Source organism: Nostoc sp. UCD121 (assembly GCF_014222285.1).
In the GTDB taxonomy this organism is placed as follows: domain Bacteria; phylum Cyanobacteriota; class Cyanobacteriia; order Cyanobacteriales; family Nostocaceae; genus Nostoc.
In genome coordinates this window covers 1-41,409 of record NZ_JACKZS010000046.1, presented here as the reverse complement: position 1 = coordinate 41,409, position 41,409 = coordinate 1, and the positions used below count along the sequence as shown (strand labels likewise).

Below are 41,409 nucleotides of genomic sequence, written 5' to 3'. Positions count from 1 at the left end.
CATATCCTGCCTTTTAATTATATCTATCTAAAAAACAAAACCCGCTTGTGCGGGTTGTAAAATTTGATATGTTTGGCGAAATGCGATCGCGTAGAGGATTGTAGACATAGCCTAATTACTATAATTTCTTAACCAAGAATAAAGTTTAGCTTCTAACTGTTTCCAAATCTTCTTCGGATCGTTGTTAGACACCATTTATAAAGTAAACCGGTTCTTTAGTTCCTTTTATGGAGTCGAATAATAAATAAAATTTAATCAGAGCCTATATTTCTTACTATGACTGGATTTGAAGCTTTTGAGCCTTTGTATAAAACGGCTATTTTAATGCCTTACCATAAAACCAACACAAGAGCCAGTAAACCTAAAATTGTAGGATGCGTTAAAGCACGCGTAACGTACCCTACAATTTTAGGTACGTTACGCCTAAATTAGACTTTCATCAAACCCTCAAATTCCTAAACAGCGTTAACACTCCTTACTTAATATTTAATTTATAAATAGGCTCTTATCTCCCTTTAGAAATTTTCAAGCAGCAAAGCCTGCAACAGTTAAATACTGTATTTCTCCTGCCTAGTGCATTATCAAACTAAGGTGACTGATTTAACACCCACTTCAACCACTGCCTAAAGGAATTTATACTATTCAAACGATGGACTCCAGTAGCACGGGTGGCTGCGAGTCCATCAACGGCGACTAATGCAGCATATTGTAAGCCCAAAAAACTATCAACTGCGGCATAAGGGCCACCTAAAGTAATAGCCCCAGCAGCATACATTTGACCTTTGCCACTACGCATTTCTACTAGTTCAAAATTGTTTGCTACAGTCAATCGTCCCAGATGATTCACTGGGAGATTGTAATGTTTCACTAAGTCTGCTATTAGAGGATTGGCATCAACTTTAGCATCCAGTCCAGTAGCATCAACAATAAAGTCAGCTAGCAACTTCATCTCCCCAAAGCTTTGTTCTCGGATATGGGTAATAGTCCGGTTTTGGGCATCTCGTTCTACATCCAAAACCTCACCGAAGGTAATTTGATACCAGCCTTCGCTGATGCCTTGGGCAGTAATTTGCTGCCAGTCTTGGCGGTCAGCGGTGGTTGTTCCACCCCAGTCTGCTAGTAAACGCTTGCGTTCGTCGGGGGTGGCTTTTTCTAACATTGCTCGGAGTTCGCCGCCCCAACAAGCTTTAGGCCAGTTAAAGGGTTGAAATTCGTAATGATTTTTGACTAGGCGCTGGGTATTTTGAAATTTGTTACCTTGAGGTTTAGGCGATCGCATTAAATGCAAAACTGCAATATTCGGATTTCGCTTTCTGGCTTCATAAATGCGCTGAATAATCCGCGAAGCCACAATTCCCCGCCCCCGAATCAATACCGTACCACCTTGTCGTTCTAGTTGCTCATAAACATGATCGTGGGCTTCATAAGCATTGACGACAGATTTAAAATCTTGATATTTTTCTCTATAAGCTTGCAAATCTGGAAGAAACTGAATTGCTGGATATCCAGTAGCTAAATGTAAATAACGAGTAACTAAAAAAGCATAATTTCCTGGGGCGCGAGAATAGGCTACGCAATATCTGCCATCATCAGTTTTGCGAATTGCCCTAACTCGCCCATAGCGATAAATTTGATTCCAACCAATACGCTTCGCCTCCCTGTCTATGGAATCAAAGACATTACCCGCACGGGGTGTATAAGTTTCAGCAAATGTTGGTTCAGCAAACACTTGCCACAAATACTTCAATGCTGAGTTTATCTGTCCCTTGCTGCAATCACGCCAAGCTTCGCGCAAGGCATAACTAGGCCAACCCCAAATATTATCAGGGCAAGAGTCAGAATTAGAACGCAGTCTTTCATATAAGGGAATTTGCGAATTCAAACAAAGGCGCTTGTAACGAGCATAAGGCTCTGCTTCCAATCCCAAAGCTACAATCTTGTCAGGACGCACACCACTAATTCGCAGCAAATCAGCCCAAACAAAGCTACCCAATCCTGCCCCGATCGCTAGATAATCAGATTCATCTACTGATAGACCTGTAGCATAAAGCGCTTGGACGGCGACATTTTCTGATTGAAACGCTAGTGGCGGGAAATTACTTGCCAAGGGCGTTAGCGGCTGGGCTACAGGCAATGTGGGGTCTGGAAGATTGGTATTTGCGTTGAAGTGAATCGTTGAAGGGGGGCTGGTATCTGGTTCAGAGATGCTAGCACCAAATTTCACTGTGATTAGGTATGGGCCAATTTGCAATGTATCGCCATTAGCTAAAACACTGCGCTTTTGTGGTTTACCGTTGACATATACACCGTTGACGCTGCCTTGGTCAATCACCACTAGATGGTCTTGTTCCCAGTCAATTAGGGCATGGTAGCGAGAAACTTCGTTACTGTTAAGCAGCATCCGAGAAACGCGCACTCCCCTGAGTTCGGCAGGTAAGCGGGGGAATTCTCGACCAAAAGCGATCGGCATATTCAACCTTGGTTCTCGCCGTTCACCCGTCGCTGGTTCTTCCCAACTCAATTGGATTTGTAAGTCATTTGTCATCAGTTATTCCCCTCTGCTCCCCTGCCCCTTTGCCCTTCTTTTCAACTACCCGGTGCTACCAACACACTCACAGCCGCAGCTAAAGATGTTCCACACCAATGACAGCCAATTTGTAGATTCTCTCCTGGGGAAACTTTATGACATTTGGGGCATTCTAGACCATAAATTCCTAGCGGTGGCGCGGGAGGTGTTGGTGAATGGTGATGATGTCCGGGATGCGGTGGCATTAAAATTGTTGCTGGAATGCTGCCTGTGGAAACTTTAGTAACGTTAAGTTTTACTTGTCCTAAAGAGATACTAGTACCCTCTGTTAAAGGCATTTCACCTTGGACTAATTGCCGTCCATCAATTAGGGGAGGATTTTGCGATCGCAAATTCCTAATATAAAAGCGCTGTTGCTGGTGATGAAAAAAGATTTCAACGTGCAGACCAGATACAGTAGGATGACTCAAAATAATATCGCACCGTAGGGGATCTCGACCAATGCGGACAGTACCAGGATTTTGACTTGGCTGTTGTTCGTAAATGTTCTGAGTTTTATCTTGACCTGCATCGTGCCACTGTAAAGTTAGTGCGTTCATTGTTCTAACTTCGTAATTCGTATTTAGCTACTTCAACTTCCTTCTGTGCGATTCCTAACATGATTAAGTAGGCGCAAGCAAGTATTTAGAAAAAACTTCAACAAGCTTTATCTATCCGACGCTAATTTATCAGCAATGCGTGTAGTTTCTGGCAGTCGATATTTGGGCGTACAGCGTAATACATAGTCAATCGCTGTCGGTAAACTAATTCGATGGCCACTGGAGATATACAAAGGTTTTACTCCGGTGCGCGATCGCAAAACAACCCCAACCATTTCATCCTTATATATTAGTGGTTGTGTGCTGCCTTTGGCTTCTGGCAATTCCTCATACTTGCCTACTAACCTAGACTTAGCTACACCAATTGTTGGCATATCTATCAGTAACCCTAAATGGCTAGCTATACCTAATCTGCGGGGATGAGCAATTCCTTGACCATCACACAGGATAATATTTGGTGTTGTTTGAATTTTCTCCAGGGCATCGAGAACAGCTGGAATTTCCCGAAATGAGAGAAACCCAGGAACATAAGGAAAGGTAGTAGGACGGTGTGCTAGGCTCGTCTCAATTACTTGTAAATCGGGAAAACTCAGTACTGCGACAGCTGCACGGCTAATCGTTCCATCCGCTTCAAAACCCATATCCACTCCAGCAACGTACTGGATCGGTTCTTCTAGTTGATCCTCAGTAATTACTTGATCTCGCAGCTTTTCTTGGATAACTATGGCTTCTTCCAGCGTTGAAGGCCAAGCATGATCTCGATAAAACTTCATATTGAAAATGGGAATTTAATTGATTAATATTAATCCTGTTAATTTGGCAAGGGCAAAAACCGATGTTGATCCAGGGAAATATATTTTTTACAAAAGTCTATGAAAGACTATCTTTATACTAAATATTTTAGCCTAAGTTAGTTGATATTTCGCATCATAATGTTACTTAAGGCTGTTAAGAGGGAATTCTAAGAATATAAGCTTACTTTCCTAGATTTTCTCTTTTAGTGGTTATGACACAGCCAAATATTCTGGAACTTGCAAAACAGGGAGATGTAGATGCGATCGCATCTCTAATGAACCGCCACCTACACCCCAAAGGGATCACTGCAAAGGTTGCCTTTCAAGATGCTTGTTTAGAGGTAACGCTAGAATCTGCCCAAGTACCAAATCAGCAAATTTTAGTTGCATTTATCCGCAAAGGTTTAACGGGTTTAGGGGCTGCATCTATTGAAAGCGTGAAAATTTACGGACAACAAACGGGTAAGAAGTTCCCAGATTGGAGTAAGAATTTTAATCTAGGTATAGTAGAAGATGAACTAGAAGCAGCAGATAATGAAGAGTCTTCTAGTGAATCTCAATTTTTAACTATTTTTATTAATTTAAGTGGCGATACAGCGCGGGGATTAACAAACCAAGATTTTGAATTTATTGCTAATCAAATAGGTGCTGATATTTTATCATCTTGTACTGATGTTTTTATTCAAAAAGTAAGTATTAGTAATGGTAGCTCTGTGATTACAAAGGAACGCTAGCATTGAATTTTCCTCAAATAGATGTACCAGACAAGAGTTTAAAACCAATTTATTTCCAACTTTTCATCAATTAAGCGAATTTGAAATATGTGACTATAAAAGTTTAAAAAATTTCATTTTTGCCTATAAGTGGGGAATATTAAGATAGACAATAGTTTATCAACTTGTAAACGTTCATTAATTATGAAACAGCCAAATATTCAGGAAGATACTAAACAAAAATTACAAAAACTTCACTGGCCTTTATGGTTTCCTTATCCTAGCTCTTGGTTAAAAGCATTAATTTTAACTCTCTTTTTGAGAGTTATTGTATTTGTAATCAATAATGCTGGAAAGGTAGGGTATCGTATCGCATATTTTGTACAAAGTCCAGAATTATTTGCTATATTTATAATCCTGTTAATCCTATCTCCAATTCCTATCATTTCTTTTACTCATCACTTCTTACACTTGCTCGTTAGCCGGTTTATATCAGAAATTCAAGCACCAGAAATAGGTAGAACACAAGGATTATTACCAGGAATAATGAGTTGGTGGGAAGGATTATACGCTTGGCTTGTAATTTTAATTTCTACACTGGCAACAGCTTTGTGTTTAATAATACTTCTGTTATTATTTAATCCTAGCTACGCCAGAGCAATTGAATACTACCCACAAATTCCCAACATTAATAATAATGTAATATTGATACTGGGACTTTTCTATATTTCTGCTGGGGCACTAACTTATCAAATTGAATATTTGGTAAAACACCGAATAATATCTTCTTATTCTGTCTCTAAAAAAATAGATACAAGTAAATCTAACACTGATTCGAGCAGAGACATAGAACTTAATAAATTGCGCGGTGAAATGGGTATACACACCATTAAATCAAATATTTTACCAAAGGATCAACAAAATACAGGAATCAATAATCCACATAAATATCGGAATTTAAATAAAAAGTGGCTACTGATTTGTTTGATATTTTTAATATCTGTAGGAATATACTTTTCTTCAAAATTCGTACAAATGCTTTCCTTTACCTCTAAAATTCCAACAGAAATACCATCAAAGTCTGTATTAGTTACACCCTCACCAGTTATTTCAGAATCTCCAACTGTATTACTTCAAACTGATACGTTCCCAGAAGCAGTAAGTAAAGCAATTAATGCAGCTAACCTTACTCAATCAGCAAAATCTCCAGATGAGTGGAAGACAGTTGTGAGTCAGTGGGAAGCTGCGATCGCACTTATGAGAACTGTGCCATCTTCCAGCCCAAATTATGCAATCGCTCAACAAAAAATCATAGAGTATCAGAAAAATATTAACTACGCTCTTAAAAATGCGGTCGGTAGTAAGTAATGCGATCGCACCTCAAAGCTAAACTAGAAAAAGGAGTCCGATATTCCGTCGCTAATGAGGATAAATTATCATAATTAATGGACTCAGGCAACACGCGATCGTCAAACCTGGTGGTGTAGTAGAAATCTCTTCTCCAGAACTTCCAGCAGGTGCAACTGTAGAGGTGATAGTACTTCTGGAGTCACCCCCAAAGCATTCTGAAAAGCCCCTAACTAGCTTTATCGGTTCTGCTAAAGGCAGTTTTGCGACACCGGAAGAAGTGGATAAGTTTATTCGCCAAGAACGAGATGCATAAAAATTTTGGCATTTCTGAATTTGAATATCAATTATTCCAAAAACTTAGTTTAAAAAAGCTAAATATTTTATTTCTCTCTGCGTGAGATTTTCATAATATTTGATCGGTAACGCTAAAATTATAAATGCTATTCAAGGCATAGACTTCTACCTCCATACCAACATCTGGATCTATCCTTTAGAAGGATATCCAGTTAATCCCCCCTAGCTAGAATTTATAATAAAACTAATTTCGCCCCCGAAGCCAATCATGACAGAAGGAAAGACGCGGCGCAATTTTCTAATTACCAGCATTGCTGTGACTGGAGGTATTGTGGCAACTAATGCTTTTGGGCAAAATACTACCAACACTGCAACACCGCCAGCAAATATGCCAGAACGTGTACTGGGACGCACGGAAGTAAATCTGCCTATCTTCGGGTTTGGAGCAGGACAAACGCCACTATCCGGCGGCGAAGGAGAAGAGGATGATGCTATGGCAATTATTCAAAAAGCGCTGGAACTTGGCATTCGCTACTTTGATACAGCAGCTAGTTATGGGCCGAGTGAAGATTATTTAGGCAAAGTGCTACCACCCCATCGCTCAAAGATATTTCTAGCAAGCAAGACTGATCAAAGAGATCGGGATGGTGCATGGCGGGAATTGGAGCGATCGCTAAAACGTCTCAATACAGATTATCTCGATTTGTGGCAGTTGCATCACGTTTCTTTTTCTGAAGAACTCGACACCATTTTTAGTCCATCTGGCGCAATTAAAGCTTTAGAAGAAGCCATACAACAAAAACTGGTGCGCTTCGCAGGTATTACCGGACATCACGATCCTCAAGTGATTGCCGAAGGCTTACGCCGCTATCCTTTCCACACTACACTCATACCTGTGAATGCTGCCGACCAACACCACCCACATCCATTTATCCCGGTGGTTCTACCAGTTGCTCAAGAAAAAAATGTCGGTGTGATTGCGATGAAAGTCCCGGCTTATGGTCGACTGTTTAAACCAGGTGCGTTGACAGGTATGGAGCAAGCTTTAGGTTACACAATGTCTCAGCCTGGAGTACATTGTTGTGTAGTTGCGGCAAAAACTATTTCACAATTAGAGAGCAATGTCAAGATAGCGCGAGCTTTTGTGCCTCTCAAAAAGGAAGAATTAACAGCGATCGCACTGGCAGCTGCTAATGTCTGGGAAGATAGTACATTTTTCCGTACTTGGACTTAGCCGAACCTTGCACATATTACAAAGTGTATTATGGCTCACACTGATAATATTGCTCCGCTTGCGACATCTTAAACTGTAGTAGCTTCTCGTCTCCCAACTTGTATCGCAAACTCGGTTTAAAAGGCGAAATATTCAAACTGCGAATAATTTCACTCGCCACAGCTTTGGCTAAGAGTGGTGGTACAGAGTTACCAACTTGCCGAAATCCGTGCCATTTGGTTACATGAAACCTAAACCAATCGGGGTAAGAATGTAATCTCGCCGCTTCTCTAACTGTAATACAACGAGGCGTAAATGGATGAATCGGTCTAGGAGATGTGAAAGAACCCCTATATTTGTCTGTTCCGGCTCTTAAAGTATTGCAGACACCACTAGGATGTAGCTTATGAAAACGACTAATTTTTTCTCTTTCACCTTGTTCAGTTTCATGAAAACGTTGAATAGTTTCTGCAGAATGTTTTGTTCTTAAACTTGAAGAAAGGATTCGTAAATCATATTCACGTTTATAAGAATAATCATTTTTTAGGCATTTAATACCCCGAAGTACACGAGCATAGTTACTAGGCTTTTCGTATTCTCCAACGACCCAATCTCTTGTTACTAACTCAGGATATTTTTCTATTTCGGGCAAATCTTTAATCGCATCCCATACTGTAGGACTCAAGGGTATATCAGATATTTTTTTAGAGGTTAAATTATTTGGTAGGGCTGGTTTAGTAATTGGCTGAGGATATTTCGGTAATTCTACATCCTCCCTTGCACCTATGAGAAATAATCTCTCACGTGACTGTGGTACTCCGTAATTTGCAGCATTGAGAATTTGGTAATTTTCTTCTACTTTATAGCCGTAAATTTTAAACTCGCTAATTAAAGATTGGAGGATTTGTTTATGTTGCCCGACTGTGATTCCCCGGACATTTTCCATTACAAAAAATTTCGGTTTTAGCTCAAAAACCAGGCGATGAAAGTGAAACACTAAAGAATTTCGCGGATCGTCAACAACCCGTTTACCAATTAGAGAAAATCCTTGACATGGTGAGCCACAAATTACCACATCAATTTCGCGATCGCCAATATTAGATCGGCTCCTAATTTCTTCACCGGTTGTATCCACAACACTTTGACATAACACTGAGCAATAAGGAAAGTTAAACTCATGTGTTGCACAGTGGATAGGGTCGATTTCTACAGACGCTAGCACGTCAAAACCAGCTTGTTCAAAGCCAAGAGTCATACCACCCGCGCCAGCGAACAAATCAACTGCGATCGCTCTTTGTTTTCTCATCTCATAAGCCATGACACCTTTATATATTTGGTCGCATTTGCAAAATTTCTTGAGCAGCGCGATCGCACACTCCAACTTCTCCTAAACTTTGCCGCATTTCTTCATAATCTAGCAAAGTTTGCTCTCTGCGACTGGGATTGAGTAGTAGTTCCATCGCGGCTTGGATAATATTCTCTGCTGTGGCTTGCTCTTGCAAAAATTCTGGCACAATCGGCTTCATCACAACTAAGTTTGGTGGCGATGCAAAGGCGATAGAACCTTTGAGGATTTTACGAGCGATCCAAGCAGTCAGGCGACTGAGGCGGTAAACTACAACCTGGGGCACATTTAACAGAGCAAGTTCTAAATTGACAGTACCAGATTTACTAATGGCTAAATCAGCCGCAGCAAAAACTTCCATTTGTTGACCTGATATAACTGTCGCCCGTAAACCGTAACGCTCAATAGCCTCCTCAATTGGTTCTCTATAGACTTCCAAAGAAAGGGGAATCCAGAAATGAACTTCAGGTAATTTAGCTTGAAGAGTTTGGGCAGCTTGAAAAATTACTGGTAAAAGATATTTTAGTTCTTGGCGACGAGAAGCGGGGAGGAGTGCGATCGCAATTTGTTCTGGTGCAATTCCCAGTGTTGCACGCGCTGCTTGGCGACTGGGAGCGTCTTGCATTCGGTCAATCAAAGGATGCCCTACCCAAGTAACTTTTGCCCCTTTCTCACGAAAGTAATGGGCTTCTTGTGGGAAGATTGCCAACAGCTTATCTGTAAAACCAACAATCCGGTTAGTTCTACGCAAACTTAATGACCAAGCCCACTCTTGGGGAGCAATGTAATACACCACAGGCACATCTGGTAACTGCTGTTTCATATAAGTCCCAATTTCCAGATTGGGAGTCATATAATCGATCAGCACTACTAAATCTGGTGGATTTTGTTTTAGGGAAGCGATCGCCTGACGTTGTACCTGAAGAGTCGGTAGGATATAAGGCAACCCTTCTAAAATACCCATTGAGCCAATACTACTAGTATTGCCCAGCAGAATTGCCCCAGCCTCCACCATTTTTTCGCCACCCAGCGCCACAATTTCTAATTTCAACCCAATCGCCATAGCTTGACGCTTCAGCGCTGTAATTAGCAGCGACCCTTGTAAATCGCCAGATACTTCGCCAGTGCTGATAAAAATCCGCATTTGATAATTGGTAATTAGTAAAAAACTTAAGAATGAATACTTAGGAATGCGGAGTTAAAAATTTAATTCATCAATTCATAACTCCTGTAGAGACGCGATTAATCGCGTCTCTCCTAACTCATAATTCACGATTCATCACTCGTGCTTTTTTTCCCTTTACCGGGAATCAAGCCACGTCTACCTGGCATCTGAGAAAGTAGCAGGAAGCGACGCAGATGTTGTAATTGTTCGCTATCCCCTAAAAGTTCCAGTTTTTCCAAGGCATCCTTAAAGGACAAATCAGAACGGTAAAGAATGCGGAAGGCTTTTTTGAGCGCAAGCAAATCTGCTGAGTCCATACCAGACCGTTTGAGTCCCACAAGGTTGAGGGTTCGCACTCGCGCCGGATTTCCCTCTACTAGCATATATGGCGCTACATCTCGGTCAATACGTGCCATACCTCCCACCATTGCGTGTCTACCAATACGCACAAATTGATGGACACCTAAAACCCCACTCAGCCTGGCGCGTGATTCAATATGCACATGACCCGCCAACGCTACAGAGTTTGCAATTACTACCTGGTCTTCAATTACGCAGTTATGGGCCACATGGACATAAGCCATCAGCAAGTTACCATCACCAATTACTGTTGCTTCACCAGCACCAGTAGCGCGGTTAATGGTAACGTACTCACGAATTAAGTTATTATCACCAATTTTGACCCAAGTTGGTTCTCCCACAAACTTGAGATCCTGGGGTTCCATGCCGATGGCTGCACCTGTAAAAATCTGATTTTGCGCCCCAATCTCACAAGGCCCCTCTAACACAGCATGAGCGCCGATAATTGTTTCAGGGCCCACTTTGACATGCGCTCCAATCACAGCATAGGCACCGACTTGCACTGTATGGTGGAGTTCCGATTTCGGATGAATTACAGCAGTTGGATGAATTAGCGTTTTCAAGGGTGAATCTCCAGAACTGTCTTGATAAGTCAGCGCCAGATAGGGTTTTTGAGGCAGCGTGATAATCTGGTTAAGAGATTTATACAAACTACCGCCCCATCAAGGCGACTGGTAGAGCGTAAAGTATTTCAGTGAACGAAAGTGTCGGGCAAAGCAAGTTAAGTGTGTTCGAGTAGCATCTCGTAGAGAGGGCATCGAAAATCAAGAAATTATCAGATGCTGTTGTGGATTTTTTTTACTGTTATCCTTTTGTAGGATTCAGTAAGGGCATTTCACGGCTATGCCCACACCACGAAAGCAAACTTTTAGTTGACTAGAGAAAACATTAATTCCCCTTCACAAGCAAGTTGACCGTCAACTTCGGCACGACCTTGCATCTTACCGAAACGACGTTGTTTTACCCATAACAGTTCCACTGTCATGACTAGTTGATCCCCCGGTACAACCTGGCGGCGAAAGCGAACTTTATCGATACCAGCGAAGACGAATAGCCCGCCTTCTACCGGAGACATTTGAGTGAGAACAATGCCCCCAACTTGTGCCATTGCTTCGACAATTAGCACCCCTGGCATCAGTGGACGGCCGGGGAAATGTCCTTGGAAATAGTTTTCGTTGATAGTAACATTTTTAACGCCAACAGCTTTTTTACCTGGAACGTAGTCAATTATTTTATCTACAAGTAAAAATGGGTAGCGGTGGGGTAATAATTTTTGAATTTCTTCAGATGTGAAAGTTGTTTTAATTTCAGAGGCGATCGCAGTCTCATTTATACCCTGTAGTTCGGTAGATGTAGATGTATTTGGATCGATAGTATTCACTTCAGTGAGGATTGACATTGGCCCTATAGTTAATTTTTCATCTGAAAGTTTAGCAGGCAGGCGTAGATCGAAACGTTTATAATCCTGGATTTTTTGCTTTCGAGCAGATTCAAAATCTAAAATCCAAAATCTAAAATTTTCTGAGCCAGTTGAATGTGTAAATTATGGCTGGCTTTATACGCTAAGAAATGAGCTTGAGGAAAAGCTCCTAGTAAACTCAAATCTCCGACTAAATCCAAGATTTTATGACGGACTGGTTCATTTGCAAATCTCAGTGGTGGGTTTAGCCACCCTTCTGGCCCGCAAACAAGTGCATTATCCAAACTACCACCTTTAATTAATCCAGTTTTTTGTAAGTGTTCAATTTGATGCAGTAACCCAAAAGTACGAGCAGGAGCAATTTCGCCAGCAAAGCTAGCAGAAGCTTTTTCTAGTTCAGTGGTTAGTGACCAACTATACCATTGATTACCAATGGCGGGCAGGTCAAAATCAATACCGTAACTAAAACGGGTTTCTGGTGCTGGGAGGGCACATACAAAGGCATCCCCTTGATAGACCCATATTGGTTCTGTAACAGTCAACGGAACTTGGTCGTTAACGGGTTGTGATACTAGGCCAACTTGGGCAATGTTGGCTGTCCACACACTTGCGGAACCATCCAAAAGCGGGACTTCTGGCCCATCAATTTCAATCCGGGCATTATCCACACCCATACCCGAAAGTGCTGCCAACAAATGTTCTACTGTGCGAACATATACCTCACCCTTCCCCAACTGAGTTGAGAGAACAGTGTGACTAACTGCTGCAACTTGGGCTGGAATAATCGGCAAATCCGGCAAATCTACCCGCACAAAGTAGCGTCCACTTCCTGTTTCAGCTGGTAGTATCCGCACCTGGGTATTCACACCGCTATGCAATCCCACCCCTACTTGGGTGATTTCGGCTGCTATAGTGTGCTGTTGCATAGCCGAAAAGCCAATATATTTCCTTTATTATTGTTCATCGTCTGTTTTGGTAAAGTCCCTGATATTCCCCTAAAAAAGTCATTAATCCCTTTATCGGAACAGTATTGAGGTAAATGTCAAAATTAGCAAGCTAATTGTCATTTGTCTTTTGTGATTCACTAATGACCAATGACAACTGACTAATAACAAACTAAAACCTTTCGCCAATACCGAAATTAATCCGACTATCTCCGTCATCGTTGATACCGTAGTCAATACGAATTGGCCCCAGTGGAGACTGGACGCGAACGCCAAGACCATAACCGTAGCCACTACCATTTTTGTTCAATACTTCAGCCGCCCTGGTACTGGTTCCCAGATCGCTGCCGAGATCAAAAAATAGTGCGCCACTGACTACTGAAAAAACTGGGAACCGATATTCAACTGATGCTTGCACGTAAGAGCGTCCACTACCTAATGCTCCTTCTTCGTAACCCCGGACGGAGTTGCTACCTCCAAGAGTAAAGGCTTCGTAGGGGGGCAAGTCACCAAGGATGGTTCCTGCTTGGAGGTTAAATGCTAAGGTTTGTGCCCCCTTGGTAAGGTTAATCAGCTTAATGGGTAAATATTGGCTGTAGCTACCCCGCAATCTGGTGAGGAGAATGTTTCCTAGTCCGATGGGAACCGACTGATCAACCCCGAAGCGGAGATAAGAACCGCTAGTTGGTTGCAATGGGTTATTACGGAGATCCCTCTGTGCCCCCAGTTGCAGCAGTAGTAAATCGTCTTCACCTTCCGAAGACAAGGTAAGTGGAATTGGCTCACTGATGCGATTGTTGTTATCATCAAATACCGCTCCTTCTTTTCTGAGGTTGCCATCGGCATCGCGGGCGGAAACTCGTTGATACTGTAAACCGGCTGAAGCAGTCCAGACGGAAGTTTTGTAAGGATTGCTGGAAAGAGGACGGGTAAAGGTGACACCACCACCTAGACGGAGAATGCGGGGGCGATCGCCTTCATCCGTTTGTCCCTCTTGAAAGGTTCTAATATCTTGATCTTTGCCATCAAAAATCAATGAAATGGAACTGCGGCGAAAAAGATTGGTTGTGTAGGAAGTCCGGTAAGGATCTCCCGCAATCCAAGGGTCTGTATATCGCACGTCAAATAACAGTTCCCGTTCTCCCACCTGCACTTCTGCGCCTAGTTTTTGGTTTCTACCGTTCAGGTTTTGCTGTTGATAGCTAACTGTTCCAAAAAGTCCGCTAGCAGAACTAATCCCTGCCCCAGCCGCAATAGAACCACTGCTACGTTCGGCTACATTCACGACTACATCCACCTTGCTGGGGTCAGTACCAGGGTCTAGGGAGACATTCACGTCTTCAAACAGTCCCAACCCATACACCCTCTGTAGGTCTCTTTGCACTGTGTTGCGATTGAATACTTGTCCTGGCTTTAACTCCACTTCTCGGGTAATGATGTAATCTTGTGTCCGTCCGCGAATTGGTTGTCCCTTCTCGTCTGTCTCTTGACCATCTTTATTGCGGAACCGAACTCTAATATTCTCTACTACACCTTCTGCTACTTGTAGGGTAACAACTCCGTTTTCAGAGACTTGGGGCGCTCCAATGACGTTGGCTAGCACATAACCTTGGTCTTGATACCGCTTGTTTAACTGCTTGATGCCTTCTTGCAAGTCACGCAAGTTGAGGATTTTGCCATACTGCTCCTTAAATACTTCATCCACAGTAGTAGGTGGGAGTACAGAGGGAACACCAGTGCCAGGATTGGCTTGCACTTCTACTTTGCTCAGGATGGGGTTAGGCTGTACAACAAAGCTCACCCGCACTCCCAAAGGGGTATCTTCTGGCGATGCTTGGACGTTGGAGAAGAAGCCAGTACCGAAAATGGCATTAATATCTTCTTGCAATTGGCTGCGAGTTGTTGTTCGTCCTGGTTGGGTACGAATTACTCTGTAAACTTGTTCTTCCAGTTCTGGTGATAGTTGCCCAGACTGGGATCTAATGAGTACTTCCGACACCAGTACGCGGGGATCATTGGCTTCCGGGGCTGTGTTGGGTTGAGTACTTTCTGGAGTTGTCGGCGGGTTAACATTCTGCGGACTGGGTGTAGCACCTGGTCTTGGAGCAGGTGTTCGTTGTTGACCATCTGGAAATGGAACGTCTGGAGCGGTAGATGGTTCTGGAGTTGTAGGTAATAAAGGTTCTGTTGTCGGTGGATTGACATTCTCTGGGACTGGAGTCGTCTCAGGAGCTTGGGAAGGTATTGGTTGTTGAATTTCTGGCGGTGGAATGTCCGGGGCTGGAGAGGGCTGTTGAGTTGGGCTGGGATTGATTTGAGGGGTTTGTTGTGCAGTTTTTGGCGTTGTGGAGTTTGGCACTATTACCCCTGGTGTCGTGTAAGCGTAGCCCGCACTTCGACTGCGCCCTTCTCTACGAGAGGCTGCGCCAACGGCTACGCTCAGGACAGGCTCAGTGACCACCGCAGGCATCGCTGCTGGATTAGCAGGGTAAACTGCGACAATACGAGATTTCTGTGCCTCTATAATCCCTGTGAGATTAGATCGAGATTTAAGATTTTTATTAGAGTCAAGCTGACTAGTGTCTTTTTCTGGCTGCTGATTTGTTTCTAGTGTCAAAACTTCTGTTGTCTGTTTTGAACTTTTGGCAGTTTCTGCTTTTGCACTCAATGAGCCGCCCAAAGGGACTGTAATTGCTATTGCTGCCAGCAATACGGGAGATAAACGCATTTTACTTATGATTCCTCTTCACGACCACACACACACCATCACAAGGCAATAATGCCCTCATGCCAAAGGTAAAATTCAAAATATAATTTTTTTCTTTTGCTTTTTTACTTTACAAGGCAAAAGGCAAAAGGCAAAAGTTAAATATAATTCCTTCTGACCTTTTGGTTTTTACCTGTTTAAGTTGTAGTTTCTACTGCTTTTAGCACTCTTTGTAAAACCTCCTGGTAAGCATCCTCTACATTTCCTAAGTCTCGGCGAAAGCGGTCTTTGTCCATTACCCGGCGATTTGAGTCCTCTTCTGTGGTATCCCACAAACGGCAAGTGTCGGGGCTAATTTCGTCTGCCAAGAGCAACTGCTGTTGTGAGTCCAAACCAAACTCTAGCTTGAAGTCTACTAGGGTAATGCCGCATTGCTGCCAAAATTTCTTGAGAAATTCATTGATTTGCAATGCTAGATGTGTAATTGCATCTACTTGTTCCACAGTAGCTAGTTCTAGTAGGTAAAGGCGATCGCGTGTGAGCAAAGGATCTCCTAACTGATCGTTTTTGTAATAAAACTCAACCAAAGGCTGTTTCAGAATTGTACCCACTGGTAAGCCTGTTTGTTGACACAGACTGCCAGCTGCAATATTTCTGATAACTACTTCTAAGGGTAAAATTTTTACTGCCTTCACCAGCATCTGATTTGGGGTAGGGCTGTCGATAAAGTGAGTCTTTATACCATAAGCCTCTAACTGTTTAAAAAGCTGACTGGAAATGCTACAATTTATTTTTCCCTTTCCTTGGATACTGCCACGTTTTTGGGCGTTAAACGCCGTGGCATCGTCCTTAAAATCAGCCAACAAGACTTCCGGATCGTCCGTTGTATAGAGAATTTTTGCTTTGCCTTCGTATAGCTTGGAATTCACAGACATGGTGGCAGTTAAAGTTCTAGGCGATGGACGATTTTTGTCCTTTCGGGCTTAACCATTTTATCTTTAGTTATTAACTATTAGCCATCGGTGATTTTTGAAGAGGATGTAAGGACGCGGAAAATTTAGCAGAAAAGTATGAGGTAAAGAAGGAAGAATTTTGCCCTCAGCAAGAGCAGCACTCCGCCCCTCTGTATCTTTTCAATACTCAATGCCCTCATTAGCCTGTTGCTAAATATTAACAATTGAATCTCTAACTTTTAACAGAGGACAAGTGACTCTATTTGTAGTATGTTTTTGTCAGTAGTATCACTGTCTGGATAGTAACTATTTTGGCAAAACTTCTTTGGGGAGATATACTTATATGTTTTAATAGTTTTTAATTCAGGGTTTGGACTGAAGTTAATTACAATCTGAACTTCATAAATTAAGATGAGATCAATTGATGACCGGGAGGAAAATCAAATATTCTCTCTAGTTACTTTAGCAGCAGTTACTTTAACAGACATTTTTTCTGTAACATTTACAACAAACAAAAGCATTTCAAGCTTTATCCTCTAGTCTCATAATCTGAATCAACTAATTTCTGCATAACCAATTGGAAAAAGAGTTGGATGATTTGCTTTTCCCCAGTCTGACCAAAGTAAAGATTAAGGTAGTTAGGATTTCGCTTCAGAAATTCAAATAGAAGGTGAATTAATAAATGGATAACAAAAAATTGAATAAGGATGATTTTCTTTACCCTCGTGGTCGCTACTATGGTCAGGTAAAGCCAGAAAACCTAGTTTTTAATGCGAATCTACAGGAATTTGCCCAACGCGTAAGCTACATTTGCAACTTAGAAACAGGTGGAAAGCTGCCTCCAGGTGAAGCTTACAAACAAATAAGGGATCTATGGAAACAGTTGAAACACTCAAAGAAAGAACTGCGAATTGGTGAAGACCCGTTTCAGGATGACCAGGGGGAGGTTGAAGGTTGAAGAGGCGGAGGGCGGAGGGCAGGGAGCAAGGGGGAAATAACCAATTCCCAATTCCCAATGCCCCATGACTACTTAGTAAGCATTGTCCAAATACCATCCCATGATTTTGGGGGTGGATTTTGTAAATAATTACGCGCACGTTCTAGGTGGATATCAACACCTTGGTCTTTGGGTTGGATGTATTTGGCGGCTTTAAAACAAGCGATCGCTTGTGAGAAGTTGCGCGATAAATAAGCAGCGCGTCCAGTATGATAGTGATACAAAAACTCTTGAGTGTTGGCATCTAGAGGGGTGTTGCGATCGCCAATTAACTCGTATATATTAACTGCTTGATGTTTCCCTTTGACTCGGATTTTATCTAACTGGCGCACCCAAATGCGATCGCTGCACATCTGGTAAGTAAATTCGCTTAAAATAATATCACAACCGTATTCTTTAGTTACCGTTTCCAAGCGCGAACTCAAGTTTACACTGTCTCCAATTACGGTGTAATCCATGCGTTTGCGGGAACCAATATTACCCGAAACCACTTCTCCAGAACTAATGCCAATGCCAATATGAATTTGTGGCTGCGCCTGGATAATTCGCCGTTGGTTAAACTCCTCTAAGCGTTGTCGCATATCTAACGCTGACTGCACGGCCCTCCAAGCATGATTTTCTGTCAGGGGTAGCGGCGCACCAAATACCGCCATTAACGCATCACCAATAAATTTATCGAGCGTGCCTTCGTAGTTAAAAACCGCCTCCACCATCGTTTCAAAATACTGATTGAGCAAGGATAATACTTCAGCTGCACCGATATTTTCTGTAAGTGTTGTGTAGCCTCGGATATCAGAAAACAAGATGGTTACGTCCTTACGCTCACCGACCATTAAAGCATCTTCTCCCAGAGCCATAACTTGTTCGGCTACATGAGGCGTTAGGTAGCGGGACATGGTAGTTTTCATCCGTTTTTCCTGGCTGATGTCTTCCAACACCACCAAACCACCCCGAACGCCGCCTTCTGGGTTAGTTAGGGGATTGACAGTGAGATTTGTACTGCGTTCTAATGTTTGCACCTCATCAGGGCTAAAAAACTCAGATTCGGGTGTGAGGGGGAGATTCCAGGGAATGAACACATTGGGGTTAGTGCGATCGCACAGTGCTAAAATTGAGTACTGAGCGCTAAACGTCCCGCTACCGTTAACAGCATTCTTAACTTGAGAAATTCCCACCATTAAAGTTTGCTCTGGCACATAATGTTTAGCTCCAGTTTTTAAGCTATCTTCGAGTCGCATTTGGAGATTTTCAATCGGCACAACTTCCCAAACTAAGCGACCAATCAAATTTTGTTCCCACAAAAGCTTGTTACTTTTGGTATTAGTGTCTTTTACAGGACAACCCAATAACTCCAGAGCTGCATCATTAATCGTGACAATTCGACCTGCCATATCTGTAGAAATAACCGCATCTGAAAGACTTTGCAAGATGTCTTTTTGATACTGTTTTTCTAACAATACATTTTCAAATAGACGAGCATTTTCTAAGGCAATTCCTGCCTGAATATTAAATGCTCGCATAAACTCTTCATCAGAAGCAGTAAAACTGTTTTGTTGCTTATTAATTAATTGGGTTACGCCAATTAATTCATTTGCAGAATTAAATACTGGTAAACATAGAATATTGCGAGTCACATAACCAGTTTTTCTATCTGTACTTGGGTCAAAGCGAGGGTCTTTGTAGGCATCGGAAATGTTTAAGGCTTGACCAGTAGAAGCCACATAGCCAGCAATGCCTCGATTCGCTGGAATACGAATTTCTAGCAAGTTTGTGCCATCTGCCGCCGCCGCAACTTTTGTCCAGAGTTCGCTCATCTCTTTACGATATAAAAACAGCGTGCTGCGGTCTGCTTGCATTAAAATTCGAGCTTGTTCCATGACTATTTGCAAAGTTGCTTCTAAATCCAGACTTTGCCCCAATGTCTGAGTTGCCCTTAACAAAGCCGTTGCGCCTCGTTGATTCCGAGCGGCTACATAAAAAGATTGGCAGCTTTCCAGAATAATACCAATAGAAGCGGCAAAGTCTCGAAAACGTTCTTCATCATCATGATTAAACGGAACATTCCCGGTTTTATTAGCCAGTTGAACTACCGCAACAATCTGGTTTTTGCTGCTGATAACAGGCATACATAAAATATTATGGATTTTGTAGCCCATTTGTTTTTCAAGTTCTGGGCTAAATAAAGGATGAGTATAAGTTTCGGATATATTTAAATATTGACCTGTACTGGCAACATGACCAGGGATACCCACAGTCATAGGAGTACGAATTTCTAAGAACTTTTGGGTATTATCTTGAGGAACTTTTGACCATAGTTGACCTTTGTCATGGTCAACTAAAAAAATAGCTGTATGTTCTGCTTGTAGGATTTGACCTATTTTAAGTGTGATAGCTTCTAGTACCTTCTCTAACATAGTTTCTAGAGCTTCATTATTGATTAGTTCAATAGCTCTAAGAAATTGCTGGAACTCAGCAGTTATGAAGTCGAGTAGGCAAACAAATTCATTAACAGATAAATCTTTTACGCGACCTAATAAGGCGTGAGTACGATTAACTTGAGTCAGTTCAGTTAATGTAGCCAAGACGCTGCCAGGGTTGGGGAGTGTCACGTCGCTTCGCTCCGAATTAAAAATTCAAAATTCAAAATTAATAATCCCCATAAATAAATGGGCTTGTATCATGAGTCTATTTCAGTTATGGGAATTTTAAATTTTGGGCATAGGGCATGGTTATTAATTCTTCTTTCCCTGCCTCCCCTGCTACCTCATCTCCCCCATTCCCTACCTCTTATTTTGTCAACTTTTCAGAAAATATTATCTTTTGGTAGTAATCTTGTAGCTGATTAGTGGCAGCTGCCCAACCCCAACTTTCTGCTTCCTGACGAGCATTTTGACGGATGATGTCTCGTTGTTCTTTTTGTTCTAAGAGGCGAATAGTAGCAGCGATAGCTCCTTTAACATCTTCTGTTGGCTCAAAAAGATATCCATTTACCCCATCTGTTACAATATCAGGAATTCCCCCGGAACGGGCTGCTACCACAGGGCAGCCAGCAGCCATCGCTTCTAGTAGTACTAAGCCTAATGTTTCTGTACGGGAAGGGAAGATAAAGGCATCAGCACTCGCAAAGGCAGAACCTAATTCTTGCCCCATAAGATATCCAACAAAATAAGTATTTGTGCCAACAAAGTGTTTTTCCAGTGCTTGACGGTGTGGGCCATCTCCAACCAATGCTAATCGCGCTTCGGGAATTGCTTCTAAAATTGGTTTGATGCGCTCAATTTCTTTTTCAGCAGAAAGCCGCCCAACGTATAGTAGCAATGGATTTTCTGGATGATTTTGGGATAGACGCGATCGCATCTCTACACTAGCTAAATCGGGATGAAATAATTCCGTATCCACCCCGCGCTGCCATAAATCTACACGTTCAATGCCATGTCCTGTCAGTTCTTCCACCATTGCTGTGGAAGTACACAGATTCAAAGCTGCTTGATTATGAGCGCCTTTCAGCAGTTCCCAAAGAAAACCTTCTAGCATTCCCAAGCCGTAATGTTGAAGATATTGGGGTAAATGGGTATGGTAAGAGGCTATTAAGGGTATTTTGAGGATTTTGCTGTAGAATATGCCAGCTAAACCCAAGACGGCTGGATTTACAACATGAATCACCTCTGGCTTAAACTCTTCTAAAGCATATCCAATGGCTGGGCGGGGAAGTGCCATTTTCAATTCTGGATACAATGGCAGAGGAAAGCCAGTAATGCCGTAAACTTTAGCGCCTTTGTATTCAGTGATGCCTCCATCAGGGGCAATCACCAGCACTTGATTACCACTACGCTGTAGATGGTCAACAGTATGGCGCAGGCGTGTTACAATGCCGTCAACCTTGGGTAAAAAGGTTTCAGTAAATAGGGCAATTCTCATAAAAAAGTATTCAGTACAGGCAGATAATCTCAGCTTCAGAGTGCATTTTGCGATTAAACACAGAATAAACTGTCTCGTGTTCTGCAATCAATTTTGCACAGTCATAATAACTGTGCTAAACAGAAAATTTAGTAAGCTATAAAACATCTAATTCGCATAATCGAATTAAACATAACTCTTGTGGCGTGGGCAACATAAGCGCCCAGTTTATGCAATTTAAATATAGAACAGCTTGATAGCTGGATGATGCGCCTGATAAATAATAATTGATTGGTCGTCATATTGTGCTAAGACATGACGACCAATTTTAGACCCACGATTTACTGGGGTTTACCTAATTTCTGTGCCAAGAGACTTTGGGCATAATTTGCTTGTGATCGACTCGTTTCTGATACTTAATAGCAAAGTTTAACAGAGAATCGAGTAGAGAATCAGAGAGCAAGTGAGGCTGTAAACCTAAATCGAGCAATTTAGTGTTTTTAGCGTTGAAGTAATGTTCTTCTTTCTCAACTCTGGGATTATCTAAGTGATTGATTTCTACCTTCAATCCCATAGCGTTACCAGCATTTTTCACCATCAATGCCAAATCACCGACGCTGAATTGTTCGGTAAATTGGTTAAATACGCGGAATTCACCAGGTTGTGCAGGGTTAGCGATCGCTAATTCCACACATCGTACTGTATCCCGAATATCCAAAAACCCACGAGTTTGTCCACCTTTACCGTAGACAGTTAAGGGATGTCCAATTGCTGCTTGAATACAAAAGCGGTTTAGTGCTGTACCAAACACACCATCGTAATCCAGCCGATTAATCAATAGTTCGTCCATCCCCGTTTCTTCGGTTAAGACACCATAAACTACACCCTGATTTAAATCAGTTGCTCGCAATCCCCAAATCCGGCAAGCAAAGTGGATGTTATGACTATCATGAACTTTGCTTAAATGGTACATCGAACCAGGCTGCTTGGGATAAGGTAAGGTATCCTTGCGTCCATTGTGTTCAATGGTGATATACCCTTCTTCGATGTCGATGTTGGGTGTACCGTATTCACCCATCGTTCCCAGCTTCACCAAATGACAGTCCGGGAAATCCTCCCGCATGGCGTACAACAAGTTCAACGTCCCAACTACATTATTGACCTGGGTGAGAACTGCGTGTTCTCGGTCAATCATGGAAAATGGGGCCGAACGCTGCTCACCAAAATGCACTAGGGCATTTGGCTGAAATTGATGTAAGGTTTTGCTGAGAAATTCGTAATTCGTAATATCGCCGATGAACAAATCGATAGATTTACCCGTCAAATCTTGCCAGCGCTGGAGACGTTGTTGAGTTAGTGCGATCGGAGTGAGAGTTTCGACACCTAGTTCATTATCCCAGTGCCGCCGCACCAAACTATCTAAAATTCCAACTTCATAACCTCGATTGGAAAGGTAAAGAGCAGTTGCCCAACCGCAATATCCATCACCACCAATAACCAGGACTTTCATCTTCACCAGTTTTTACTCGCTGATAGCTAAATCTACCAGGTTTCTGTACCCTCTCAATCATCATTCTGGGAGAGATATAGATTTAGGCAGCTGTAGAGATGTTGTAACATAACATCTCTACACAAAATTATCGATTATGCAAATTTTTTAATTGAACTGGATTAGGACTTACGCAAACAATAGCCGAAACCCTAATTTTCTTTTAGGGGCAATAAGCGCTACGCGCAGGGTACGCGAACGCCAGTTCTGGCGTTGCTGATTCCATGTATGAAATGATTTTGCATAATACCAAAATCCTTGTAGAGACGTAGCAGTGCTACGTCTCTACATCCAGATTCATACTTTAATTCAGCAATGTCGCAGTTCTTTTATGTCGAACCCGCCCCACGTCAATTTCTTTGATTAAGTCACGCAACCCCGTTTTCGTGGGATTTTATCCTAGCGATCGCATTACCTCCCCCACTTCGTCGGTTGAGATTGCTCCGTTGCCGTCTACATCTAATACCTTGAAGGCTTGCCACAGCTTTTCTATTTATTGCTCATCAATCACAGTTTTATCGAAAATTGCATTTACCTTGTAAATTGGTCAGTTGCTTATTATTGCAACAAATGAAACTTTCTAGATAAAGTAAGTAGGTGAGAATAAATGAAAGCAAGTTAAGTAATGTAAAAATATTGAGATTATTAACCTTATTATTTATTGCAAGTTTGATTACCTTTATAATTTTTTTAAATGTAGTTTTTAATATTTTACGACTTACGCAAAACTAGACATAGTAGGTGCAATTCATGAATTGCACCTACCTGAGAATCAAGACTTTGACTATTGTTTACGTAAGTCCTATATTTATTAAAGTTATCTACTCAACGTTGCTGTTTTTAGTTTAAAATATAAAATGTAACAGTATAGATTTTAATTTTAAGCTAGTACTCTAAAGTACTTTATTATCAAGTACTACTAAAACAATATCACTTATTTCAACCAGTCAAACTCTTTACAGATACTATCTTTTCAGCTTCATTTACTGTAATTTGCGCTAGCCCAAACTGTTCAATCACTGCGGCATTTGTAGTCAAATGTCTACTTACTTCAGCCACCCGATACTGACTTTCTTGTGACGCTAAAGTAGCTGGCAATAATAACTGATCTGCTAAATGTTCATCCACTGCTGCGCCAGTATGATGAAATTCAAGCAGTTGCTGACAAGCAATTTCTGCAACTGTCTCCGCCGACAACCGTAAACGCCCGAATCCACCAAAGCCAGTTAAGCTGTTCTGATATTCAGCAGTTAAAAAAATACCCGCGCCAGGTGCCACACCTTTTTCTCGCAAAGTCTCTACACGAACTTTCAAATGCGCTTCCCGTAATAAATTCTCCGCACGATTCGCCATCCGTTGCGGAATATGAGAAGGTAGTTCCGTTACTGCTGCTATTCCTCGCACCTGTTTTAACTCTCCCCTTTCCAGCAAGTTGATCCCGCCGAGTTGAGTACCACCAATCACCTGCAACTCTATTTCTCCCCCACCTTGAGGAAACCACCCCCAAGCGCCTAACTTAACTTGGGCTTCTACTCCCATACGTTGCAGTATTGGCAGATAAACTTGCTCAATGTAGGTTACAGTCGGGCTAAAGTTTACATGAGTTCCACCCTTTAGTGTTACCTGAGAATTACCCGTTGCTAGTGCTAAGGGTAAGAGAATTGTCTGTAAAACAAGAGCGATCGCACCCGCAGAACCACCTTCTTGTGCTTTACTCACATCAAAGGTGTAAATTCCAGCTTGCACAGCACTACCTGGAATGAATTCCAACAGCATTGAACCCAAAGCATCACCCCGTAGTTGGGCATTACAAATTCTACCCGCAGCCCGAACTGCTGTTAAGTGTTGTGCTGCTAATCCTGGCTTTTTGCGTCCAGCGCGAATGCCTGTAATCCGTATGGGTTCACCAGTGATGGCGGCTAGACTTAAGGAAGTGCGAAGAACTTGTCCGCCTCCCTCTCCGTAGGAACCGTCAATTTCAATCATGGGCGATTTGGAGATGTTGGATTTTGGATTATCCGAAAAGTAAACGAGTCCACATTAACGCATCTTCTCAAAAGAAAAAATACTTAAGTATGACAGTGTTACAAGAACTATGAATCAATCGTACCCAAGTCATTTGACTTATCAACACTAGAAACTGCGATCGGGACTAATTCCGGCAGCGAAGGCGGTAGAGAAGGCATCGTCGCTATAAATAATAAGCAAGTTTAGTTAATATTTTGGCGATTTAGAAAAACCCTTTTCCTTCATGTGCGATCGCAACAACAAAGATTTATTTACCCTATTTACTAGATAATCGTTCTTTGGTGTAAGCGTAGCCTGCCGAATATTTAGACAAACTTCATCATATCCTCGCACAAAGCATTTTTCATTCCTAGATCACTGCAAATTAACAGGACTTCACCATTGCATCTCCATGTTTTTTTCAATTTGTTGTAAAAAAACTTACCATCTTCAGGACATTTACTGATATCAAGTACTATTTGTAAAGGTTAATTTTAAACAAGTTCACAAGGATTGAGTTACACCGCTTAGAACAGGTTCGGCTCAGTTGTTACATTAGTCCCCTTAAGTTAAGGGTTCAACTCACTAAATTTTCAACCAATTCAACTTTGACCACTGTAACTTTAAGTCCCCAGTTATCAGCCAGGGGTGCATTTTACCATACCGATTTAGCAACCTCCTGACCTCAGACAATGGATAAAGTTTAGAGGAATTATTATGCCAATTTATGATCGTTGTATTGAATATAGCAGATAGATAAAGCTAGCTCACCAAGAGCAGCGATCGAGGCTGCTACAGATGAAGATACGATTCAATTCGACTCCAACTCTAGCAATTACAGAATGTCTAATAACAAGCTCAAAGAAGATAGTAAACATCTCAGTCTTTGTGCTAAACATTCACGTGCTAATCGTTCGATTCCTGTTAATAACACACTAACGATCAACGGTATCTACATCCCCGATTTAACCATTAACGGTTAACAGAAAAAAATTTCAGTTTTACAACAGCGTTTCTATAACCGACGCGATTTCCAGTTGCGATCGAACAACTGTGACTGTCCTGAAAAGTCTAGATATATTACTCGTTCAAATAACTACTTAGCAACTGAATAAAGTTGCTGAGATTGTACTACCAATTTCCCCCCTTACACCCATTCGGAGTAAACAGATGGCTACATACTACGTTTCTGGAACAGGCAATGATAAATCTAATGGCTTAAGCCAGGGAGATGCATTTCGCAGCCTGCAAAAAGCTGCTGACTTGGTGAAGGCAGGTGATACAGTCTACGTGATGAATGGTACTTACACCTCGCCTTACGCCAATATCCTGAGTATTGCAAATAAGCAGGGTACGGCTAATGCACCTATCACCTTTAAGGCACTACCTGGACACACACCTGTTTTAGAAGCAAACGCAAAAAATTGGCAGGCTATATCAATTTCAGGCTCAACCTACATAGCAATTGAAGGCTTAACATTGGTAGGAAATCGGGACAATATTACATTAGAATATGCACTTAGCCAAAAAGACAATCTAAATAATCCAGCAACATCTGGAAATGGTATTTATGTTACGGCCAGCAGTAACAATCCAAATCAACATTCAAGCCATATCACAATTATTAATAATAATATTTCCAAGTTTCCAGGAGGAGGAATTGCAACATCAAAAGCAGACTACATTAGAGTAGAAAACAATGTCGTTACAGGAAATGCATGGTATTCACCTTATGGTACACAAGGTATTACCATGGTTAACCTTTGGAATTCCGATAAAAATACAACAGATTACAAAGTTATTATTAAAGGCAATACTGTTTTTGATAATCAATCATTAGTTCCTTGGAAGCAAGCAGGAAAAATAACTGAAGGTCATGGAATAATGCTTGACACTTCTTATGTTGGAGATGTTGCTTACACTGGTAAAGCTTTAATCAGTAACAACTTAACCTACAACAATGGCGGGGCAGGGATTCAGATTTTCAAAGGAGAAAACCCTGTAGACATTGTGAATAATACAATTTACCAAAATTCAAAAGTAATTTCAGACGGAGAAATTTTCCTTAACTATGCTAAAAATGTTCGAGTCTATAACAATATTCTGTATGGAAGCAAGGGAGAGTCTCTCATTGCCAGCAATCAGTCTACTAATCTTACATTCAACAATAACCTTGCTTATAACGGAGTTTTGAACGTTACAGGTTCAGGGAATATTTTAAACAAAAACCCATTGTTTGTTGATCCAGCGAATGGTAACTTTAGGCTAAAAGGAGGAAGTCCTGCAATTGATGGTGGTTCCAGCCTTTTCAATGGCATCACTACGAACACACCCCACGATGGCGATGGCAACGGCAGTGTATTAATTGATATTGGCGCATACGAAGCCCCCACCAATAAAACTCCTACCCCCGAAATTGAAGTTCTCGATGGCACAGTTGACATTGCAGATAACAGCACTACCGCTATTAACTTTGGCGAGGCCATTCTTGGCAGCACCCTAACCAAAACTTTTACCATTAAGAATACGGGTATCGCTGCACTCAACCTGACTAATCTCAAACTCCCAGACGGCTTTAGTTTGGTAGGAACTCTTCCAGCTACTTTGGCTGCCAAGACTTCGGCGAATATAACGGTGGCACTAAATACGACCACTACCGGAATCTACACTGGCAACTTAAGTTTAAGCAACAACGATGTTAACGAAAGCCCCTTTGACTTTACTATTAGTGGTAAAGTTACTGTTCCCGAAATTCAAGTTCTTAATGGCACAGTTGACATTGTAGATGGCAGCACCACTCCCATTGACTTCGGTGACGCTGCTTTCGGCAGCACCGTTACCAAAACTTTCACTATCAAGAACATTGGTCAAGCTCCGCTCAACCTGAGTACTCTCAAACTCCCCGACGGCTTTAGTTTGGTAGGAACTCTTCCAGCTACCTTGGCTGTCAAGACTTCGACGAGTATAAAGGTGGCACTCAATACGAAGACACCTGGAACCTATTCTGGCAGCTTCAGTTTGACTAACAACGATACTGATGAAAGCCCCTTTGACTTTGCCATCAAAGGTTCAGTTAAGCCCGCTCCTGCCCCCGAAATTCAAGTTCTCAATGGCACAGTTAACATTGCAGATGGCAGCACTACTCCCATTGACTTTGGCAACGTCGCTTTCGGCAGCACTGTTAACAAAACTTTCACCATCAAGAATATCGGTACAGCTACCCTCAACCTGAGTACTCTCACACTCCCTAACGGCTTTAGTTTGGTAGGAACTCGTCCATATAGCGTTACTGCCAATGGTTCGACGAGTATAACGGTGGCACTCAATACAAACACACCTACACCAGGAACCTATTCTGGCAGCTTCAGTTTGACCAACAACGATAGTGACGAAAGCCCCTTTGACTTTGCCATCAAAGGCACAGTTCAACCCGCTCTTGTGAACGAAATTTATCTTCTCAATGGCACTGATAATTCTGAGTACTTAAAAGGCAATGCCCCAGCCAACAAGATTTATGGCTTTGGGGGTACAGACACTATCGTAGGTAATCTAGGAAATGACCAACTTTTCGGAGGCGACGGAAACGATACTCTCTGGGGAGGTGATGGTAACGACCTGCTCTATGGCGATAGCGGTAATGACAAGCTTTCAGGTGACAACGGTAACGATACGCTATTTGGTGGTATCAGCGATGACCAACTATTAGGGGGCGCAGGCAATGACTGGCTTTATGGGGGTGCAGGCAATGATGTACTTACAGGGGGTTACGGCACTGACACCTTTGTGTTAGCTTCTGGTGAGGGTACGGACTCCATTACTGACTTTGCAATAGGTAATGACAGAATTGCCTTGTCAGGTGGTCTCAAGTTCGGTCAATTGTTGATACAGCAACAAGGAAGTCAAGCCTTCATTATGGATAGTTCTGACAATCAAGTGTTAGCGAAGTTGGATAATGTCACTGCAAGTATACTTTTGGCTCAACCTTCCACTTTCATCACTATTTAGTTGTAGTTTTTCACTCTCCCCCTAAAACAAGAGTTTGCAGTACAAGTAAAATTAGGGTTGACTCTTGTGTGGGAAAGTAAAAAATAGTTGTGCAGTTTTTACTGAACTTTAGACTAAATGAGGAATGGTCAAGAAAAAAAGGGGAGTCTGATTGAACACAGCTCCCCTTTTGGCAAAACCACTAAAATTGAAGTACTATTACTCGCCTGCCAACATGACACTTGCTAGACTTGAACAGTTTCGTCAAGTAGCTTACAAATATTTAGGTAGAGCCAAAGACCTGACCTTGGCGTTAACACGGACTTTATTCTATTCTGCCTCCTGAATTCTGTTTGATAAAAATAATTGCATCAAATCTTGAGCAAAGCCTTTGACTTTATTAACATATAAACTATATTTACCCCTCGGCTAACGCCGTCTCCCAAAGGCATAGCTACCGTGCATACACAAGTCGAGTTGGGAATCAAATGGACGGAAAAGAACGCAAAATTTTTTTAAAAATCCTTGATTTTCCGTTATAGCTCTATCAATAATCTGACATGATTGATAATCAGCTTGATAAACTCAAGACTTTGCCTAGTAAGGCTTGTATCTTACCAGGCAAGGTTTTTAGGACGTGTGTATACACCGTAAGGCATAGGGGGGACTACAGGGCAATCGGATTAAAAGCATCTTCATAGAGAATTGGTATAACTTATTACTACCACTAACTGGAGCAAAGGCAAGGTCAAGAGGGAACACAACTTGTTCCCAAAGTCATACAATAGCAATCAATACTATAGAAGTGATCGCTACCGAAGAAAACATTAACTGCAACTTTGAACTACTTGACAGCTATCTTGTTCCTCTAGACCTAAAATTAATGATGAGATTCAGCAAGAGTTAGAAGTAGTATATATGACTGCACTCACTAACGTATAAATACTGAAAAAACCGCCGTTGACCAATTTTGATCCAGATGTGTGTATACGCTTTCCCAGGCAAGGGCAATTTGATCCACTGAGTCACTTAGATTAACGCAGACTTAAAATACTTTTAAATCCCTAAAAGCAATGTTTGCTCATGGAAAAATTTTGCTTTAATCAACCAAATATTAGCATAATTCTTTATATCTACACTAAAACTTTATGAAAGCTATATCAAAGAACACTTAGATATTTTTGCAACCAAAAGCCTATATACTAGACTAGACTTTGATAAATTTGAGAGTTTTGTTAATTGCAACACCAAAAACTATTAATTTTTAGATGAAATACTAGCGTATCTTATAGTCTATAGTTTTTAAAGTTTAGTTAAAACTATATCCAGTATCATCAAAAAAACTGCAAACTTCATGTGGTGCAAAATCAATCGGGGAGTGGAAACATGAATTTACGTAGAGATGCATTGCAAATCCTCAAGGAAACTAGCCGAACTTTTTATATCCCAATTAGTCTTTTACCGCCAGGATTACAAGAAGCAGTAGCATCAGCATATTTGTGTATGCGTGCCATTGATGAAATTGAAGATCATCCCGAAATAGATAATGCGACTAAAGCAAAGCTGTTAAGAAGCATTAGCCTGACATTACAGGCAGGAGTTGATGGCTTCGCAGTAGAGGCTTTCTTTACAGGATTTAATGGGTATGAAAATACCTTAGAAGAAGTTACTCTGAGAATTAGAGAATGGTTGCTGCTAGCACCTGAGACTATTGCACCTCGAATTTGGGATGCCACTGCTGCAATGTCCGACCGAATGGCTTACTGGGCAGAAAGAAACTGGAAAATTTATACAGAATCTGATTTGGATCGTTATACCTTTGGGGTTGCAGGCGCAGTGGGATTGTTACTTTCGGACTTATGGACTTGGTACGATGGAACACAAACGAACCGTACCCAGGCGATTGGGTTTGGTCGCGGTTTGCAAGCAGTTAATATCCTGCGTAACCACACTGAAGATTTAAGGCGTGGGGTAGACTTTTTTCCAGAAGGTTGGAGTGCGGAAAATATGCAAGAGTATGCGCGGCGCAATCTAGCTCTGGCAGAAGCTTACACCAAAGACCTTCCTACCGGCCCAGCCTTAGATTTTTGCCAAATTCCCTTAACCTTGGCTAATGGCACTCTTGATGCTCTTGCTAACGGTAAAGAGAAACTCAGCCGCAGTGATGTTTTTGCACTTATCGAACAGCTAATTAGTGTGAATATGAAAGCGAGCTAAATAGTCTGTTAAAAACTAATGGAGATAATTCTAAATTGCCTCCAAATTCGGGCATCCAAAATCCTACAGCAATTTTTGTAGGATGGGCACTGCCCTCCAATACCAATTTTGGTTGAATCTTGGATGGAAACTTTGATGGGTTTCGAGTACAACTGGGATTTTGGATTCAAAGTCTAAGACTTTAACCTGTTCTAGCAATGTAAACAAGTAACTCAAACATTTATTAATATAAGTATAATCAATTGCATTATTTTTGCTACCGTTTACGTAATACCAGGTAAACTTTAGAAACTCTTCAAAGGATTTCCAGCAAAAATTACCTGGCAAGAATTGATTAATGTCTAAATAATTGAAAGAGAGTGTAACGCTCCCCGTGATTATTCGTGCAGCGAGTTGACAGAGCATGAGCTACTGCTTAAATCCTATCTGTCCCAATCCAGAAAATTTGGTAAATAGCCAAAGTTGTCAGTCTTGTGGCTCGCAACTACTGTTGCGCGATCGCTATCAGGTGATCAAACCATTAGGTCAAGGTGGCTTTGGAGCAACCTTCTTAGCCAACGATCAAGGCTTACCAGGAGAACCGAGTTGCGTAATCAAACAATTACGCCCATCAGGAAGCGCCCCACACGTTTTACAGATGGCTAGAGAACTCTTTGAACGAGAAGCCAAAACTCTAGGTAAGATTGGCAATCATCCCCAAGTACCAAGGTTGCTAGACTATTTTGAAGATCATGAACAATTCTACTTAGTTCAAGAATATATCAGTGGTGATACCTTGCAGGAGGAGGTCAAACTTAACGGCATCTTGACCGAAACTGGAGTCAAGCAATTCTTAAGCGAGATTCTACCACTTCTCCAATACATCCACGAGCAAAAGGTGATCCATCGTGATATCAAGCCAGCCAACTTAATTCGTCGCACTCAAGATGCCAGGATGGTACTTATCGACTTTGGTGCCGTCAAAAACCAAGTCACCCAAGGCGCGATCAGTCAATCAGGGCAAACAGCATTAACTGCTTATGCGATTGGTACTCCTGGTTTTGCACCTCCAGAGCAAATGGCTATGCGTCCAGTCTATGCCAGTGATATTTATGCTCTGGGAGTGACATGTATTTATTTACTGACTAGCAAAACTCCTAAAGATTTAGATTACAATCCCAACACTGGCGAGATGATGTGGGAGCAACTTGTGCAAGTGAGCGATCACTTGAGCAATGTATTACGAAAGATGTTAGAGGTTTCTGTACGTAATCGCTATCAGTCAGCCGCAGAAGTTCTTAGAGCATTGGAAATAGAACCATACTTAGAAAGTTTAGCAAAGGGTTTACTGATTAAATCAGATACTGGTTCTAAAGAGCGAACACACAACTACCTGGAAAATTCTGCTGTTTTATGTAACAACTCTTCTGTTGCTGCCACCAGTGCAGGAGTGGCACAGGTAGCGGCAGCAATTCGTGCCAGACGAGCTAAAGCAGCAGAAGCTGCTGGATCACACCAGGGTTCTGGGATGGGCAAATCAACCACTTTAGCTAACAGCAACAGTAATGGTTTGCAAGTTCAAAATTCTAAAGTTGAGCGTAAGTTAGATACCCAAAGTTTGTTAACCGCTTATCAAAAGGGAAGACGAGATTTTGCTCTTCACAATTTAAGTTTGTTGAACCTGCAAGGTGCTGACTTATCAGGAACAAATTTCCATTCTACTCAATTGCAAAAAACTAATCTCCAGGGAGCTAATCTTCACAATAGTGACTTTGGCAGAGCCAGCCTTAGTAAAGCAAATCTCAAGGATGCTAATTTGACCAAAGCATACTTTAACCATGCTGATTTAGAAGGGGCAGACCTGCGAGGTGCAGACCTCAGTAATGCTTATCTCAGCAATGCTAACCTGCGAGGAGCTAATCTATGTGGTGCTAATCTCACTAGTGCCAAAATTTCTGATGAGCAGCTAGCACTAGCAAAAACAAATTGGATGACCATCCGCCCCAATGGTAAACGAGGCTTATTGTAAGTTGAAAGTTGACATTTTGGAGCCAGTGACTTGCTCTGGCTTCCAGACTATTTCCCTACTTTTTAAGGAGGCTTAAAGAGGATAAAGCCTTAATTTAAACTGTATTATTTCACAAGGCTTCGATTTTATTATTGGCTTGATAAATTAACTCTTATTTTTCTTGATAAAACTCAGATTTATTCAGAATTTACCAATTAGGTGAGAGATCGCAATTTTATTTGATTTGTGAGAATTGGAACCCGCAGATCCCCGAAAACTTTTATAAAATCGGGGATGTTTTTTATCATACAATACGCTTGGGTTAAGCATAAGCGTTAACCTTCTCCCTTGCAGACGCTACACGAACGGGAAATAAGCTATGTTTCTGAACTCAACCTACGCCAGTTTTAGTTTTTAGCCTTAACCCAAGCGTATTGGTTTATCATGAACAACTCAGAATTTTTATAGTTGGTTCGCTCAATAGCGATCGCTCTTGCAAATATGAAGAAATATCTAATTATCTAGCAAAAATACGGAAACGATTAGCAATTCTTCATCAAATCTTTATAATTTTCATCTGTTACAAATAACAAATGATTATTTACAATAAACAATAAAGCATCACAATAGTTTTTCCTAGATATTTCTATGCTTCTTATTGCTATAAACGACAGGGGATCTTGTAAGTAAAAGCTGTAAGATATAACGCTCTTAAGCCATTAAAGTTTTCAGATGGCAGCAGAAAGTGAAAAATTAATTATCCCTGATTGTAGGCTTAAGCAGAATAGTCATAACCGAAATCAGGTAATACAAGGTTTATATATCATGGCTGACTTTGCACAAACAGAAATAGAACGGCGATTAACTTTATATCAAGTATTCCTTAAGTTGTATGAACACCACAGCAGCCTTCTAGATGAAATTCTTCAACTAGAAAACCTATCTCAACCGTCGTTGAAAAAGATGAAGGTACGTTACGTACATGGTGTAGTGGATACGTCTACTGTTTATTTGATGACTAACTTGTGCGACAATCAGACCCAAAGTCTACGACAGTCACAGCAGATATGGACAATAGGTCGTAATCAGAACAGTGGTATTTGCATTGCTGATAATTATATGTCTCGTCGCCACGCGGCTATTCAATATATTGACGATCAAGGCTTCTATTTCATAGACTTCAACAGTACCAATGGCTCATTTGTGAATGGCGATCGCGCTTTAGAGCCGATCAAGCTCGAAGATGGCGATCGCATCCGTCTAGGCAATATGACTTTTGATTTTTTTGTGAATTATACGTGCCGTGTTTTGCCAACTGTAGCAATGGAGTTATTGATGCAGCTTGTGCATCGTAAAAATGACAATCAAGTAGAAATACTTTCTTTTCCGCGTGATAAACAAAAATATATACCTGAGAAAGTAGATGAGAATTTAGAGATTTTCCGAAATTCCCGACTATTTGAGAAGCTTGAACATTATTATGACAACTTCAGTTCAGAACAGAAATCAGAAATTTTAGACCGCTTTTTTAGCAGACAAATACCATAAAATCCCAGTTAAAAAATTGAAAATTGCCATAATTTTCAATTTGGTGAAATATATACAATTCGTAGGGGCACAACAATTAACATTGTTGTGCCCCTACTTTTACCTGATTAGAACTAGAAATGCCTAACGAATAACTGATCAATCCTTTACAAAAAGTGGGTTAGCTATTTTTGGAACCCACTACATATTCAAAATTTCAGATTAATAAATCCACATTCCTTATTCTTCTGGTTCTAAATCGACATCTTCCTCTTCATCTTCTTCACTGGCTTTAGCTACAGAGTTAGCAGAAACAACAGCGCCTTTATCTAGCTTTTCACGCACCAGTTTCTTAATTTCTTCAGCGAATTCAGGCTTTTCTTCTAGATACTTAATGGCGTTGTCTCGTCCTTGGGAGATATTATCGCCATTGTAACTATACCAAGCCCCCTTGCGGACAATAATGGAAGTTTCTTCTGCCAAGTCTACAATACAACCCAAGGTAGAAATCCCTTTACCAAAAATTATGTCAAATTCCGCTATTCTGAAGGGCGGCGCTACTTTATTTTTGGCGACTTTGACTTTAACGCGATTACCAAATTCATCTGTACCTTTCTTCAAGGTTTGAATTCGACGAATATCCAAACGCACCGAAGCGTAAAATTTCAATGCATTACCTCCAGTCGTGGTTTCTGGGCTACCGTAGGTAACACCGATTTTTTGCCGCAACTGGTTAATGAAAATTACTGTACAACCAGATTTACCAATGTTGCCCGTAATTTTACGCAGGGCTTGGCTCATCAACCGCGCTTGCAAACCAACGTGAATATCACCCATATCGCCTTCAATTTCAGCACGGGGAACCAGTGCTGCTACTGAGTCAATGACTACAATATCAACCGCAGCAGAGCGTACAAGCTGATCGACAATTTCCAAAGCTGATTCACCAGTGTCAGGTTGGGAAATCAGCAAATTGTCAATATCTACACCCAATGCCGCAGCATAAGTAGGATCAAGGGCGTGTTCAGCATCAACGAAGGCAGCAATACCGCCATTTCTTTGCACTTCGGCGAGCGCGTGTAGCGCTACTGTAGTTTTACCGGAACTTTCCGGGCCATAAATTTCTATGACCCGACCCTTGGGTAAACCACCACCCAATGCTAAATCTAGGGTAAGCGCTCCACTAGAAATTGTTTCCACCCGCATCCGGGTAGCGTCACCCAGGCGCATGATTGCCCCTTTACCAAAGCTGCGCTCAATCTGGTTTAGCACCATAGTCAGTGCTTTTTGCTTGCCGGAAGTATCGGTGTTGATAGCCATTTCTGCCTCTAATGCCTCTAATCTAAATATATGGTTTTAAGGAGTGTCGGTGTCGGAGTTTGAGTAGAACAGATATACTATTTTAACCAGAAAATTCTGGAATAGGACTTCTCAAATCAAAAAAGGGTGTGACAAGATCGTAACTCGATCGCTACCAGATTAGGGTAGTTTTGCACAATGATACCAACTTGCATTCAGAGATAGCTTTTTTGGCTGGGTAAGCAAGGGTTTCAAAGAAAAATAAATTACCTAAACAACCCTGTCAGTAGAACCGTACTTGTGAGTATTTGCGGAGGTTGCTCAATTAGGAGCGATCGCCATGCCAATCAGCATATCATCGGTAAGGGCTTCATTGGTCAAAGGGAAGAGATAGACGGCTTGTAGTTTAGTGTTGAAGGGATTTCAATTAGGCAATTTCCAGCTACCAGATGTTTGGCTTGCACTTCGGTTTACTTGAGGGGGAAGGCAATTTGCTGTTGTTTAGGAGTTTGAATGTATGAGTACAGGGTTGGCGTTCTAGGGTATGAGTTATATTAGTAACCTCACGCTATAGTTTTCTGTATGTAACATCAGTATGTTTGTCTAATGGAAATGCCCAGTGCTTAGTTTAGTGATGATTGAATGTGAAATACCGCTTTTCGCTAGAAGATATGCTGTAATTCTTAGTCTAATTCATCGTATAGCGTAATATTTTATAATTTATCAGCCTATCCACTCAGATCCGAATTATTGATAAGTTTCAGTTAAAATCTCATAGATGTTAAAGATAGCCTGTCTTGACGCTGAGTTGAGCTATTAGGTAGGTTGAAGTCATAAGAGAGAGGTAAAATGGAAAACAAGATCAGCTTAGAAGAGTACAAAGAATGGGCAAAGCATAGTCTATCAAGTGATTTTAATGATCCGAGAATTGAAAGGCTTTATGAAACAAATACAAGTAATATCTACAATGCAATAATGCAGCATAAGTTTTTTGTTTTTTTCTCAACTCAGGCTTCAATTTGGAAAACAGAATATAGTCAGAAAACCTCTTCAGAACTTTTCATGAATAGCCATGAGGTAAAAATGGTTACGAAACCGTATTTGTCTGCTATTGAAAAAACATATAGATTGAATATTCTATGGAATAAAAACTTTCCAGGATTGCCTAAAAATGGCTGGATAAATCACCAAAATATGTTTACCCAGTTCAATGATATTGTTCGTTGTACTTTGGTGTGCCGATTTATAGATGGGCCTGGTTTTGTTGCAAATAGGATTATTGAATATGCAAAATTTCATAAATTAAAGTACAGAAAATATAGCCAAGAACGTGATGATGGATACTATGCGTATCATGTTTATGTTTCATTTCCTGCAAAGATTTATGATATAGACTGGAATGCAGAAGATATCAATATTGAAGCAGAGATACAGATAACAACTCAATTACAAGAAGTATTAAAGGAATTAACGCACAAATTTTATGAGAAACAACGCATTTCTCAGGATAAAGATACAAGTAAGTGGAAATGGGATTTTTCGTCCAGTCGTTTTAAAGTAGGTTACTTAAGCCATACTCTACATCTTTTAGAGTCAATCATTTTAGAATCAAGAGAGAAAGTGCTAGAGGGTAGTTTAATTGATGATGTAGAGGAGGATAACAATGGCTAGAAATTACATTATTGCCTACACACTTAATAATATTTTTCACATGATGGAAAATGGTAGCCTTACAGTTCCTGCTTTCCAACGTCCATACGTATGGAGTACAAAAGCGGTTAAAGACCTTTTTGAGAGCATTAACAGTGGTTATCCAATTGGAATGCTAATAGCAGTCGAACATGATTCAGATCATTTCGAGAGTGCCTCTAGTGAATTGAGTTTGTTCCCAAAAGCTGACTTAAATAAGTTTGTCTCGTCGAAAATACTTTGGATATTAGATGGTTCTCAAAGACTAACTGCTCTCTATAATGTTTTTTTGGGAAATAATGAACGTTTTACACTTCTATACGATTTAGAACAAAAAAAGTTTATTTTTCCGCAAGAAGGGCAAGATAAAACTAAATTATTGAATATGTCATCACTCTTCAAAACTGAAGAGTTTATGCAGAGGCAGGCTAATATTGCAAAATTTGATGATAATGAAGCATTATTAGATGAATTATATGCAGTACACAATAGGTTCAAAGATTATCAAGTTCCTATTCAAGTAGTTGCAGAAGTAAGCGATAAAGACATAGTTAATATTTTTGCTGCACTGAACACCTCTGGAATAACTCTCAGCAAAGATGAGATTAAACGAGCAATGAAGTATAAAAAGTCTAATTAAATCTCGGTAATATTGACCTAGAAATAGGTAATCACATTTAGTGATAAAATAAATTTTCAGCACTAACTATTTGTCAAGTTATTGTAATTATTAGCTGAGGAGAGATCACAATTAAACCTTGCTTACAGTCTGCTCATCTCTTGCAACCGAAATTTGCAAGAGATGAGCAGATATGGTTTTTGAACAAGCTGCTTAAGTTACGTTGAGTCCGTCCAAAATGATTAGTACGAAGGCTTTTATATCTGTATTAGAGAATTTAGCTAATGGCTAAACTTGATGCCACTTCATCCATCACCATTGTCACTATAAACGCCAGTTATCTAGCCTTAGTGAATAATCTAAATCCTGAATCCTTCGATAATGAGATAAATTACCAGTAACTAAAGTTAGATTATGATGGATGGCAATTGCTGCAATCATACAATCAGGATAACCAATTCTTTTTCCGGTTGTCTCTAAATCAGCGTAGATTTTTCCTGCTAATACTGCTTCTGTTAAGTCAAAGGATAATATTTCCTGTGAAGCCAGTATAGTTAAAAATTGCTGAAGACGTTTTTCTTGCTTACGTTTTTGCCAGCCTTCTACAATTTCCATGACTGTAATTGCAGAAATGGTATATTTATCAAACTGATTTAAGTAACTATTGGCTTTGACAATAATACGAGGATTTACTCGTTTAATAATTTCTGAAAGAATATCCGTATCAAGTAGGGACTTTTCTACTTTATTCATCTGCTCCAGGATATCCTCTTTTTTCCATCGCCTCAGCAACAATTTCATCAACAATTTCTGGAACATCAGCATATAATCCCATTAAAGGATCGTTTTTCTCCTGAACTTCTGCTAAACGTTCAATTACGTGACTAATCAATTCTGATAAGGTTGATTGATTGACTATTGCCAGAGTTTTTGCTCGTTCAAAGGTGAGTCTGTCTAGTTCAAGTTCTATTTTTTCCATTATCGTTTTAAACTCTATATAGTGATTAATTTAAGTCTAATAGATTTTTGGGATATTTTCAGTTTGATTATTCAACAAAATAGTTATCAATTAATGTTATTTGCTAAGATTTGATTAGGCTTTTGCTTTTGTATATCTTTGATGACTTTCGACCTTCCCGACTCTCTGATTCTCGATACAGCGCTTTCAGTTTCTGGATTAACTGACTATATCCGTTTTCTGTTAGAGCAAGATGAACAATTGCGGCAAGTTTGGGTAACTGGCGAAGTTTCCAGTGCTAACCACCATCGCAGTGGTTTATTTTTTACGCTGCAAGATACCGATCGCACCGCCGGAATTAAATGTGTGGTATGGAATAGCCAATTGCCAAAACTCGCCCAAATGCCAGTTGCCGGTGAGCAAATAATTATTTTGGGTAGTATTCGCCTATATCCACAACGGGGAGAGTATCAGTTATCAGTTTGGCAAACTTTACCTGCTGGTGTTGGTTTACAGGCGTTGCGCTATCAACAACTCAAAAATCGCTTGCTGGCAGAGGGATTGTTCGACGCGCAAAGAAAGCGATCGCTCCCCATCCATCCCCAAACGATCGCTGTTGTCACTTCCCCAACGGCTGCTGCTTGGGGTGATATTCAAAAAACTCTCAAGCAAAGGTATCCAGGTTTACACGTTTTATTTTCTCCGGCGACAGTACAAGGTGAGCAAGCGCCTGAATCTATCGTGAATGCAATTGAGCGAGTGGAAAGAGATGGCCGCGCCGAAGTGCTAATTTTATCGCGGGGTGGTGGCGCGGTGGAAGAGTTAGCCTGTTTTAATGATGAACGAGTGGTGCGATCGCTGGCTAGTTGTTCTATTCCTGTAATTACTGGTATCGGCCATCAACGAGATGAATCTTTAGCAGATTTAGTCGCAGATGTATGTGTGCATACACCCACTGCGGCGGCGGAAATGGTTGTGCCATCACTTTCAGAGTTGTATACTGATCATCGGCAGCGAGTTGTGGCTTTATATGAGGCGGTGCATGACTCTGGGGAAAATGCTGAAAGTAAACTGCAAGGATTACGGAATCGTTTGCGACGTTTGCGGTTAGATCGGCAAGTGCAGCAGGAGGTGGAAAAGCTAACTTGGAAGCGTCAGCATTTGGTGCAAATTACGATTGGGCGATCGCAGCAAGCGGCGCAGTATTTAGAATTATTGCGGCAAAAGTTGGCTAGTCTTGACCCGAAAGCAGTGTTACAGCGTGGTTATGCGGTGGTGAGAAAGGAAGATGGCGCGATCGCTCGTTCGACGGCGGAGTTGGCTGTGGGAGAAGATTTGTTGATTCAGTTGGGGCAGGGTGGGGTTAGAGTGAAGGTTGTAGAAGTAAACGAACCGTAGAAGTAAACGAACCGCAGAGGCGCAGAGGGCACGGAGAGATTAATGGTTAAACGTAAAAGTGCTTCTAGTTCTGATTCGATGGAAGGTTGGAATTATGAGGCGAAGGTTGCTGAAATAGAGGGAATTATTACTCGCATTGAGACGGGTGAGTTAGAATTGGAAGCGGTGTTTGACCAATTTGCCAGTGCTGTTGAGTATTTGCGTCAGTGTGAAAGTTTTTTGCAGCAGCGACAGCAGCAGGTGGATTTGTTGATTGAAACATTAAGCGAAGAATAGAAGCCAGATTTTTTAGTCTAGGTAGTTCACTAAGTTAAATATAATTAAAAAGCTAAACTGGTTAAAATAATCCGTAATACTTCTCTACGAGAGGCTGTGCCTTAAGCGTAGCTATGCCGCAGGCTTTACGGCTACGCTCAGTACAAGTTCGTAATTCGTAATTCGTAATTAAGTTTTCTAATCGGGATTTTACCCCAACACAAAACTTACTTATTTATTGAACCGGGGGACTTAAACCCACGGACAGAAGTTAAAAATAAATAATTTTTAGTATCAATATTTTTTAGCAATTTTCCACTTTCACTCATATTTAAATCTTCCCAATCCCCAATCCCCAATCCCTAATTCAGAGTTCCAATGAGGAGTTTGAGAAGCTAAGAATGACTGATGAGACGATTGATTTAACGAACTGCGATCGCGAACCGATCCACATTCCAAATCTGATCCAGCCTCACGGAGTTTTACTGGTTTTGCAAGATCCCACCTTGGAAATCATTCTGACTTTTCACGGGATGTGGAAAAGAAAGAATGGTTCGCGATACTCTATCGCGAACCAATTCCTATTCTTTATTATATTTGGAAGTTTCTTCGACTAAATCTTTTAAACCCTGTCTGAGAGCC

Annotated in this window: 33 protein-coding genes; 15 read left to right on the top strand and 18 right to left on the bottom strand. The window is 41.1% G+C overall.

Features of this window, described 5'->3' with window-relative positions:
• Window positions 1-586 precede the first annotated feature (586 nt).
• The 3 genes from GNF10_RS12500 to nfi form a co-directional block, all read right to left on the bottom strand.
• Window positions 587-2,545, bottom strand: a complete 1,959-nt coding sequence (locus GNF10_RS12500; RefSeq protein ID WP_185580415.1) for an FHA domain-containing protein — start codon at window positions 2,543-2,545, stop codon at window positions 587-589.
• Window positions 2,546-2,586: 41 nt separating this feature from the next.
• Window positions 2,587-3,126 (bottom strand): FHA domain-containing protein, encoded by a 540-nt coding sequence (locus tag GNF10_RS12495; protein WP_185580414.1) that lies wholly within the window; start codon window positions 3,124-3,126, stop codon window positions 2,587-2,589.
• 107 nt (window positions 3,127-3,233) lie between these two features.
• Complete coding sequence (nfi, locus tag GNF10_RS12490) at window positions 3,234-3,899, bottom strand: deoxyribonuclease V (protein WP_185580413.1); 666 nt, start codon at window positions 3,897-3,899, stop codon at window positions 3,234-3,236.
• Window positions 3,900-4,132: 233 nt separating this feature from the next.
• Here nfi and GNF10_RS12485 point away from each other — a divergent pair, with 233 nt between their 5' ends.
• From GNF10_RS12485 to GNF10_RS12470, 4 genes are all read left to right on the top strand, one after another.
• The gene (locus GNF10_RS12485) at window positions 4,133-4,654 is read left to right on the top strand and encodes a hypothetical protein (protein WP_185580412.1); all 522 of its coding nucleotides are present in this window, start codon (window positions 4,133-4,135) and stop codon (window positions 4,652-4,654) included.
• 183 nt (window positions 4,655-4,837) lie between these two features.
• Window positions 4,838-6,001 (top strand): hypothetical protein, encoded by a 1,164-nt coding sequence (locus GNF10_RS12480; RefSeq protein ID WP_185592192.1) that lies wholly within the window; start codon window positions 4,838-4,840, stop codon window positions 5,999-6,001.
• 163 nt (window positions 6,002-6,164) lie between these two features.
• Window positions 6,165-6,296, top strand: coding sequence for a hypothetical protein (locus GNF10_RS38515; RefSeq protein WP_260445948.1), 132 nt, complete (start codon window positions 6,165-6,167; stop codon window positions 6,294-6,296).
• A 249-nt stretch (window positions 6,297-6,545) separates the two neighbouring features.
• Window positions 6,546-7,511, top strand: coding sequence for an aldo/keto reductase (locus tag GNF10_RS12470; RefSeq protein WP_185585197.1), 966 nt, complete (start codon window positions 6,546-6,548; stop codon window positions 7,509-7,511).
• Window positions 7,512-7,539: 28 nt separating this feature from the next.
• On the opposite strand, the gene GNF10_RS12465 is transcribed toward GNF10_RS12470, so the two are convergent.
• The 7 genes from GNF10_RS12465 to purC form a co-directional block, all read right to left on the bottom strand.
• Window positions 7,540-8,796 carry a DNA cytosine methyltransferase gene (locus GNF10_RS12465; protein ID WP_260446298.1) on the bottom strand — a complete coding sequence of 419 codons (1,257 nt, stop codon included), beginning with the start codon at window positions 8,794-8,796 and terminating at the stop codon, window positions 7,540-7,542.
• 19 nt (window positions 8,797-8,815) lie between these two features.
• Window positions 8,816-9,979 (bottom strand): lipid-A-disaccharide synthase, encoded by a 1,164-nt coding sequence (gene lpxB, locus GNF10_RS12460; protein ID WP_185585199.1) that lies wholly within the window; start codon window positions 9,977-9,979, stop codon window positions 8,816-8,818.
• 125 nt (window positions 9,980-10,104) lie between these two features.
• Window positions 10,105-10,923 carry an acyl-ACP--UDP-N-acetylglucosamine O-acyltransferase gene (lpxA, locus tag GNF10_RS12455; protein WP_174711967.1) on the bottom strand — a complete coding sequence of 273 codons (819 nt, stop codon included), beginning with the start codon at window positions 10,921-10,923 and terminating at the stop codon, window positions 10,105-10,107.
• 305 nt (window positions 10,924-11,228) lie between these two features.
• Complete coding sequence (gene fabZ / locus GNF10_RS12450) at window positions 11,229-11,759, bottom strand: 3-hydroxyacyl-ACP dehydratase FabZ (RefSeq protein ID WP_185585200.1); 531 nt, start codon at window positions 11,757-11,759, stop codon at window positions 11,229-11,231.
• A 98-nt stretch (window positions 11,760-11,857) separates the two neighbouring features.
• Window positions 11,858-12,706 (bottom strand): UDP-3-O-acyl-N-acetylglucosamine deacetylase, encoded by an 849-nt coding sequence (gene lpxC, locus GNF10_RS12445; RefSeq protein ID WP_185585201.1) that lies wholly within the window; start codon window positions 12,704-12,706, stop codon window positions 11,858-11,860.
• Between the two features lie 190 nt (window positions 12,707-12,896).
• Window positions 12,897-15,452 (bottom strand): BamA/TamA family outer membrane protein, encoded by a 2,556-nt coding sequence (locus GNF10_RS12440; protein WP_185585202.1) that lies wholly within the window; start codon window positions 15,450-15,452, stop codon window positions 12,897-12,899.
• 176 nt (window positions 15,453-15,628) lie between these two features.
• Window positions 15,629-16,366, bottom strand: coding sequence for a phosphoribosylaminoimidazolesuccinocarboxamide synthase (gene purC, locus GNF10_RS12435; protein ID WP_185585203.1), 738 nt, complete (start codon window positions 16,364-16,366; stop codon window positions 15,629-15,631).
• Between the two features lie 700 nt (window positions 16,367-17,066).
• On the opposite strand from purC, the gene GNF10_RS12430 reads away from it, so the two are divergent.
• On the top strand, window positions 17,067-17,342 hold the full coding sequence (locus GNF10_RS12430; RefSeq protein WP_185581147.1) for a hypothetical protein: 276 nt from the start codon (window positions 17,067-17,069) through the stop codon (window positions 17,340-17,342).
• A 68-nt stretch (window positions 17,343-17,410) separates the two neighbouring features.
• Here the strand turns inward: GNF10_RS12430 and GNF10_RS12425 are convergent, their stop codons facing one another.
• The 5 genes from GNF10_RS12425 to rtcA all read right to left on the bottom strand — a co-directional run bounded on the left by GNF10_RS12425 (window position 17,411) and on the right by rtcA (window position 24,813).
• Window positions 17,411-19,990: an adenylate/guanylate cyclase domain-containing protein gene (locus GNF10_RS12425; protein ID WP_185581146.1), complete on the bottom strand. Its 2,580-nt coding sequence runs from the start codon at window positions 19,988-19,990 to the stop codon at window positions 17,411-17,413.
• A gap of 178 nt (window positions 19,991-20,168) precedes the next feature.
• Complete coding sequence (locus tag GNF10_RS12420; RefSeq protein WP_185581145.1) at window positions 20,169-21,299, bottom strand: glycosyltransferase family 1 protein; 1,131 nt, start codon at window positions 21,297-21,299, stop codon at window positions 20,169-20,171.
• Between the two features lie 334 nt (window positions 21,300-21,633).
• The gene (locus GNF10_RS12415; RefSeq protein ID WP_114083873.1) at window positions 21,634-22,788 is read right to left on the bottom strand and encodes an NAD-dependent epimerase/dehydratase family protein; all 1,155 of its coding nucleotides are present in this window, start codon (window positions 22,786-22,788) and stop codon (window positions 21,634-21,636) included.
• A 433-nt stretch (window positions 22,789-23,221) separates the two neighbouring features.
• Window positions 23,222-23,311, bottom strand: a complete 90-nt coding sequence (locus tag GNF10_RS12410) for an EF-hand domain-containing protein (protein ID WP_221644641.1) — start codon at window positions 23,309-23,311, stop codon at window positions 23,222-23,224.
• 455 nt (window positions 23,312-23,766) lie between these two features.
• Entirely contained in the window at window positions 23,767-24,813 is a 1,047-nt protein-coding gene (rtcA, locus tag GNF10_RS12405; RefSeq protein WP_185585890.1) for an RNA 3'-terminal phosphate cyclase, read from the bottom strand.
• A gap of 863 nt (window positions 24,814-25,676) precedes the next feature.
• On the opposite strand from rtcA, the gene GNF10_RS12400 reads away from it, so the two are divergent.
• The 5 genes from GNF10_RS12400 to GNF10_RS12380 all read left to right on the top strand — a co-directional run bounded on the left by GNF10_RS12400 (window position 25,677) and on the right by GNF10_RS12380 (window position 34,570).
• Complete coding sequence (locus tag GNF10_RS12400) at window positions 25,677-25,817, top strand: hypothetical protein (protein WP_185585891.1); 141 nt, start codon at window positions 25,677-25,679, stop codon at window positions 25,815-25,817.
• Window positions 25,818-26,004: 187 nt separating this feature from the next.
• Complete coding sequence (locus tag GNF10_RS12395; RefSeq protein WP_185585892.1) at window positions 26,005-28,839, top strand: choice-of-anchor D domain-containing protein; 2,835 nt, start codon at window positions 26,005-26,007, stop codon at window positions 28,837-28,839.
• A gap of 1,365 nt (window positions 28,840-30,204) precedes the next feature.
• Window positions 30,205-31,035, top strand: a complete 831-nt coding sequence (locus tag GNF10_RS12390) for a squalene/phytoene synthase family protein (RefSeq protein ID WP_114082451.1) — start codon at window positions 30,205-30,207, stop codon at window positions 31,033-31,035.
• A gap of 403 nt (window positions 31,036-31,438) precedes the next feature.
• The gene (locus tag GNF10_RS12385; protein ID WP_185585893.1) at window positions 31,439-33,043 is read left to right on the top strand and encodes a serine/threonine-protein kinase; all 1,605 of its coding nucleotides are present in this window, start codon (window positions 31,439-31,441) and stop codon (window positions 33,041-33,043) included.
• Between the two features lie 804 nt (window positions 33,044-33,847).
• Window positions 33,848-34,570, top strand: coding sequence for an FHA domain-containing protein (locus GNF10_RS12380; RefSeq protein ID WP_185585900.1), 723 nt, complete (start codon window positions 33,848-33,850; stop codon window positions 34,568-34,570).
• 219 nt (window positions 34,571-34,789) lie between these two features.
• Here GNF10_RS12380 and recA read toward each other — a convergent pair whose 3' ends face one another.
• Entirely contained in the window at window positions 34,790-35,869 is a 1,080-nt protein-coding gene (gene recA / locus GNF10_RS12375; RefSeq protein ID WP_179074924.1) for a recombinase RecA, read from the bottom strand.
• Between the two features lie 828 nt (window positions 35,870-36,697).
• Between recA and GNF10_RS12370 the strand changes: the two genes are divergently transcribed.
• On the top strand, window positions 36,698-37,519 hold the full coding sequence (locus GNF10_RS12370) for a hypothetical protein (RefSeq protein WP_185585894.1): 822 nt from the start codon (window positions 36,698-36,700) through the stop codon (window positions 37,517-37,519).
• Window positions 37,512-38,177 (top strand): DUF262 domain-containing protein, encoded by a 666-nt coding sequence (locus GNF10_RS12365; protein WP_185585895.1) that lies wholly within the window; start codon window positions 37,512-37,514, stop codon window positions 38,175-38,177. The genes GNF10_RS12370 and GNF10_RS12365 overlap by 8 nt, the downstream gene beginning before the upstream one ends.
• Before the next feature lie 303 nt (window positions 38,178-38,480).
• Here GNF10_RS12365 and GNF10_RS12360 read toward each other — a convergent pair whose 3' ends face one another.
• Window positions 38,481-38,909 (bottom strand): type II toxin-antitoxin system VapC family toxin, encoded by a 429-nt coding sequence (locus GNF10_RS12360; protein ID WP_185585896.1) that lies wholly within the window; start codon window positions 38,907-38,909, stop codon window positions 38,481-38,483.
• The gene (locus tag GNF10_RS12355) at window positions 38,902-39,135 is read right to left on the bottom strand and encodes a hypothetical protein (protein WP_185585897.1); all 234 of its coding nucleotides are present in this window, start codon (window positions 39,133-39,135) and stop codon (window positions 38,902-38,904) included. Before GNF10_RS12355 ends, GNF10_RS12360 begins: the two co-directional genes overlap by 8 nt.
• A gap of 141 nt (window positions 39,136-39,276) precedes the next feature.
• Here GNF10_RS12355 and xseA point away from each other — a divergent pair, with 141 nt between their 5' ends.
• The 3 genes from xseA to GNF10_RS38510 all read left to right on the top strand — a co-directional run bounded on the left by xseA (window position 39,277) and on the right by GNF10_RS38510 (window position 41,384).
• Window positions 39,277-40,512, top strand: coding sequence for an exodeoxyribonuclease VII large subunit (xseA, locus tag GNF10_RS12350; RefSeq protein WP_185585898.1), 1,236 nt, complete (start codon window positions 39,277-39,279; stop codon window positions 40,510-40,512).
• Window positions 40,513-40,554: 42 nt separating this feature from the next.
• Complete coding sequence (gene xseB, locus GNF10_RS12345; protein WP_185585899.1) at window positions 40,555-40,788, top strand: exodeoxyribonuclease VII small subunit; 234 nt, start codon at window positions 40,555-40,557, stop codon at window positions 40,786-40,788.
• Window positions 40,789-41,168: 380 nt separating this feature from the next.
• Window positions 41,169-41,384 (top strand): hypothetical protein, encoded by a 216-nt coding sequence (locus tag GNF10_RS38510; protein WP_260446297.1) that lies wholly within the window; start codon window positions 41,169-41,171, stop codon window positions 41,382-41,384.
• The last annotated feature ends 25 nt before the right edge of the window (window positions 41,385-41,409 follow it).

Bases quoted from the DNA above. Each gene is read 5' to 3' on its own strand.
- GNF10_RS12495 (WP_185580414.1), bottom strand. From the start codon at position 3,126: ATGAACGCACTAACTTTACAGTGGCACGATGCAGGTCAAGATAAAACT.
- GNF10_RS12355 (WP_185585897.1), bottom strand. From the start codon at position 39,135: ATGGAAAAAATAGAACTTGAACTAGACAGACTCACCTTTGAACGAGCA.
- GNF10_RS12380 (WP_185585900.1), top strand. From the start codon at position 33,848: ATGGCTGACTTTGCACAAACAGAAATAGAACGGCGATTAACTTTATAT.
- xseA (WP_185585898.1), top strand. From the start codon at position 39,277: ATGACTTTCGACCTTCCCGACTCTCTGATTCTCGATACAGCGCTTTCA.
- recA (WP_179074924.1), bottom strand. From the start codon at position 35,869: ATGGCTATCAACACCGATACTTCCGGCAAGCAAAAAGCACTGACTATG.
- GNF10_RS12385 (WP_185585893.1), top strand. From the start codon at position 31,439: ATGAGCTACTGCTTAAATCCTATCTGTCCCAATCCAGAAAATTTGGTA.
- GNF10_RS12420 (WP_185581145.1), bottom strand. From the start codon at position 21,299: ATGAGAATTGCCCTATTTACTGAAACCTTTTTACCCAAGGTTGACGGC.
- GNF10_RS12430 (WP_185581147.1), top strand. From the start codon at position 17,067: ATGGATAACAAAAAATTGAATAAGGATGATTTTCTTTACCCTCGTGGT.
- GNF10_RS12395 (WP_185585892.1), top strand. From the start codon at position 26,005: ATGGCTACATACTACGTTTCTGGAACAGGCAATGATAAATCTAATGGC.
- GNF10_RS12440 (WP_185585202.1), bottom strand. From the start codon at position 15,452: ATGCGTTTATCTCCCGTATTGCTGGCAGCAATAGCAATTACAGTCCCT.
- GNF10_RS12470 (WP_185585197.1), top strand. From the start codon at position 6,546: ATGACAGAAGGAAAGACGCGGCGCAATTTTCTAATTACCAGCATTGCT.
- GNF10_RS12465 (WP_260446298.1), bottom strand. From the start codon at position 8,796: ATGAGAAAACAAAGAGCGATCGCAGTTGATTTGTTCGCTGGCGCGGGT.
- fabZ (WP_185585200.1), bottom strand. From the start codon at position 11,759: ATGTCAATCCTCACTGAAGTGAATACTATCGATCCAAATACATCTACA.
- GNF10_RS12370 (WP_185585894.1), top strand. From the start codon at position 36,698: ATGGAAAACAAGATCAGCTTAGAAGAGTACAAAGAATGGGCAAAGCAT.
- xseB (WP_185585899.1), top strand. From the start codon at position 40,555: ATGGTTAAACGTAAAAGTGCTTCTAGTTCTGATTCGATGGAAGGTTGG.
- GNF10_RS12360 (WP_185585896.1), bottom strand. From the start codon at position 38,909: ATGAATAAAGTAGAAAAGTCCCTACTTGATACGGATATTCTTTCAGAA.
- lpxC (WP_185585201.1), bottom strand. From the start codon at position 12,706: ATGCAACAGCACACTATAGCAGCCGAAATCACCCAAGTAGGGGTGGGA.
- GNF10_RS12480 (WP_185592192.1), top strand. From the start codon at position 4,838: ATGAAACAGCCAAATATTCAGGAAGATACTAAACAAAAATTACAAAAA.
- GNF10_RS12365 (WP_185585895.1), top strand. From the start codon at position 37,512: ATGGCTAGAAATTACATTATTGCCTACACACTTAATAATATTTTTCAC.
- GNF10_RS12415 (WP_114083873.1), bottom strand. From the start codon at position 22,788: ATGAAAGTCCTGGTTATTGGTGGTGATGGATATTGCGGTTGGGCAACT.
- nfi (WP_185580413.1), bottom strand. From the start codon at position 3,899: ATGAAGTTTTATCGAGATCATGCTTGGCCTTCAACGCTGGAAGAAGCC.
- lpxB (WP_185585199.1), bottom strand. From the start codon at position 9,979: ATGCGGATTTTTATCAGCACTGGCGAAGTATCTGGCGATTTACAAGGG.
- GNF10_RS12390 (WP_114082451.1), top strand. From the start codon at position 30,205: ATGAATTTACGTAGAGATGCATTGCAAATCCTCAAGGAAACTAGCCGA.
- GNF10_RS38510 (WP_260446297.1), top strand. From the start codon at position 41,169: ATGACTGATGAGACGATTGATTTAACGAACTGCGATCGCGAACCGATC.
- rtcA (WP_185585890.1), bottom strand. From the start codon at position 24,813: ATGATTGAAATTGACGGTTCCTACGGAGAGGGAGGCGGACAAGTTCTT.
- GNF10_RS12485 (WP_185580412.1), top strand. From the start codon at position 4,133: ATGACACAGCCAAATATTCTGGAACTTGCAAAACAGGGAGATGTAGAT.
- purC (WP_185585203.1), bottom strand. From the start codon at position 16,366: ATGTCTGTGAATTCCAAGCTATACGAAGGCAAAGCAAAAATTCTCTAT.
- GNF10_RS12500 (WP_185580415.1), bottom strand. From the start codon at position 2,545: ATGACAAATGACTTACAAATCCAATTGAGTTGGGAAGAACCAGCGACG.
- GNF10_RS12400 (WP_185585891.1), top strand. From the start codon at position 25,677: ATGTCTAATAACAAGCTCAAAGAAGATAGTAAACATCTCAGTCTTTGT.